Annotated in this window: 54 protein-coding genes and 1 pseudogene (2 of these 55 cut by a window edge); 6 read left to right on the top strand and 49 right to left on the bottom strand. The window is 41.8% G+C overall.

Annotated features, from left to right (window positions below; all coding sequences use genetic code 11):
- From LIQ05_RS08190 to LIQ05_RS08160, 7 genes are all read right to left on the bottom strand, one after another.
- Positions 1-237 carry the 5' portion of an AAA family ATPase gene (locus LIQ05_RS08190; protein ID WP_226819834.1) on the bottom strand. 1,212 nt of this gene lie to the left of the window's left edge, so 237 of the gene's 1,449 nt are visible here — the first part of the coding sequence; it begins with the start codon at positions 235-237; the stop codon falls past the left edge of the window.
- A 212-nt stretch (positions 238-449) separates the two neighbouring features.
- Positions 450-908: a YhcH/YjgK/YiaL family protein gene (locus LIQ05_RS08185; protein WP_226819833.1), complete on the bottom strand. Its 459-nt coding sequence runs from the start codon at positions 906-908 to the stop codon at positions 450-452.
- A 23-nt stretch (positions 909-931) separates the two neighbouring features.
- Positions 932-4,258, bottom strand: coding sequence for a glycosyl hydrolase (locus LIQ05_RS08180; protein ID WP_226819832.1), 3,327 nt, complete (start codon positions 4,256-4,258; stop codon positions 932-934).
- Between the two features lie 181 nt (positions 4,259-4,439).
- Positions 4,440-5,726, bottom strand: a complete 1,287-nt coding sequence (locus LIQ05_RS08175; RefSeq protein WP_195991940.1) for a TRAP transporter large permease — start codon at positions 5,724-5,726, stop codon at positions 4,440-4,442.
- Positions 5,723-6,217, bottom strand: a complete 495-nt coding sequence (locus LIQ05_RS08170; RefSeq protein WP_173735351.1) for a TRAP transporter small permease — start codon at positions 6,215-6,217, stop codon at positions 5,723-5,725. The genes LIQ05_RS08175 and LIQ05_RS08170 overlap by 4 nt, the downstream gene beginning before the upstream one ends.
- Before the next feature lie 233 nt (positions 6,218-6,450).
- On the bottom strand, positions 6,451-7,500 hold the full coding sequence (locus LIQ05_RS08165; RefSeq protein WP_226819831.1) for a sialic acid TRAP transporter substrate-binding protein SiaP: 1,050 nt from the start codon (positions 7,498-7,500) through the stop codon (positions 6,451-6,453).
- A 141-nt stretch (positions 7,501-7,641) separates the two neighbouring features.
- Positions 7,642-8,565, bottom strand: coding sequence for a dihydrodipicolinate synthase family protein (locus LIQ05_RS08160; protein ID WP_226819830.1), 924 nt, complete (start codon positions 8,563-8,565; stop codon positions 7,642-7,644).
- 360 nt (positions 8,566-8,925) lie between these two features.
- On the opposite strand from LIQ05_RS08160, the gene LIQ05_RS08155 reads away from it, so the two are divergent.
- Complete coding sequence (locus tag LIQ05_RS08155; protein WP_226819829.1) at positions 8,926-9,831, top strand: AraC family transcriptional regulator; 906 nt, start codon at positions 8,926-8,928, stop codon at positions 9,829-9,831.
- Positions 9,832-9,998: 167 nt separating this feature from the next.
- Here LIQ05_RS08155 and LIQ05_RS08150 read toward each other — a convergent pair whose 3' ends face one another.
- The 32 genes from LIQ05_RS08150 to LIQ05_RS07995 form a co-directional block, all read right to left on the bottom strand.
- On the bottom strand, positions 9,999-12,053 hold the full coding sequence (locus LIQ05_RS08150; protein WP_226819828.1) for an aryl-sulfate sulfotransferase: 2,055 nt from the start codon (positions 12,051-12,053) through the stop codon (positions 9,999-10,001).
- A gap of 57 nt (positions 12,054-12,110) precedes the next feature.
- Positions 12,111-12,878 carry a DUF4352 domain-containing protein gene (locus tag LIQ05_RS08145; protein WP_226819827.1) on the bottom strand — a complete coding sequence of 256 codons (768 nt, stop codon included), beginning with the start codon at positions 12,876-12,878 and terminating at the stop codon, positions 12,111-12,113.
- A 28-nt stretch (positions 12,879-12,906) separates the two neighbouring features.
- Positions 12,907-14,982 carry an aryl-sulfate sulfotransferase gene (locus LIQ05_RS08140; protein WP_226819826.1) on the bottom strand — a complete coding sequence of 692 codons (2,076 nt, stop codon included), beginning with the start codon at positions 14,980-14,982 and terminating at the stop codon, positions 12,907-12,909.
- 41 nt (positions 14,983-15,023) lie between these two features.
- Complete coding sequence (locus tag LIQ05_RS08135; RefSeq protein WP_226819825.1) at positions 15,024-16,313, bottom strand: sensor histidine kinase; 1,290 nt, start codon at positions 16,311-16,313, stop codon at positions 15,024-15,026.
- The gene (locus tag LIQ05_RS19850; RefSeq protein ID WP_226819824.1) at positions 16,297-16,989 is read right to left on the bottom strand and encodes a response regulator transcription factor; all 693 of its coding nucleotides are present in this window, start codon (positions 16,987-16,989) and stop codon (positions 16,297-16,299) included. The genes LIQ05_RS08135 and LIQ05_RS19850 overlap by 17 nt, the downstream gene beginning before the upstream one ends.
- Positions 16,990-17,313: 324 nt before the next feature.
- Complete coding sequence (locus LIQ05_RS08125) at positions 17,314-17,829, bottom strand: cysteine hydrolase family protein (RefSeq protein WP_226819823.1); 516 nt, start codon at positions 17,827-17,829, stop codon at positions 17,314-17,316.
- 428 nt (positions 17,830-18,257) lie between these two features.
- Positions 18,258-19,526, bottom strand: coding sequence for a vWA domain-containing protein (locus tag LIQ05_RS08120; protein WP_226819822.1), 1,269 nt, complete (start codon positions 19,524-19,526; stop codon positions 18,258-18,260).
- 33 nt (positions 19,527-19,559) lie between these two features.
- Positions 19,560-20,141, bottom strand: a complete 582-nt coding sequence (locus tag LIQ05_RS08115; protein ID WP_226819821.1) for a ClpP family protease — start codon at positions 20,139-20,141, stop codon at positions 19,560-19,562.
- An 11-nt stretch (positions 20,142-20,152) separates the two neighbouring features.
- Entirely contained in the window at positions 20,153-21,781 is a 1,629-nt protein-coding gene (locus LIQ05_RS08110; RefSeq protein WP_226819820.1) for a type IV secretory system conjugative DNA transfer family protein, read from the bottom strand.
- Complete coding sequence (locus LIQ05_RS08105; RefSeq protein ID WP_226819819.1) at positions 21,759-22,529, bottom strand: hypothetical protein; 771 nt, start codon at positions 22,527-22,529, stop codon at positions 21,759-21,761. Before LIQ05_RS08105 ends, LIQ05_RS08110 begins: the two co-directional genes overlap by 23 nt.
- Before the next feature lie 127 nt (positions 22,530-22,656).
- Positions 22,657-23,055, bottom strand: coding sequence for a hypothetical protein (locus tag LIQ05_RS08100; protein WP_226819818.1), 399 nt, complete (start codon positions 23,053-23,055; stop codon positions 22,657-22,659).
- A 15-nt stretch (positions 23,056-23,070) separates the two neighbouring features.
- On the bottom strand, positions 23,071-23,937 hold the full coding sequence (locus tag LIQ05_RS08095) for a M48 family metalloprotease (RefSeq protein ID WP_226819817.1): 867 nt from the start codon (positions 23,935-23,937) through the stop codon (positions 23,071-23,073).
- Between the two features lie 16 nt (positions 23,938-23,953).
- A complete protein-coding gene (locus LIQ05_RS08090) occupies positions 23,954-25,099 on the bottom strand; it encodes a hypothetical protein (RefSeq protein WP_226819816.1) in 1,146 nt (381 codons plus the stop codon).
- Between the two features lie 16 nt (positions 25,100-25,115).
- Positions 25,116-26,447 (bottom strand): type IV secretion system DNA-binding domain-containing protein, encoded by a 1,332-nt coding sequence (locus tag LIQ05_RS08085; RefSeq protein WP_226819815.1) that lies wholly within the window; start codon positions 26,445-26,447, stop codon positions 25,116-25,118.
- Positions 26,448-26,458: 11 nt separating this feature from the next.
- On the bottom strand, positions 26,459-27,157 hold the full coding sequence (locus tag LIQ05_RS08080) for a DNA/RNA non-specific endonuclease (RefSeq protein WP_226819814.1): 699 nt from the start codon (positions 27,155-27,157) through the stop codon (positions 26,459-26,461).
- 12 nt (positions 27,158-27,169) lie between these two features.
- Positions 27,170-27,340 carry a hypothetical protein gene (locus tag LIQ05_RS08075; RefSeq protein ID WP_226819813.1) on the bottom strand — a complete coding sequence of 57 codons (171 nt, stop codon included), beginning with the start codon at positions 27,338-27,340 and terminating at the stop codon, positions 27,170-27,172.
- 13 nt (positions 27,341-27,353) lie between these two features.
- Positions 27,354-28,637 (bottom strand): hypothetical protein, encoded by a 1,284-nt coding sequence (locus LIQ05_RS08070; protein WP_226819812.1) that lies wholly within the window; start codon positions 28,635-28,637, stop codon positions 27,354-27,356.
- A 14-nt stretch (positions 28,638-28,651) separates the two neighbouring features.
- Entirely contained in the window at positions 28,652-29,896 is a 1,245-nt protein-coding gene (locus LIQ05_RS08065; RefSeq protein ID WP_226819811.1) for a hypothetical protein, read from the bottom strand.
- Positions 29,893-30,525 carry a hypothetical protein gene (locus LIQ05_RS08060; protein WP_226819810.1) on the bottom strand — a complete coding sequence of 211 codons (633 nt, stop codon included), beginning with the start codon at positions 30,523-30,525 and terminating at the stop codon, positions 29,893-29,895. The genes LIQ05_RS08065 and LIQ05_RS08060 overlap by 4 nt, the downstream gene beginning before the upstream one ends.
- 16 nt (positions 30,526-30,541) lie before the next feature.
- Positions 30,542-30,919, bottom strand: coding sequence for a hypothetical protein (locus LIQ05_RS08055; RefSeq protein ID WP_226819809.1), 378 nt, complete (start codon positions 30,917-30,919; stop codon positions 30,542-30,544).
- 231 nt (positions 30,920-31,150) lie between these two features.
- Complete coding sequence (locus tag LIQ05_RS08050) at positions 31,151-32,053, bottom strand: vWA domain-containing protein (protein ID WP_226819808.1); 903 nt, start codon at positions 32,051-32,053, stop codon at positions 31,151-31,153.
- A 14-nt stretch (positions 32,054-32,067) separates the two neighbouring features.
- Entirely contained in the window at positions 32,068-34,161 is a 2,094-nt protein-coding gene (locus LIQ05_RS08045; RefSeq protein WP_226819807.1) for a zinc-ribbon domain containing protein, read from the bottom strand.
- A complete protein-coding gene (locus LIQ05_RS08040; protein WP_226819806.1) occupies positions 34,161-35,594 on the bottom strand; it encodes a hypothetical protein in 1,434 nt (477 codons plus the stop codon). The genes LIQ05_RS08045 and LIQ05_RS08040 overlap by 1 nt, the downstream gene beginning before the upstream one ends.
- 38 nt (positions 35,595-35,632) lie before the next feature.
- Complete coding sequence (locus LIQ05_RS08035) at positions 35,633-35,968, bottom strand: helix-turn-helix domain-containing protein (protein WP_226819805.1); 336 nt, start codon at positions 35,966-35,968, stop codon at positions 35,633-35,635.
- Positions 35,969-36,162: 194 nt separating this feature from the next.
- Positions 36,163-37,077 (bottom strand): metallophosphoesterase, encoded by a 915-nt coding sequence (locus tag LIQ05_RS08030; protein ID WP_226819804.1) that lies wholly within the window; start codon positions 37,075-37,077, stop codon positions 36,163-36,165.
- Between the two features lie 63 nt (positions 37,078-37,140).
- On the bottom strand, positions 37,141-38,022 hold the full coding sequence (locus tag LIQ05_RS08025) for a hypothetical protein (protein ID WP_226819803.1): 882 nt from the start codon (positions 38,020-38,022) through the stop codon (positions 37,141-37,143).
- A gap of 121 nt (positions 38,023-38,143) precedes the next feature.
- Entirely contained in the window at positions 38,144-38,575 is a 432-nt protein-coding gene (locus LIQ05_RS08020) for a hypothetical protein (RefSeq protein ID WP_226819802.1), read from the bottom strand.
- Positions 38,572-39,072: a hypothetical protein gene (locus tag LIQ05_RS08015; protein WP_226819801.1), complete on the bottom strand. Its 501-nt coding sequence runs from the start codon at positions 39,070-39,072 to the stop codon at positions 38,572-38,574. The genes LIQ05_RS08020 and LIQ05_RS08015 overlap by 4 nt, the downstream gene beginning before the upstream one ends.
- 255 nt (positions 39,073-39,327) lie before the next feature.
- Positions 39,328-40,362: a transglutaminase domain-containing protein gene (locus LIQ05_RS08010; RefSeq protein WP_226819800.1), complete on the bottom strand. Its 1,035-nt coding sequence runs from the start codon at positions 40,360-40,362 to the stop codon at positions 39,328-39,330.
- A 160-nt stretch (positions 40,363-40,522) separates the two neighbouring features.
- Positions 40,523-40,714: a hypothetical protein gene (locus LIQ05_RS08005; protein WP_226819799.1), complete on the bottom strand. Its 192-nt coding sequence runs from the start codon at positions 40,712-40,714 to the stop codon at positions 40,523-40,525.
- Between the two features lie 11 nt (positions 40,715-40,725).
- A complete protein-coding gene (locus tag LIQ05_RS08000; protein WP_226819798.1) occupies positions 40,726-41,382 on the bottom strand; it encodes a zinc finger Ran-binding domain-containing protein in 657 nt (218 codons plus the stop codon).
- Positions 41,383-41,394: 12 nt separating this feature from the next.
- Positions 41,395-41,994, bottom strand: coding sequence for a hypothetical protein (locus tag LIQ05_RS07995; protein WP_226819797.1), 600 nt, complete (start codon positions 41,992-41,994; stop codon positions 41,395-41,397).
- 335 nt (positions 41,995-42,329) lie between these two features.
- Here LIQ05_RS07995 and LIQ05_RS07990 point away from each other — a divergent pair, with 335 nt between their 5' ends.
- The 5 genes from LIQ05_RS07990 (at position 42,330) to LIQ05_RS07970 (ending at position 47,695) form a co-directional block, all read left to right on the top strand.
- Positions 42,330-42,569: a DUF6061 family protein gene (locus LIQ05_RS07990; RefSeq protein ID WP_006859036.1), complete on the top strand. Its 240-nt coding sequence runs from the start codon at positions 42,330-42,332 to the stop codon at positions 42,567-42,569.
- Positions 42,570-42,818: 249 nt separating this feature from the next.
- Positions 42,819-43,508: a response regulator transcription factor gene (locus LIQ05_RS07985; protein WP_009265522.1), complete on the top strand. Its 690-nt coding sequence runs from the start codon at positions 42,819-42,821 to the stop codon at positions 43,506-43,508.
- Entirely contained in the window at positions 43,505-44,536 is a 1,032-nt protein-coding gene (locus tag LIQ05_RS07980) for a sensor histidine kinase (RefSeq protein ID WP_006859034.1), read from the top strand. The genes LIQ05_RS07985 and LIQ05_RS07980 overlap by 4 nt, the downstream gene beginning before the upstream one ends.
- A gap of 151 nt (positions 44,537-44,687) precedes the next feature.
- Positions 44,688-45,353: an ABC transporter ATP-binding protein gene (locus tag LIQ05_RS07975; RefSeq protein WP_006859033.1), complete on the top strand. Its 666-nt coding sequence runs from the start codon at positions 44,688-44,690 to the stop codon at positions 45,351-45,353.
- Between the two features lie 14 nt (positions 45,354-45,367).
- Positions 45,368-47,695: an ABC transporter permease gene (locus LIQ05_RS07970; protein WP_006859032.1), complete on the top strand. Its 2,328-nt coding sequence runs from the start codon at positions 45,368-45,370 to the stop codon at positions 47,693-47,695.
- A gap of 195 nt (positions 47,696-47,890) precedes the next feature.
- Here the strand turns inward: LIQ05_RS07970 and LIQ05_RS07965 are convergent, their stop codons facing one another.
- From LIQ05_RS07965 to LIQ05_RS07925, 10 genes and pseudogenes are all read right to left on the bottom strand, one after another.
- On the bottom strand, positions 47,891-48,598 hold the full coding sequence (locus LIQ05_RS07965; protein WP_008394183.1) for a DUF6040 family protein: 708 nt from the start codon (positions 48,596-48,598) through the stop codon (positions 47,891-47,893).
- The gene (locus LIQ05_RS07960) at positions 48,576-50,297 is read right to left on the bottom strand and encodes a MobA/MobL family protein (protein ID WP_226819796.1); all 1,722 of its coding nucleotides are present in this window, start codon (positions 50,295-50,297) and stop codon (positions 48,576-48,578) included. The genes LIQ05_RS07965 and LIQ05_RS07960 overlap by 23 nt, the downstream gene beginning before the upstream one ends.
- Positions 50,267-50,559: pseudogene (locus LIQ05_RS20285) on the bottom strand (hypothetical protein); the annotation flags it as partial. The pseudogene LIQ05_RS20285 and the gene LIQ05_RS07960, both read right to left, overlap by 31 nt.
- A 103-nt stretch (positions 50,560-50,662) precedes the next feature.
- Positions 50,663-51,700: a protein kinase domain-containing protein gene (locus tag LIQ05_RS07955; RefSeq protein ID WP_226819795.1), complete on the bottom strand. Its 1,038-nt coding sequence runs from the start codon at positions 51,698-51,700 to the stop codon at positions 50,663-50,665.
- A gap of 51 nt (positions 51,701-51,751) precedes the next feature.
- Positions 51,752-53,923: a hypothetical protein gene (locus tag LIQ05_RS07950; protein WP_226819794.1), complete on the bottom strand. Its 2,172-nt coding sequence runs from the start codon at positions 53,921-53,923 to the stop codon at positions 51,752-51,754.
- Between the two features lie 129 nt (positions 53,924-54,052).
- Positions 54,053-54,784 (bottom strand): vWA domain-containing protein, encoded by a 732-nt coding sequence (locus tag LIQ05_RS07945; RefSeq protein WP_226819793.1) that lies wholly within the window; start codon positions 54,782-54,784, stop codon positions 54,053-54,055.
- A gap of 384 nt (positions 54,785-55,168) precedes the next feature.
- Entirely contained in the window at positions 55,169-55,936 is a 768-nt protein-coding gene (locus tag LIQ05_RS07940) for a TatD family hydrolase (protein ID WP_226819792.1), read from the bottom strand.
- Between the two features lie 13 nt (positions 55,937-55,949).
- Positions 55,950-56,348, bottom strand: coding sequence for a hypothetical protein (locus tag LIQ05_RS07935; RefSeq protein WP_226819791.1), 399 nt, complete (start codon positions 56,346-56,348; stop codon positions 55,950-55,952).
- A 41-nt stretch (positions 56,349-56,389) separates the two neighbouring features.
- Entirely contained in the window at positions 56,390-57,364 is a 975-nt protein-coding gene (locus tag LIQ05_RS07930; RefSeq protein WP_226819790.1) for a M50 family metallopeptidase, read from the bottom strand.
- A gap of 38 nt (positions 57,365-57,402) precedes the next feature.
- A protein-coding gene (locus LIQ05_RS07925) for an HD domain-containing protein (RefSeq protein ID WP_226819789.1) crosses the window boundary here: on the bottom strand, positions 57,403-57,671 show its 3' end. It continues 1,609 nt past the right edge of the window; the window shows 269 of its 1,878 coding nt (coding positions 1,610-1,878); its start codon lies off the right edge, out of view — the gene reads right to left on this strand; the stop codon is at positions 57,403-57,405.

Below are 57,671 nucleotides of genomic sequence, written 5' to 3'. Positions count from 1 at the left end.
TGCTTCTACATTAATACAATCCCCAAAGCATTCCGGAACTGCTTCCCCACAAAGAAGACTCTTTAATATTTGCAACGCCTCGATCAATGCAGTTTTACCGGATCCATTTTGCCCATATAAACCTAAAATGCTGGATTTGTAACTCTTCCTGTGATTAAGAAAATCCAATTCTCCATATTTAACATTTTTAAAATTCTTTAACTTTATTCCAGTTAATCGTACAATTGAATTATCCATGTCATCCCTCCATTCTGCCCATATCATTATCATAGCATTCCATTATAGTTTAGTCAATCGAGTCAATGATTATTCACTTTTTGTTCTTATTATGTGATTCGTTTTCTGTTTATGTGCAATAAAATCCCCTTAAATAGATTTTAGAATTTCATCTTTGCCTATTTAAGGGGATTCCCGTCATATTTCAATTTTAATATATTATACCCAGATTTTCAGCCTTTTACAGGAATCTTAAACACAATTTTCGTTGCTGGCTGCGGATCGGTTACGGCGATGCAAGGCATATGCCCATCTTCAGGAGCGTAGAAGCCGAACATGCTAGCCTCCAGAAGAGTGTACCCCTGCTCCGGACCACTTTTATAGAAAATAATGTCAGCTTCCGGGGTGCGGTCATCCTCTACGGTAAGCTTGCGAAGAGATGCCCAGTAGATTTTTTCAGTGCCTTCTACAATGTACTGAAGGTCGCAGTATTTCTTATGGGATTCCATCTGTGCGCCTTCCAATGGCTTGGTGGTATATTTCTGCACCAAAGCAAAAATGCCATTTTCCAGATCGTATCTGCCTTCTGGAAGATTCTCCTCTTTCTGTCTTTTAATGAATTGCTGCACCATGTCAGCATAGTCTTTGAACTCCTCGTAGGAATTCAGTTTGTCTGCATAATCTGCAATCATGATAAATCCTCCTGTTCATTTTTTTACTGTTCTTCATACTCACAAATATAACTCTGCCCCATCATACCGTAAGGCTTCAGCACCTTCCCATCCGTATGGAACATTCCCTCGGTGCGAAAATCAGCCCAGCTGATCCGGCTGCAGCCGGTATAGGACTGGTGAAAAGGACCGAACATGTTTCTTGGGCTGCCGGTGATTTCGATTTCCAGAGTGTTTTCCTCTTTCTCAAATAGACCCATTACGTCTGTGACGCAATTTTTCTTTTCAAAATGGGAGCTGGTTTCCTTGCCATTTACTCTCACCTTCAGAAGCGTGCCGCACCATTCTCCCAGATGAAGGAGAACCTGCTTATGGGAGATCAGCCTCGGTACCTTGTACTGATAAATCATTCCTCCCGGATAGTTTACATAACCTTGCATGCACCAATCGCCTGTATGCAGGATTTCTTTTTCCTGAAAAATATTACCAGACATGTCTACAGCAAAATTGCCAGTCACAAACACATCCTCCAGTTCCCGTTTCTGGTCGTAGCTTCCCTTTATGGTAATCTGGTGAACTCCCCTGCTTAAAGAGGGAAGGCCAAAGCAACGCATGTCTTTGTCAATAAACCATCTGTCAGTCAACTCACATTTTTTTCCATCAAAGCAGACTTCCAATCCATAAGGCTTCTCAATTACGAAGCTGCACTCGCCCGAAATCTCCTCCAATACGTTAAATCTAAAATGCATAGCAAAAGGTGTTCCATCTGCCGGGTGCGGCTGGTCTACCCAGGTATATCGCTGGGGTGCGCCGTTGTAATAAACCTGCTGCATGGCAAGCTTTTCACGAATTTCCCGCTGCGCCTGCCAGATTTCCATCTCCGCAGACTCGCCTGTACCAGCCTTCTCGCCCAACTCATAAGTACATCTATCTATGGTCAGCACATTCTCCATGGTTCTTCTGAATTTCGCGTCCGGGCCAAAGGTTGCCAGCACCGGATCTGTATAATGCGGATGACGGTATGGAAAAGTGGCAGCTGTCATTCCACATCCACTTACCTTTCCCCCAGAAGACCCTTTCTTCACAAAATAAATTCGGCTCATCCCCGTCTCGAATGTCCTGGTAAAGCAAACGCCCTCTCCATCTGCAACAGTTTCCACCTCACAAACTTCTCCGGTCAGTGGGTCAAGCTCTTCCACAGCGTTCCCGCAGTCAAGTTTTATGTAAACCTGATGTGCATTGTTCCGATCGTGATTTGTCAGGAAAAGAATATGTCCATCTTCTGTCTTTCTCAGCATGGAAAGAATCTCCCCATCTTCTGCGCCGCTGGCGTTTCGCACGGTGAAATCTTTTCCGGTACATTTCGCCACAGCTTCTGTCAGCTCCCATTCATGCTCAACTGTATGAACAAAGGCTTCCTCTCCCAAAATATCCCGGATATCGCCATATTTTTCACACACTTTTTTGCAGTCTGCTTTCTCCTCATTTACACCTTCACTGTCAGGTTTTTTATCCAGCTCTTTATCATCGCGAACCTGCTTCCTGCCGATCTTCTCCCCCTCAACCATCACCGGATAAGGCTTCAGCCAGATCACTGTTCCGCCAGCTGCAAGAAACTCCTTCAGCAGCTTCACCGTATTTGCAAACAGATTCTTCACTCCCGGAACCACGACTACCTGATAACTGCACGTTCCAGCCACAAACTTTCCATTCTCAACTTTTCCATCCTGCTCCAGCAGAATCTCGTCGCCAAAGTCAAAATCCACATGCCCCGCAGTCAGCGCTTTTGCGATCCGGTTATAATACTCACCTTTCCGGTTCAAAGAAGTAATATGCTCATCCATCCATCCCATGTTCATTTCCAGATGGTTGAAGTCCTCCTCGCGGTCACTGCGGCACTCAGTCCAGATGCTGGAGATCGGATGGATCATCAACACCTTCCGCACCGGCTCTCCCTGGGAAAGGCACAGCGCCAGACGGCCAAAATAATTCTCCATTTTATCATTATCTTCCCACCAGGTATTCTGATAGTTGAAAACCGGTGGATAGTCCCGCTTCCTGCATCCAGTAATAGAATACAGTGCAAGGTGCTGACAACGTCTTGTAATTCCAAGGGCGAACTGCCAGTCTCCCAGCCATTTCTGGGTGGAAAAATCCAGCTCCCAGCCAGTGCAGCCATAAGCCTCACTGATGGTCATGGAGCGGTCATACTGATGCGCCACACTTGCACACTGCTTCACAGTCAGGTATTCATCCGTCTGTGCGCCAAGAAGGTCAATTCCTGGATTATGCAAATAACGAAGCTGTGGCATGGCAGCGCCGCACACACGGGTTTGATAGCCCAGGTCGTTCTCATACAAAATATGTCCTGTGGTACGAAGTCCTCTTTTATCACACCACTCATAAACCTGCTTCATATAGCTCTCTTCAAATCGCTGGGCCACGGTCTTCCAATAATCGTGACGGATTTTTGCCGCTCCCTCTCCATCAAAAAACAGGTAAGGCAGCTTCTCCTGTGGATCGTATCCCCTTTTCCCAATGAAATACTCCGTAAATCCAATGCTCCACGGAATCCATGGCCTGCCCTCATGGAACACGCTGAAGAAGTCACAGCAGTTAGGCTCATCTGTAAAAAAGCCTTTCACCTCTTTTGGAAAAGAACCGCCCAAAACCTCTTCATAATGCTCATGTGTCAATTTCAAAAATGTCTTTACACTCTCTGGATTCAGATTATCCGGCGGCATTAACCCGTTATACCACTCACTCTTCCCGGAAATCTCCTGTCGCAGGATCAGAATCTCCTCATCCTCACCGCAAGCCCCGACAGCCTCTTCATAAGTAGGATATTCTTTCATCCTTTTAATAAATCTGCCATCTGCCTTGGTCTGGATCACATAGATGCCCTGAAGAAACTCTGTCTCCATATTTTGTTCAACAGCCTGGTCTTCACCAGCAGTTGTCTTTTTTTCCCCGGTACTAAGCTTCGTCGGTACCACCAGTTTCCCAGCCTTCCCGCACTCCATCGTCAGCGCCCTTGCTGTAAACTCTGCCGGATTTTCCCGGCTGACCATACCTCCCGCAGCCCCTGACGGCCACTTATCCTCATCATATATCCACAGCTCCAGGTCATTTTCCCGGGCCTTATCCACACAGAACTTCACATCCTCCATCCACTCTGTGGAAAGATACTCCGTCTCCAGCCCCTCACGGGAATGAATAAAAAATCCACCCATTCCAGCTCTTTTAAATCCTTCAATCTGTTCTCCCAGATTTTCCTTTTGCAATTTGTCATTCCATCCCCAGAAAGGAGCACTCCGATACTCCTTGGGCGGATTCTTAAGCAATCCCTTTACCTCATCTAATGTGCCCATCTCCATATCCTCCTCTTATAGTCCCACATTACATTACTGCTCCAAATTCCCCATCTCACCCACACCAGCATCGTCCCTTTTGTTGTATCCCGCTGCGAAAGTGCGTCCGGGTAACCGCGCCTCCCGATACAACAAAAGGGACTGCAAAACAGTCCCTTTTCCAACTACCCAAGTTCATATTTTACATGAAGTTGTTAGGTATAAACATAATAATATCCGGTACATAAGTAACCAGGAACAACAGCCCGATCATAATAAGTACCATCGGCAAAATCTCCCGTATGACACCCTTGATCTTCGTTTTTCCAAGTCCCGAAACAATAAACAGCAGCATACCAAATGGCGGTGTGGAAAGACCGATCATCATGTTCAGGCAGATTACAACGCCGAAATGAACAAGGTCAATACCCATAGCCTGTACCAGCGGAAGAACCATTGGTACGAATACCAGCTGGATCGTACTTACATCAAGTACACAGCCAAGAAGCAGGAATACGATGTTTACGATAAACAGGAAAATGTACTTGTTATCTGTGATTCCCATAACCAGGCCTGCAACAACTCTCGGAACCTGCTCCAGAGAGATGATGTAAGAAAACAGCATGGAGGTTCCGCAAAGAAGAGCCAGTGTAGCTGTGTTTGCAGCGGATTTCTTGATGATGCCCCAAAGCTTTTTCCATCCCAATGTTTTGTAAATCAGCGCAGAGATGATCAGTGCATATGCAGAAGCAACAGCTCCAGCCTCTGTAGGAGTACAGATACCGGAATAAATTCCGCCAAGAAGGATCACAACTGTAAACAGTGCCGGAAGAGCCTGCAATGTAGCCTTCAGGAACTCTCTCTTGCTCATGACCACGCCAGCCGGATAATTTCTCTTATGAGAAATAAACGCAACATAGATCATAAGAAGAATGGCAAGTAAAACGCCAGGAACCATACCACCCATGAACAGCTTACCAATGGAAGCGCCAGATAACATGGCGTAAATAACCATTGGAATACTTGGTGGGAAAATCGGTCCTACAGTTGCGGAAGCGGCTGTGATGGCACAGCTGAACTCTGCATCGTAGCCCTCTTTTTTCATCTGGTCGATCTCCATCAGACCAATACCGGAAGCATCTGCAATAGCAGAACCGGTCATACCGGAGAAAATAAGGGAAATAAATACGTTAACCTGTGCTGTACCACCTTTTAATCTTCCAAGAAGACCATTACAGAAAGAGAACAGCTTATCAGTTACCTCTCCTTCATTCAGCACATTTGCCATAAAAATAAACAGCGGAGCCGCAAGCATGGTATAGTTTGCAAACATGTTACCAGTGATTACGGTAAATACCTGGCCCAGTTTGTCCGGAGCTGCAAGCAGAAAATATGTAATAGAAGCTGCAAGCATGGAGAAAGAAACAGGCATACGGATTATGAAGCAGATAGCCATAACCACGAACAGCATAATAATCGGCATACTCATGATTCTTTTCCTCCTTCCTTGTATTCTTTAAATGCATTTCTGATATTAATACAGGTTCTGACGATGATCTCAGCCAGCATATACATAAATGGTGCAAAAACAACTGTATATGGAAGCTTCAGAACTCCTGTCACCATTTTCTTTCCAACCATGGACTGGAAACACGGTACAAAACAGATTACCAGCAGGATTAAAAGAAATGTATTATAAACTACTTTAAAAATAAACTGGGTACGGGGCTTTACAGCATCGTAAACCAGACCAAATACTACGTGTTCATCAGCCTCCATTGCCTTACCAACGCCGAAGAACATGGTCCACATATAACCCAGAACAGATACCTCATAACTCCATGTTACAGGGGTTTTGAAAAAATATCTGGATACGATCGTTACCATAAAGGTAAGGAAAATTACCAAAAACGTAATGTTTGGAATAAAAACGCCAAGGAAATCGACGATTTTTTTCCCGATCTTTTTGAAATTATCCACAGTTTCCTCTCCTCTCAGATTTACTTTTCTGCCATCGGTTTGTTCCCATTTGCAGCCACTACTGCAAAATGTATCAACTGTGCAGACAACCAAAAAATCTGTTTTTTGTTAAAAAGCCCAGGCCGTACACACAGCCTGGGACTTTTCTTTGTTATAAGTCAGACAGATGTCTCAAATTTTGCTGTCAGCCATAGCGAATCACTATGTCCTGCCTGTTGTCACAACAATTCAGTTCACTCTTCTGCGGTTGTTGTGTCAGCCATAGCCTGGATTTCGTTGTAAAGATCCATATCCCAGTCTTTGATCATATCTTCGTTTTCCATGTACTTAGCCTGAACTTTTTCTTTAAACTCGTTGATGTCAGGATATGTAACAGTAAGTCCCTGCTCCTCGAAGAATTTGATCAGCTCAGCTTCTCTGTCAAGTCTTGTTGTATCGTTTACGTCTCTTGCATATTCCATAGCCTCAGTAACAGCTTCCTGCTGAGCCTCTGTCATGCTGTTCCATGTGTCACCGTTGATACATGGCATAATGGAATCAACAACGTGGTTTGTGATTGCGATGTATTTTGTTACTTCATAGAATTTTGCACTCTCGATACTTGGAAGCGGGTTATCCTGTGCATCTACAGCGCCAGTCTGAAGTGCAGTATACAGCTCACTGAAGGAAAGTGGTGTCGGGTTTGCACCAAGTGCCTCACCAAGGAACAGCCATGCTTCGGAGTTCGGCATACGGAGAAGTAATCCGTTCATGTCATCGTAGCTGTTGATTTCTTTCTCTCTTGTGTTGATTACACGGCTTCCAAGATAGAAGCTGGAAAGAGGTTTGATGTTCAGTGTCTCTTCAATCTGTGGACGGATCTTGTTAAGTCCGATGTCACCGTTGAGAACGCTTGTCATATGCTCATAGGAGCTGAACAGATATCCGGAAGCAAACATGCTGTAGGATGGAATCTGTGTTGCAATTGTCGGGAAGGAAATATATGCCAGATCTGCATCTCCGTTAAGAAGAGCATCAAACTCGTTCTCGGAAGAGAACAGAGAACCGTTGTCGTAGCATTTACATGTTACGGAACCACCGGATAATTCCTCTACTTTATCTGCAAACTCATACATAGCCTCTGTATGGGAGTCACCGCTTACAGATACTGATGTAAAGATCAGCTCTACTGCCGGGTCATTTGCTGCAGCAGCATCTGCTGCCTGTACACTGATGCTTCCTGTTAACAGCATTGTTGCTGCCATAGCTGTTGATAATACTGCTGCCATTAATCTTTTTTTCATTCTCTCATCCTCCTGGTTTTTACACACTATGTGTTTTTGTTTCCCTTTTTTTCACGTATATTTGTAACCCCAATTACAAATCTTAAGAAATACCTTTCGCATATGCCTCACGGTCCCCACCGTTCCGGCAATTATCTCTGATTACTTTCCAAAAAAGCTCTTACGGAAGGTCTCTGTGATCGCACAGAACTCTTCGATCTCCAATTTCTTGCTTCCTGTAAGAAGCTTATAATCCTGTCTTCTTGACTGAAGTGTCATCGGCACGCCAACCAGGTTCATATGGTATTTGCTGTTTACCGGATATACCTGGCACTCAACCATGGAGGCTGCTCCAAGGAAGTTCATAAGCTCCTGTGCTTTCTCCGGCTGCTCTTTGTAGTTTTTGCAAAGCCATACATAAAGATCCGGATGGAAGTTTGCCATAACTCCTGAATATCCTGCACAGCCCATTTCCATACTTCTCAGAAGTGTTGCTGCATTTGCATTAAAGATCTTTAATCCAGTACCCTCAACAGCCTTGCATTTTGCTTCCAGCTGATCCAGGTCACAGCAGGTATCCTTCAGGAATGCAAATTTCTCAGTCTCTGCACACCATTTCAGAAGCTCTGGTGAAAGAAGTCTCTTGTATGGTGCCGGGCACTCATAAACACCGAACATATCTCCATCAATGTGATCCAGAAGATACTCAATGTTTTTCTTAGCTACATCTTCGCTCTCGTCCTCTTTTGCAAACTGGTTGGAAATGAAAACATATGCATCTACACCAGCATCAATCACAGTCTGCGCCTCACGGATCTGATCCTCTGCTTTCTCTGCGCAATGTCCGGAAGCGATTACTCCCATGTGCTTTGGTGTATTGTTGATAATAAATTTTGCAAGCTCCACTCTCTCCTGTGGGCTCAGTTCAAACATTTCACTGGACTGGCATACTGCGAAGATTCCGTCAACACCGTTCTTGTCATACCACTCAATGATTCGAAGGACTGCATCATAGTCGATCTTGTTGTCCTCTGTAAAAGGTGTAATCATAACCGGCCATACGCCGCCTGCAATTGTTTTTTTCATGCTCTTCTCCCTCTTCGATGTCGTTACTTATTACAGTCACTCCTTGTAGAGTGAACTGCTGCACATTCCCAGTCCCGCGGTGACCGAGAACTTACCGCTATGCCCGGTGTTATCCACAGCACAGCAACCATGCAATTGCTTTTCAACTGTAACTATAGTATAATATAAATAATTTAAAATTGCTTTCAGCAAAATATTTAGTACTATTTTATAACTTTGTACGAAAACAAGTACAAAATATCATAGCATTGTGGACTATCCGTTACTGGTCACGGAGTGAACCATAACAACTATCCCCACAACTATAAACCCGCGACATACCAGTCTTTTAGCTACATGACATAAGAAGAGGCAACTTGAATGGAACAGGAAATATTTGACGATTATATATGGAATGAACACAAGAAAATACTGACCGCAGACAAGCATAAAATCCCAGGACTGAAGAATCTTTCCCACTTTACCCCTATGGCTCCCGGCGTTCCCGTCCCACTGCATTATCACTCCGATATCATCGAGCTTCATTTCATGGTAAAGGGCCAGCGTAAGACTTACATTATGAAGGGTGGTGTCCGCACCTGCTACTGCGCCACAGGAAATAACCTTTTCATTACCCGGCCTTACGAGCTTCATACCACAGGCCCTATCGCCCAGAACCGCTGCGAATTTTTTGCCATGCAGCTGGATCTGAAGGAGCACGATAATTTTCTTGGGCTAAACCAGCATTACAGCAACATTCTCTGCCACCGCCTTCTGAATATGGATAAGCATCTGTATCACGTTGGCAGTTCCCAGACTTCCATGCTGCGGACGGCTTTTAACCTGATCTCCTACGGAACCTCAGATGACTCTATTGCTGGCGTCCAGTATCTGACCTGCGTACTTGCAAGTCTGAATTACCTCACTGCTGTCCCGGAACAGGCGCAGAGCAACGAGCAGCTGAATAACGACATTAGCCAGGCACTGAAATACATTGAGCAGAATATTGAAAACCCTATCACACTCCAGGAGCTGGCAGAGGTTTCCAATTATTCCCTTTCCCGTTTTAAAACAAAATTTAAGGAAGAACTGGGAATTACACCAGCCGAATACATTACCCTCCAGAAAATGGACCGGGCCCAGATGCTCCTAAAGACCACCGATGCCTCCATCACGGACATCGCTTACCAGCTTGGCTTTTCTTCCAGCAATTATTTCTGTTCTGTTTTCAAAAAAACCTTAAGCTACAGCCCGGCGGCATACCGGAAAAGCTTCTCACAAGCATAAAAGATGCTGCAAAATCACTACACAAAATGATTTTGCAGCATTTCTTTTACTCTTCGAGAAAAGCGGCGTGCAAATTCCGCCTTTTTGCAGGATCTGCCACCGCTTTGTGAGGGTGTTTTTATCAATTCATGGAAATTTAGCTAAATTATTTTATGTTCTGCACTCTTTCATGACTGGCTGTATTTATACCCACTATTGTACAAAGTGCCATCCACTTCCAGATAAATATCCCAGTCCTGACCTTCCAGACCATCTACAGAAGTCCAGCCTTTTACCGTAACATTTGTTCCATTGTCACCTGCTGCCGCTGACTGGGTCAGATTATATGCCCGCCTGGAATCGCCGCTTACCAGGATCAGTTTCCCCGGTGCCAGATCATCCGCTGCAGCTTCTGTCTGATAGCTTCCTGTTAAGCTGATCTTGCTTCCATCCAGAACAAAATTCCATCCATCCGGCAAAGCCTCTGCGCTGCTTACATCCGCATCGCTTTCCTCATAGCTGGTCTCTCCAAGAGAACCATACACTTCCGGAACCGCAGCCACATCATATTTACCTTCTGTATAAAGAGGCATGCGGAAGGAACGGAATGTCAGTGCATTATAAGTGTCACCGGAAATGGTAAGCTCGAAGCTTAACTCGCCATTATCCACCTGGTCAATATGGGTAGTCTTGGTAAGTCCCGGCACGAACATATCCTTTGGATAATAATCGCTTCTGTTTTCCTCATCGTTATGCAAATGGGAACCAGCTGTGATCCACAGATGATCCTGGGTTCCATCCAGGGAAACTACACCGGAGATCCAGTCTGCATACCAGTCTGCCCCCCGCTCTTTTCCATATTCGGTTACCTGGGAAACGGTCATATTCTCTGTATCAATGTGATAAACAACTGCTCTTGAATACACATCATCACCACTTACCCGGTTATCCGCATCCACGCGTTTTACCTTCGCTGTACCGTTGTCAAAAAGAGCGATATCTCCATTGTCAAGAATGGAAACATTGTGCTGCGCGTAGAACCATTCGAAATCCTCCCCTTCCGGATTGAAGAAGTAGGACTGGTAATCCTCTCCCCATCCAGTGGGATCGCCCAGGATCCATGCCAGGGATTTGTCTTCCATATTTACTGCAACAATGGCATCTTTATGTCTTGCGGAAAGAAGAAGCAGGTCATTGCCGGCGTCGTAAGCAAGGCCATTGTTATGGAACCAGTCAGATTCCTCGCTTCCATCTGTATCCATAGAAGCAGACTGTCCTTCTTCGGTTCCCATCAGATCTTTCATGTCCAGTTCCCAGACCACATTACCTGTCTGGCGGTCGATTTCTACTACATAGTCTTCCACAGTGCTAAGATCCGGGCTGTCAGATGCTACCAGGAAATTGCCATTTGGCATTTCCACAAAATCGTGGTGCTGACCGCCAGGGATCATATACTCGCCATAGATTTTACCCATCAGGTCAATTTCGATCATACCTTCTTTATAATAGCTTGGCTTTAATACATAGGAAGCCGGCATAAGAATGTGTCCGTTTTCCAGCTGATGAACGCCAAGAACGCCACCCATATTGGTATAGAAACGGATATCTCCAGCTGCATCTACTGCATACAGGGAGCCCATAGTCGAGCACACGAAAGTCAGATTGGTATAATCGTAGCTGGCTTCGCTTTTCATCTCTGCAGTTATCGTGCCATAATCTACGTTGATATCCTCAGTGGTTACTTCAAAAGCTGCAGAAGTTCCATCATCCAATGAGATCACAACTTCTGTGGTATCATTGTTATAAAGGCCGTAAATGGGAACAATATGATCTTTCTCCGCTTCAAAGGTACCTGTCACATCATTTTCTGCTGATTTTCCCTTTACCGTAACAGTTCCGCCGCAGGCTTCTTCTGTGGAAAAAACAGCCACTGCACTTAACGGGGAAGTACCATATGGATTCACAACGATCAATGCTTCTTCCAGGGAATAGCCATTCTGGGCTTCCTGAAGAAGTGCCTCATCAACTGCGGTCTGCTGTGCAAATCTGTCGGTAACCTCTAGGGCTGTGGCCTGGGATTTTGCATCGGATGCGTCTGCTGCTTCCACAGCTGCATCGGTTTCTCCTTCTTCTGTTGCTGCAGTCTCTGTGTTCTCCTGTGCTGTTACGGTTGTAACGGAACCTGCTGCCATTGTCATCATTACAAGTATTGCAGCCAGTTCCCGATATCTCTTATTCTTCATGCCAGCCTCCTGTACGATTTTGTTTTTATAGAGCGTGTTGACCTCGTTTTCTTATGATTATAATGCGTAATTGTATGCCTCTGCCTCAAATGGATAACTCAGCTCCAGTCCGTCTGCATTCTCATTGATCTCAAATGCGATCCAGCCCTCATTAGAGCCAAAGTTCAATGTGGTACCTGCCATACGTATCATGCCCAGCTCTGTAATAAATTCATCATCTGTTCTGGTGTATTCATTTCCCTCGCTGTCAGTCAGTTTCAGCTTCGCCCAATCCAGGCTTTCCTTGCTTCCATCCTTTTCAATCTTTAATTTGATCAGACAGAAGGTTTTGCCTGTGTCTGCTTCTTTCTTGTAATCGCTGGTTTCCACACCTGTGTAGCCAAGATCCACACTTACGTTTTCAAGAGAAGCATTGATCTCCACATCTTCCACTGTAATATTCCAGCCGGCTGCAGAAACCACATCGCCGTAGTTGCTGTTGGTTCTTGCCACATGCGCCTTATCACCGCCTGCATCTTCTTCGTCATCGGCCTCCTCTGTGTCAGCAGCGTCTGCCTCGTCTTCACTGTCATCTTCAGCTTCCTCTGTAGAAGCCTCTTCCTCTTTACTATCTGACTGTTCATCAGCAGCACTGTCAGTGCTCTCTTCTTCCCCATCTGCACTGTCTGTGGTTTCTGCCTCATCCGTAGTGTCTTCGCTGTCCGCTTCTGCTGCACTTTCTGTCTTTGTGCTCTCTTCCTTTGTGTCATTTGAGCCGCCGCAGCCAGTCATCAGACCCGCAGCCAGAACCGCTCCCATTAACGGTAATAAAACTTTTTTCTTCATAGTACTAGAACTCCTTTTCTGATTTTTATTACTTTATCGCAACCGTCTGTGCCGTATCATAAAACTCATTCTGATACATAACATAAATTTCGTATTCATCTGCATCCAGCCCCTGCAGCGGTACTGGAATGTGCTCATAAAACTGCAGATAGCCTTTTTTGTGAAGTCTCATATTGGTAGTATCATATACATATGTATTCTTTTTGCCATGGAAGATGATCTGTGAAATACGATGATCGTAAGTTCCCACATAAAGAACCTGTCCAGTCAGATGGAATGTAACATCCTCATCATTCAGTGTCTGTTCCGGTTTCTTTGTCCAAAGCCACTTCCAGGTCTTCGTTGGCTGTAACAATTCGCCTCTGATATAATTATCTGCAACCTCCATAGGCGCTGCAAGATCATTATAATCGATTTTCATCTCAGATGCACGATAAAAAGTTGTCTTAATGCTAAACTGATTGATCACTTCCTCCGTATCGTAATCAAATTCGTAAGTCATACCTTTTCGTTTATCTTCGCTTTCTTTCACATGGCCGCACATGCCGAAAATGTGATTGGAATCCTCATCATAAATGGTAGAGGAAGTGATGGTAGACCATACAGTTGGAATTTTCTTAATCTGCTGTACCGTTCCTTCCTTCTCATTCACAGAATAAACTACAAGATAAGACTCTTTGGTTTTATCATAATACGGTATATCGGCTCTTCTGACCTTTACAGAATGATTATCAAACAAGCTGATCTCTACAGTATCCGGATTTCCATCTAAATCAGCGGAAACCTGATAGGCTGTATGCTGCTGGAAATGATAATTGAAATCCCCCTCTGGCTGAAGCACATATTTCTCGTATTCTGTGCCTTCCCAGAATCTTGGATCACAGAGGATCCACTGAATCTCCTTTGTTGTCCAGTTCAGCTTGATCACGGATTCCAGATTTCGGGGACTGATAATGATGGTATCTGTTTCCGGCTGATAAGAAACCGTATTCAAATGGGTCCAGTCAACTCGGTCCTCATACTTGCTCTTTATAAGATCTCCCATAACCAGCTCATTTACCACTTCACCAGTCTGTCTGTCCAGTTCCTGGATCTTATCTTCAATATGGCCTTCCAGTGAACTGGAAAGAACAAGCAGATTTCCGCCCGGTTCCTTCTCGATCACTTCATGATGAATTCCGCCAGATACGTAATACATGGTATAGGCTCTTCCCAGATAATCCATTTCATAAAAATTAGTTGTCTGAGGCTTATCAGCAGAAGGTACCTGTGCTGCTGTATCCTGCACGATCATTCTGTTGTTTGCCAGTTGAAAAATTCCGGAGGCTTTTACCTTTGTATTCATGTACCAGCGGATATCTCCCATACAATCATATGCAAATGGGAAGATTGTTTTCTGGCCATATACCATCGTCAGTTCATAAGCTGATTTTCCACTGGTTTTTACTGGCCGGATCACGTCATCCAGGGTCTCCGGCAAAGAGTCTGTTGTTATCTTTATCTCCTGGAAGTCCGTAGTTTTTCCATTCTCATCCAAAAGCTCCAGAACCACAGTGTTCTCTTCATTTGGATAAAGACCAATGATCGGTACTCTGTGGGAAACTGCCGGGTCTACCTCACCACTGATATCCGTCGCCTCTGTTTTTCCCTTTACGGTAAAGCGTACGCCACATTCTTCTGGTGTATCGAAGATCACTACCGCTGTCAAAGGAGCGATCTGATATGGATTCTGGATCACCATAGGTTCCTCCCAGGTATATCCGTTATCCTGCTCTGCCTGAAGCTGCTGGTCAATATCATAAGAAGCCACAACCCTTGTCTCTTCTGTAGGAATTTCCGTCTCTATTTCCGCAGCACTTTCATCATTTTCGCCGATGGAAACCGTGTTGTCCATATCCATGGAAACCTTCAGCTTCTGCTCGTAATCACCGTACATCTTTTTCCTTTTCTCCTTTACGGAATAAGGAATCTCCTGATTGGTCAGCTTCATGTACGTGTTGTAGATTCCTCTGCGCTTTTTCCAGCACAGTGCAGCAAATAATGCCAGAAAAATTAAAAATACCAGCAACAATGTTATTTTTGTTCTCTTTTTCCAATTTTTCATAGTCTCAAGTTTCTCCCCTTACTCTTTCATTTTCCTCATATTTATTCTGTCAGTTCCGGAATCTGGATCCAGAACAGAACTCCATTTTCCTGATTGCTGACTCCGCAGGTTCCCTTATGCTTGGTCACGATCTTGCGTACAACAAACAATCCAAGCCCCACATTTCTCACATTGTTTTCTGAGGTAACTGGTGTCTTTTTCTGGGAAGTGGTGTAAAAACTGTCCCAAATATGTTCGATCTGATCTTCTTTGATCAGCTCCCCATCATTGTAAACCTCCAGCCGGATCCGCTTTTTCACCTTTTTCAGTGTAACGCGAATGCACTTTCCCTGTTCCGTATGCTGAAAAGCATTCATCAGATAATTATTGGCAGCCCGTTCCAGATACATACGGTTTCCATATACCAGGCACTTCTTTTCCACATTCTGCTCAATTTTAATTTCGTTTTTCCGGAACACGGCATCATAGCGAAGAAGCAGGTATTCTACCATCTCTGATACGTTTACCCGGCTCATTTCCATAGCACTCATCTGATTGTCCAGCATGGAAAAATCCAGCAGCTCTCCGACCATCCTGGACATCTTGTCCAGTTCCTCATGGATGGAAGAATAGTAATAAGTCCGGTCAATCTTATCTCCTGCAATTTCCAGCATCTCTACCTGACTGGACACTACCGCCAATGGTGTTTTCAGTTCATGGGAAATGTTGGCTACAAATTCCCGCTGGCTTTCCAGAAGCTGATAGTCCGACTGCTTAGACTGTTTTTCCTTTTCCCATTCTCCTTTTTTGGAAAGCACATAATATAGAAATATGGCCACCATTATAATCACCAGGAAATATATGGTAGTTCCTTTTATAATATCAATGCCTGACTGTACATCCTTTTTAATATACACGTAAAAGGTATGTCCATCATCTATGATCTTTCCCTTCAGGATCAACACATGTCGTAATTCCAGATTTCTCTGCATTACCTTTGCATTTTCTGTATATTCTTCCTGTCTGTTTTTTATATACCGGTCTATGTAATCACGGGAAACTGCTGTTCTGGAGGTATAGATCTTCTGAAAATCCTCATCCGTCACCATTACCTCAAATTTCTCTTTCTGAAATTCATTTAAGGTATCAATGTCATCATCGTCCAAATCAGACAATTTCATATTCTCTAATTCGTCATAAAGCTGGTATATGGTTCTGGTCTTCAGCGCCGCATAAGCGGGATAACAACAAACTGCATAAATGCAGACAGCCAGCACAAACACAAGGATCAGGAAACAGCCCCTGTTTTGGGGATTCCATATCTGCTTCCTTTTTTCAGAGCTTTTCGTCATGTCCTTCCTCCCCGAAGATATAGCCCACCCCATACACGGTACGTATATAACTGCACTCCACACCCAGCTTTTTCCGCAGCTGTTTTACCAGCGTGTCAATGGTCCGCACATCACCCACGTAATCATATTCCCACACCGCATTTAGTATGGTGTCTCTTGGAAGAACAATTCCCGGATGTTCCATAAAGTAAACCATTAGGTCAAATTCTTTTCTGGTAGTTGGGATATGCTGCTCCTTATAATATAGAAGCTGTGCATTTACATCAGCCTGCAGTTCTTTATACTCCACCATAGTCCGGAGTTTTCCTGCGCGCTTCAGTACTGCTTCCATGTGCATCTTCACCAGCGCCAGGGAAAAAGGCTTTGTAATATAATCGTCTGCGCCCTTTTCAAATCCGCTCATCTGATCTGCCACAGCTGATCTTGCGGACAAAATAATAACCGGAACTTCCGATATCTTTCGTATTTCTTTCAGTACGGCATATCCAGAAATATCCGGCAGCATAAGATCCAGCAATATCAGATCAACCATCTGCTTGTTCTGGCGAAAATACTCCAGAGTATCATTTCCGTTCAGTTTTGTTTCTACTTCGTAATTTTGAATCCTTAGAAAGTCAGAAATTGTCTGTGCTAATTTTGGTTCATCCTCCACAACAAGAATTTCTAATTTTTTCACGATTCAGTCCCCTCTTTGTATGCGTTCATGTACTAACAACAGACAAATCAATATGGCAGTTCCTTAATATCCGCTATACTAGCCATGAGCGCAAATCACCTTGTTTATAGTATCATTCAATTTTGATAGAAATATGAGAAAATACAATTTCATTACTATTCTATTACAAAAAAATAAAATTTGGAATACTAAAATAGCCCCGAGATGAAACAGTTTTTGAAATTTTCATCTACGGAACTATTTCTATACAACCATTATTCTTCCATCAGCCTTGCCATGCAGGTTTTCAGGCTTCTACATCAAGTGTACCTTCTTTCTCCTGCCTCAGATAACCTCGATCTGGCAGGCCTTCATTGCCTCCAGTGCCCGCTCATGACTCTCCGGCGTCACCCCTGCGCAGCAGAGGGAATCTACAATAATGGGCACCTCCGGCAAAAATGCTTTCAGCAGCATGGCATTGGAGATCACGCAGATATCTGTACAAAGACCGATTAAGGTGATGCTGTCAATGGTCTCTGATTTATTGAATTCCTTCAAAACCTTTCCAAGAGTTTCACTTCCGAAAGTGGGCTTGTCAATGGGTCCGGATTCCAGAAGCTCTGCAATCTCCTCCCGGATCTCCCAGCCGTAAGTGCCGCGGATACAATGCTCTACAGGAAGCACCCGTCCCTCCTGTGTCTGAAGGTAATCTCCGCCGTGGGTATCTCTGGTTGCCAGCACAAGACCATTGAAGTTCTTCACTCTGTCCACCACATTGGGCACTATGGCTTCCGCCTCTGGTGTGCCAAGTGCACCGTCAATAAAATCATTCTGCATATCGATCACAACTAAAATATCCATATTTCTTCCCCCGTATTTTTCATGCCAGTTGACATAATTTCGCACGTCATTTGTCACAATTTTTCACATGCAATCCCAAACACAACATGTTTTCTCAAAAATCTATTTGAATTAACTATATCACTTTATTGGAATTTCGTATACAGAAATAGTCGGATTTCAGAAAGTTTCACAAGATTCTGGCAAGACAGAATTTTATGTCTGATGTCTGTAAGCAGTTCCTTCCAGCTAATCTGCTACAGAAAGGCACAGTACAACCTTCCATTCGTTCAAATAACAGTCTACTTTTCTTCTAAAATACATAGGTTCACCCCTTTTGAAAAGTCTCTCACGTTTTATGCATATTTTTTTCTATCCAATTATCCACTACGCAAAAATATCCTGCCAGGCTATGTCCATATTTAAACATAACCTGTACAGGATATTCATCATTTCGTCCGCTTCATTTTCAACGTACGATACGCCATAGGTGCCATCCTGCACCCCTCATTCCAGGAAAGAAGCCGGCTATTTTCTATTTTGGGATAGATATATCCAAGTGTTAGCGAAAATAATATCCAAAGGCAACACCAGAGTCCGCCCTGAGGGATACCTATTTTTAAACCAAGCTCAAGTAAGACACTTCCAGCCAGAGCAGAAACTGCACTACTGACAATAATAATAGGAATGCTTGTATCTTCCATATAGGCAAGCAGAACCAGGCTTCCGATGACCATACCGATAATACTCAAAAACAGGATCCGGACTACTCCATAAATCTTATCAAGATGCTTCATATACCTGATAGAAAGAAGATTTCTGTCAGAATATGATGTAGCAGCTGTTTTCATTGCAGCGCCAAGATCCGAAGCATTCTGAATGGATACGAACACACCCCCTGTAGTCTCGGCCATCTTTCGCATTACCTCTCTGTCAACAGAGCCAAGTCCCACAGTACTAATATTAATCCCCAGCTCACTATATTCTTCCAAAGCGGAAGTAAATTCTGGCATATTTCCCTTAAACCAAAGAAAGTCCTTGCTTAAATCAGTCGCAGCTCCGTCAGTCAAAAAGATGATTTTAGGATTTGCACCACCATCCCATACTCTATTTTTGTAATCGTTTAAAACCTTAATGACCGTCCCGAAAATCGTGGTTTCGCCGTCATTTTTAATAGGAATCTCATTATACTCATCATCAAGCGGCCCCATTTCTCTTGCAATCTGGGTATCGTCAGAAAAGGTATAAACCATATAGGGAAAACCAGCATTTTCCTCCTTCATAATTTCCGGAATTGCCTGATACCGCAATCCATTTGGATCATTCATGCTCATGGAACCAGATTCATCAAGAATAAAAATATAGCTTGTAGCTTCAATTTCTTTATGCTTTGGAGAAAGCTCATAAAGAAACTCCAATAGCGAAGATAAAAGTAATACCCCTAATGTACCAATAAGCAAATATCCCAGCATTCTTCCAGCATTTGCATATAAAACGCTGTTTTTGTCAAAAGCTCCTGACACTACGGAGCCAATCCATACTGTAATAAACAACAAGAAAAATAACGCCGCGCACATAATTCCGACCAAAAACGGAACCGGGAGTGCATTGTAATACTCTGTATAAATGAAGTAACATCCAATCCAGGCAGCCACTCCTGCAATTACACTCATGCAGGAAACAGCTGCATTAATCCTGGGCTGCACCTTCTTATCCATAAATATTTCTCCTTTGATCTGAATAAAAGAAACTTAATCCTCAAATCCACTAAAGATGTGATCAGCCAGACCATAAGCAATCGCTTCTTCTGCGTTCAGGTGATAATCCCTATCACAATCAACCGCAATCTGTTGGACACTCACACCACAGTTTCTGGCAAGGATCTCATAAAGCCTTTTATTCGTCTTCTCAATATGCTGGGCGGTTCGAAGTATGTCCGCCGTCTGACCTGAAAATCCGCCAAGTGCCTGGTGGATCATCATTCCTGAATTTGCTCCAATGTATCGTTTCCCCTTTGTGCCGGACGATGCGATCACAGCTGCCATAGAAGCAGCAGTCCCCATAACAATCGTTTTGAAATCACATCCGCAGGTATTCATGGTATCCAGGATAGCGGATCCAGCAGATACAGAGCCACCAGGAGACATAATCCAAAGTGTAATATCCTCATTGCTCAAAGCCGCAAGGTGATTAATCTGACAGCAGATTTCTGCGGCCATTGAGTTGGTGATTTCTTCCGTAATGTAAATTCTCCGGCAGGAAAACTCTTCTGACAGACAGTCAGAGGTCATATAACCGGCTGCAGTAGCAATTCTGGTTGTTGGTATAGACATATATACTCCTCCTAATCCTCTTCACATGTGCCAAATAGCTCGTCAAACTTCTGCAGCAATTCTTCTTCAAGGTCCGGATCCGAGGAAGCCTCCTCAGAAAAAGACCGTGGACGTTTATTTCTTTTTCCCCTGGATACTGTTCTCTTTTTCTGCACAGGTGCAAATGGAGCACGGATTCTCTTATTTACCACATCTGCAGCAAACTGGGCAACCGTATAGGTCGCAATTGCAGGCGGTTCAGCGCTAAAAGACGGGATTGGATGATTTCCAATCTCATATGCCTCAATACTTGGAAGCATTGTACAGTACCGGATTCCTTCTGCAAGATTCATATAAATAGCTTCTTTGTGATCCCAGGTTCTTTCAAGGGTCATAAGTTCTGCCTGAGAGCAAAGCGGCCGTTCTTTTCCGTCCGGCGTAATACAGGTCGTTCCCAGCTTTGCTTCAAGCTCTTTTAGCAGTTCAAGCTCTGTAGAACCAAGATACAGTGTTGAAGCGCAATTCGAAAGTAGTTTCTCGGGATTTTCATACCGCTCTTTTAGAAGTGCCAGGCTCTGGACACAGAGATAATACCGGATGTTGCGGCTTCTATGAGTCGCAAGGCTTTTATCCATGTTCGGGATTGGAATAGAGGCAAACTCGTCCAGCACAAAATTCATGCGGACATCCAGCTTTCCATTCCTGTTGTGATAGGCCTTGTCAATCAAAAAGCTCTGAATCTGGCTGATGATCATTCCCAGGATCGGATCTGCCGTGGAAGTAGTATCGTCTGTCACCAGAAAAAGTGCCGTCTTTGGAATTATGAGATCTTCTAAGGAGAACGTGCTATAGGAGAGCATCGCAGCAAGCTTCGGATTCTGATTGAACATTGCCAGAAAGCTGGATGCTGTGATCAGAATACTTCTAAATGTATTTTCCGCGGAGGAAATACACTGCTTCAGTGCACTTTTCACAGTATTATCCGGCATCAATGAAAGGATGTGTTCCTCAACAATAGCCGCTGAATTCCGTACATTGAAATCAGACCAGTTTAAAATATTAACCTGTTCGGTCTTTGGGTATGCCTCCAGCATGACCGCACCAGTTCCGTTTAGCCATAATGCCCCAGTATCTGGCCAAAATGGATCTTTTGCACAATGCCGTTGTTCCTCTGCAAGGGAACTAATAAGGTCCGACAACAGGCTTAAGCCTCTTTCCTTATCTCCACTCCGGTACACCGAGGCTGCATACTGAAGCACATTAAAACAATCTTTATCCATTGTCCGAAAATCAAGACACCGCACATTATAGCCCTGAGCCTTCAGGAAACCGGCTTCACGGTTATATAGCTCTCCCTTTGGATCCGTGATCACCATATTCTCTTTTGCCGCTGCAAGCATCCGTATCAGCGGCATGAACCCACAAATACTCTTTTTCATGCCACTGCAGGCGATCAAAACGGTATGGCCATCCCCATCATCCATGTACACATTCCGGCCATCGGAGATAATTGGCATACCACCGGCCTTAAGAGCCTTCACATCTGTAAGATCAACTTTTGTAAGACATTTTTTTACAGCTTCCGTCGAAGTCCAGTGAGTAGCTGGTTTTTCATATACATAGCCTGCATAAGCTGCTTCATACTGTTTCTTTCCCGTCATACCAGTGTTCCTTTCTCTTTTGGATGCTTGTCAAAAGACGCTCATATTCTTTCGGTGTCATCATATAGCGTATAGCAGATTCCCGGTTATTCCCGAAATTAACAATCGCATTCCTGCTGATTTTTTTCCCAGCACTCCTGGATATTTCACTAAGAAGTGCCGAAACAATGGTTTCATCGAATTCCATCTCCAGCAGTTCCTGAAGAAATTCTTTTACAAATGTGGAACACACAACGCCTTCTTCCTTACAAAGGGCATTCACGCGCTCCCTGTAGGAACACTTCTTTGGTTCTTCCCTGACTTTGCATAGGATATGTCCACGAAAAAATACCGACAGGATCCTGCCAACAAGCTCTCTTGCAGCTTTTGAATTCTGATTGTTTACGAGAAAGATATACTTCCAGCAATCACTCATATCGATCAGAAAGAGTAATGCTTTGTTCAGATACTCTTCGTCATGATGTGTCAGCCAGCTGTTCATATCAAGAACGATATAGCCCTTAAATTCATTCCGTCGTCCAGCGGCTTCAGCTGCTGTTCCCTGCAGACGTTTCAGCTCATTAAAGCCTTTGTCGAAAGGTGCTGTATAACGAAGTTCGAAGGAAAAAGAATCCCTGTTTCCTTCAAACTTTTCGGGGCACAAAACCTTCATCTGGGAAATAAGAAGCTTCGCGTCAGCTGCCTGAGTGTCCGGATTTCCAAGAAAAATGCAGTTCTCAGGATAATTATTTAACGTGTTAATTCTCATCCGTATTCTCCTCCATTAAACGGACATGTCGCCAATCGGCTGCATCATTGGCTGCCGTCTGGGACTTTCATAGTAAATGTATCCTTATTGTACAATCCTCTAATACAATTTCCCATAAACTACCGGTTCACAAAGAGAGGGTAATGGAAGAATTTGCGATCATATCAATATAACCACTGATCATTTTGTCAATTCGGGCTGCACTCTTCCTGTCCGTAATTTCCATTTTCTGCTCTGCATAAAAGCTGACATCGCCTTCATCTGTCACCTCCATCCCGATCACAGCCCATGGATAATGAGGATTACGGTATTCACACCGCCTTCCAGCCTTGGAAAGAGGTGCTGTACCAATAAATCTCCAAATCCGGACCGTATTATCCTTGTCCTCGCATTGCAGATCAAAGGTATAGCCATTGGATGGAATTGTGCAATAATAGAATGCCCCATCTCTGCAGGGAAGTTTTCTGTATTTAATTCTAAGACGGTCAAGTACCGCACCTGAAATGGATGCCACTGTATTTTTCATTTGTTATTTCAACCCTTATCTTTTTATCGGGTGAGTCTCCTTGCTCACAAGCTTTTCCAACCGCGCCACACGTTTGGGTGCTGGCGGATGCGTACGATAAAGTACTTCTGTAAATGTTAACTGACGGCTCGTTTTCGGAGCAGCATAGGAAAGGAAATGCGCAAGCTGGACTCCATATCCAAGCTGCGCTGAATAACGGTCAGCCCGAAATTCTGCCGCGCGGTTCAAGCAGCCCGCAAAGCTGCGGTAAATAACCACAACGCCCTTCTGAAGCAGGCTGAAAATTCCCCCCACAGCCCTGGTCGTCCCTTTGAACGCCATAACACCAAGCCAGGAACGAAAGAAGCTGCATACCAGAAACACCAAAAAGATTACTGCCATAGCCGCAAATGATACAACGCTGACCGCACCACAGATAAGAAAAATTGTTGCAAAAACAGCACGGTTAAATTCTGCATCAAGGTGCAATATATGTGAAATTTCATGACCAAGAATCGCATTAAGCGTTATGGGATCAGCATTGTCAAATGCCCCTCTTGAAACCGAAACACTATTTGCACCATATGCAGTAGCCTGCATATCAGGATCGGCTGTGATCAGATAAAGTTTTAGCCTGGAAATGTCTACAGAACTAATACTTTTAACCTCCTCTGCAAGCTGGCATTTTGCAGTTTCAAGACGGGAGCATTCATAATCTGGAAGCTTTTTGGAACGAACTGCCCCATCCCTGAACAATGCGAAATACCCTCCAAGCCAAACATAGAGTGCAATTACCCCAACCACACCAGCTGCAACCGCTATATTATGAAACAGCGCATATACAGCCAAAAAATCACTAAGAAATACCGCGAATATTTTAAGAATACCTGGCAGCCGGATCATAACAGTACCTCCCATATCAAAACTGAAACAGTACCTGTGTTCCACCACAATCAATGATAGCGGTACCGCTGCACAAAGAATTAATCGTCTCCTTGCGGTAACGGGCCTCCCGCACAGGAACATTGCAGGTTTCTGCTTCAGTCCGGTTTGTTCCGAAAAGCATATCAAAAGCTGTTGACGCGCGGATACGCTTATCTACTGTTGTCGTGTAGGAGCGTCTGACCACATCGATCTGTCCGCAGCATGCCTCAATCCTGGAGCACGAATCCATAGAATCATGGCGGGAATAAATACGTACAGGAAAGGTTCTCATCAGAACGCTCAGATCTCTGTCCCCCAACGAAAAAGCATCTGTTGTAAACATATGGACGTCTGTAGCTGTAGGTAAATTTTTCAGTACCTCCACAATACATTCGCGGTCACATTTGCCATCATCCACAATTAAGACGGAACAAGCTGACGGCTGCTTTTTGGTAAAAGCCAGCATAAGCCTGCACATAACCTCCTGCATAGCCCGGTCAGAACCAAACTCACCAATTGCAAGATGTACTGCCGTTCCTGGGTGGGGCTGGGAACCTCCGCCCACAAATGGAGCCAGCATTACCAGAAACATCTCAAAATCAGCCGCAGCACTGCTGACCTCCGCATATCGGGTAAGCAGATACTCGTAGTTCTCCCGGGACAGCCCGCCACTCTCTTCAAGCTGACAAAGCTTCCACTTAACCAGGGCTGTTCCACTGTACTCTTCAAGGGTTTCCATACAAAGCGGCCCATTATTTCCCAGTCTCCGTTCTGTTTCTCTCACGAACGAAAGATAATTGACCACTTTCATTGCTTTCGTCCCTTCAAAACCTAACTCTGCAAGAAGGCTCCGAAGCCGGCTGATCTCTCTAAGCGAAGTTACCTCGAAGAGATCATTACACAGGTCAACATCTCCATTCAAAGGATTCAGAACATGAAACCTGCCAAAATTAGTGAAATCACTGCCACTTTGGGTATTGTCAAGAATAAAAAGGATTTTACCAGCATCATAAAGGGAATTCATAATATACTGTCCTAATACCTGCCGCACACGAAAATCAATGCCGCTAATAAGATAACGGGTACTTATATCATTCTGAACAGGACGGTATACAGAATTGATATATTGGAGATAATTCATATGGCGCCTCCTTTCCTTACGAATTAAGGTTTATATGTACTCTTTGTGGAGGATAAGACAGGATTTTTACAATACAATCTCCTATCCCCAGAGACGCAAATTCTGCCTCGGTGACCATTGGCTCCAGGTCACACTTTACAACCGGCTCCGCATAACGGGATGCCGGAAGTACAATACGTTCCCTGTACGCAGAGCCATAAAGCGTCTGAAGTGTGGCGATCGTTGTGGGATCTCCCGGCCGAAAGCTGATCAGATATGGAAAACCTGCCAGCCCTCCTGTTGTAATATGCTCATTGAAATCAGCACTAAGTCCATAAAGATTTTCTACTGACTGGGTCGTAAGTAAAATTTGCAGGCCATACTCCCTTCCAAGGTTTGCTGCCTGATAAAGTCCCCAATCGGCTGATTTTCCGCAGTCTGCCATCTTATCCATTTCATCCAGTACCATAAGAATAGGAGCCGTAGATCCTGCAGCATTACTCAGCTTGTGATCTTTGATCTTTTTCATGTAGTATAAGAAAAAAGGTCTGGATATTTCAGCGGAGGCAAGGTCATACAGAAAGAAGAGATTTCGCCCATATCTTCCAGCCAGCCAATCGTGAATGGTATCCTGTCCATCCATCTCAAAGCTGCCAGAAAAAGCTTCAAGTACCTGGTTAAGAAAAAACTGGATGTCCGATGCACGTTTGGTGGGTTTGTAGTCTTTTGGACAATTAAGATCATATCCCCAGTCTCTTCTAAGCATAGAGTGGTTGCGGGGATGCCGTGCAAGATAGGCTAAAAGCTCCTCCGTTGTCATCCTGCGCAAAGAATTTACCAAAGTCCAATTACCAGGGTTTTCATTTGGGAAACAATCCACAATTGTTCGCAATACACCGATAAAGGTATTGCGGGCAGCCTCGATCCAGGCCCTGTTCTGATTCGCCCCGCTCAGGAGTTCGGCAAACAAAAACTCTGCAAACTTTCTCATTTCTGCCTCTGGATCAGCAGATAAGCGGATTTCCTTCACAATATTCGGGACGAAAAGATTCCTTTCAGATATAGCCTTGGGATTATGTGTGATCACCTTGTCATTCTTCGACAAAAACCGGTCGATAAAAGAATGCTTTGTCTCAAAAAACACCCCCTTTGTTTTTGGAGCATCGGAAAGTAAAATATCTGCTGCTTCTTCCGTATAAGATTTCGTTTTTCCTGTGCCTACGGTGCCGAAGGTAATTACATTTACACCTTTAAAAACTGGAAGTTCAATAGCAGTCCCGTCAGGGAGAACTGAATGGATACTGCCTGCTCCCTTTGGCCACTGCGGAGTTTTCATTCTCTTCAATCCCCTTGATAGATCATAAAACATTTTTTGCCTCCCTAATCATCATCAGAATCGCACTCTGCACTGCTGCCGCTATCAACAGAAGAATCAGCGCTTTCACCAGACGCAGCAGTATCGGCATCGGAAGCCGCAGAGTCGGTACCCGGTACCCCACTAAAGTCTGCTGCCGCATAGTCTTCCGCAATACCTGGCAATTCTGCATCAGTATTTTCCATTAGCTCTGCATACTCTGAGCTGCTCATTGAATCAGCAAGGACATTGCCAGGATTCGGCGCATCAAAGGTATCGGGCAAGGCAGCTGACATATCGTTCCATGCCTGCTGGTCTGCATAAGATGCATTGGTAAAGGAATGGTGAATGGACTCCGCATGGCCATCCGAATAAGTTACATTATCTGTTACCGTAAACAAGTCTGGTCGGGCTCCCGGCTCAGAATTCACTACAGCGGTTTTGGAAGAGTCAATAGCTGCTCCATTCTGAAGAGCGGAACGTTCCCCCTGTTCCATAGAATAGTAAGCTCCATGATTGACGTCAGAGTTTTGCGGCACCACGTTCTCTGGCGTGTTGGGGCCTTTTAAAGAAGACCCGTTTACATGGCCTCTCTCATCCCCATGAAGATACGCGTCTGTGCGGCTTGGCATATGGGAATGATCCCCCTTCTCAATAGAAAGGGGGCCATTCCAGGAAACATTACCTGTAACAGGATCAATGGAACTGTAATGGTTACTACTCATTATTTTCTCCTTTCACTTCAAAACGCTCTTAACGATCAAATAAAGACCAACAATGGCAATCAAACATGGCATGAATGCCTCAGCAACGGGCTCTAACCCGATCAGGGTATTTCCCACCGAAGCACCAACATTAGGGAAGATACAGCAGATTATTAACAAGAGGATCAGAAATTTCATTGGCACTCCCCTCCATAACTTAAACTGCGTTAGCCAGAATCTGCTTGGCCAGTTCAGTTGACATATCGAGCATCACACATTTACGATTAACGCTGCTGGCCTCTGAATTTGTGCCTAGTCCAAATTGATAATAAGGATCGTCTGCAACCTTAACCGTTACTGCTGTAATACGGTCTTCAGCAACGCCCCCCTTTTCTAATTCTGCTTTAATACTCTCTGCCCTCGCCCTTCCAAGCTCAAGTGAAAAGTCCGTGTCATTGTCGCCAGCGCAGGTACCATAAAGAAGAATGTTTACTTCCGGATGCTCCAGGAGAAAATCCACAGCAGGCTGAATCGCATCCGCAGCTGCAACAGGATCAAGGAATTCTGCGGAGTCAGGCTGGTAACGTACCTGAGATTCCGGAATTACGATAGGGGACTCAAGCACTGCTGTATCAGCCACCTCCTCATCCTGGGTCTCTTCAGTCTCCTCAAACACCTCAGGAGCAAGAACAACCAGGTCCTTGAGTTCGGAGCCTGTATCTTCAACAGCTATAGGGGAAACTGGTACATCAGGGAAGCTATAGCATTCTGAACTGGGAAGATCATCCTTGAAGGTAATGGACTTTGCACCTAGTGCAGTAAACAGCTGATTGTAGAAAGCTTTCAGCTGTTCCTTCTCGTTAGGAGAAATCTTCGGCTGCTTGTTGCCCCCAAAGTCCCCGCAGCAATACCAGACAACATCAATGCCAGACAGATCAACTTTCATTTTTTGAGCAACTGCAGAAGCAGATTCCTCCACATCCATCTCATACACAGGTGTTTCAACCATGTTAATAAACCCTGTTGTTGACCTTCCTGAGCAGTAGTAGACAAGTACATTATCGCGCCCATCAACAGCATGTGCCTTCAGTGTCCGTACCCCCAGATCCGTAGCTGCTGCTAGGTCAAGCTCAGAAGACGTTGGCTTATAATCTGCCAGCTGCCCAGTCAGATCTGCCATGATTCCGGTACGTACACGTTCCATCATCACATCCGTATAACCACGGTCAGAGAAATCCGGAATGGTCTTTGCCTCTCCGATCATAGCTGGTTCCCCTTCAGCGGAAATGAAGGCATAATCCGTACCAGGGTTCGCAGGAAGGGAGGCAAGTTCATCAATCCCCTCGTTAAATTTGGTTTCATCATCAGCGATGCCAACAACAAATGCGATGTTTACAGGATCGGAGCTCTGGATATCCTCAGAGTCTCCGCAACCAGTAAAGCTAAGAAGCATTGCCAGGGTCAGGATAGCAGAAAAGATACTTTTCATCATTTTGTTCATGGTTTAATCTCCTTTCAGGCTGCCTTTTTTATGATAGTTGTGGCAGGCATTTTGGAAATATCAGAAGAAGTTCCTTTTCTCAAAAGAGCTTCTCCTGATTCGGTCATACGCTCAGTAAAATCAGGATCATTGACACCTTCTGCCATCAGCTTGCGGCAATGAAGCTTCAAACCAAGACGGACAGCTTCGATCTGGCGCTCCGCAGCAGCACGCTTACGTTCATCCCATTCCTTGGGGTCTGGCGCATTTTCCAGAAGAGCCCGTTCATTCAGCAGGGGATCGATTTCCGCAAGACACCTTGCAAGTTCCTTCTTCTTTCGCTCGCGAATAGAAACAAGAAAGGCATTTTCATCAAGCGAGAACGCAAAGGAGAGCAGTCCTGTTGCGGTTGTTACAAACGCCGTGGCAAGAGTGACACCATACTCAGCAAGGGAATAGGATTCCTTACCCACGAATTCGCCAGCCGCATTAATAGTGCCATAAGTAGCATCCATGGATCCCCAGCGGATCATTACAGAAGCGGCAACAGACAAAAGGAACATACTTGCCAGACCAACGCAGATGATCCAAAACAGAGGCTTTGAGGTAAACTTTTCTTTTCTTCGGGAAAGAAATGTACCAAGAGCCCACATGGAACCGTCCGACATTACAGACATACAGATAACCGTGATCAGCAGCAGTGTTGCATTGGACAACAGAACCGTCTGAAGAAAACTGTAGTTTACAGCCGCATCAACAAGCATAGCGATTACCGTAATCGGCAGGCCGATTGAAATAGCAGACTTGCCGATGTGGATCTGAAAATGAGAACGAAGCTCCTCGAGAGGTTCAATCTCAGACTGAAGTTTTGCGATTTTTTCCTCACGCGGGTTAATCTTGCGGTCAAGTGCTTCTTTTCGCATTGTACGGGCAGACCGGATACGGACAATCTGGTTCTCGTTGTTTGCAGCAGCAGCCTCATGGCCAGCAATGACATGATCCATCTTTGCATCAATATATGGGTCACACTCCGAGCCGGTAGAATGACTGTCACAAGTTGCGATCACTCCACTAAGATACTCTTCAACCTCGTGATAGCCAGTTTCAATAATTTCAGGATTGTTCATAGGATAATCGGCAGTAACAAAATTTTCCAGGCCCTGACCGTAGGTAGGCAGAGATGCAGGTACATAATTGTCTGTCAGGACACTATAATCACCCTTCTTTTTAAAGATGCCCTTTCTTTTACTGCCTTCAAAAATCTTGTTAAAGATGCTCATCCTTTTACCCCCTTCAAAATAGAACCGATAGCATTCCAGGTATCTTCGTGGTTGACAATGATCTGCTTTGCACAGTCTTCATAAGTGATGGTGGGAAGATTATCACCATATACCGGCTTCATCAGAAGACCATGTCCATAACAAGCCAACGCAGATGCAAGAAGTTCTGAGGTAGCCTCCATCTGATCATATGCAGAATCGTACTCTGCGCGAATGTCGTTTGCGATCGTTGCCAGACTCTTCAGGATAGCCTGACGCTTTTCCTCAAATGATGCACGTCTCTTAGCCGCCTTTTCCTTAGAACGAACCTGCGCATTGCTCTCACTGTGCGCATTTTGTTCCTTTTCCGCTTCCGCAATTGCAGCGGTCACAGCAGCGTAATCCACCAGCAGTTCATCTGCATTCCCCCATGCCTTATTAAGCTTCTCTTCTGCTTTTTCCCGGCGGGTAACGCACGCATTACGGAAGCGTTTGATCTGACCAGTCACATAGCCAGAGGCAATCACATTGGTTTCCGGGCAGAGACCGCCAGTATGGAGAACCTTTCCCTGCCAGAATCCACGAAACCAGATAAAGAAACGGGGTGTACGAATTCCTCTCATAGGAAGAGCCTTTTTATTCCTGCTCATCGTTTTATCTCCTTTCTTACGCTGCACGGTCAACAGCATAGCTGCATTGATAATTCTTATGTACAGCCAGGCAAGGCATCTGAATAAGTTCTTCATTTTCACGAAGCACATATTCCACCTGTCCCGGAATACGATCCAATATCTTTGTGATCTTCGCATTGTGGTTATTGCCGGCCTCATACATTTCCTTTACAGTCATGCTAAAACCGATGCCATCAAGGCATCTTCCATACTTACGGAAAAATGCAAATACAGAACCAGAATAGTTTTTTGTGTCAAAGAGCCAAAGGCGGTCCCTGGTTCCTACAGGCTGATAGTAGAATCTGTGTTTACCGAAATCAGAAACACAAATAATACGGTCTTTGTTGTCATGTTTCATATTAATCTTCTTCATAATCCTGTCCTCCTCATACTGAAAGGTGAATATACTCTGTACGTTTTTTTCTTTGGAAATATAACTACATTGCCACTTAAAACCCGAAGTGCACATTTGGTATCACCTCCGTTTCTGTATGGTCTTAGATTACCATACTGGCCAAATTAGAGACATCAACCTCTAGTTAACAACACAAAAAAGAGCACTTGCACAAAGCAAATGCTCGTTAAAAATGAAGGGATGGTACGATCAAACATCCTCCGGGAATTCAAACAATTTCAACAGATCATCTGGTGATGCTGTTTGACCGTATGCTGTAGCCGGTATTTCTGTTTCTTTCGCAAATTGATTGTCACTCATTATTTCTTCGTCAACTGAAATAATAGGCGCCTTCTCTACAATTAGCTGCTCAATCATATCAAAAACCTGCTCGAAGTCATAATCACTATTCATGGTAAATATTTCTCCGTCCGGTCTCAGCTGACGAAGCCATTGTTTTCCTGGTATATCCATGTATATACCAATTGGAATGATCGATAACTCATCATTAGCAGCTTGGCTTCTTAATCGGGAAACAGCCTCTTCGGCTTCTCTGCCGTCTGTAGGAAGCCCATCACTAATCAAAATAAAAACTGGTTTATAACTCTCGGTTTGTGCGTCAGACAATACCTTTGACATAGTAGAAAGCTTATTCAAAGCCAGGTTTATGCCCTCAGATACATTCGTGACATCAACACCAAGCTTAATTTGATTTGCAATTACATTTCCATCCAAAGACACAGGTTCGCAAAAATTAACGACCGTATTCGCATATCTGCTGAACGTCACTATACTCACAACTGCAGAGTCTCTTAGTGCAGCTTCGTCACGAAGACCATAAATTAATTTCCTAAGAACTTTTTTCAAATCGTCCAGCTTAGACTTTCTGGTTGCTCCGGGTCTCAGCTTAACATGATTAACTGAGCCGCCATCTTCATATCCGCTTCCCGTAACAATTAAATCACTCGAAGGATTTGTAAGCCAATCCATAGATTTGCTGACATCAATACAGAAGCAAATAGGAATACGAGCAGTACCATTCAATAAAATATTCTGAAAGTGCGAAAACTCTTCACGAGTATATGCATCCTCATCATATGTATTTCGTGCCATGACCTCACCCCCTCTTAAAATCCAAAGATTCCGCCGAAGAATCCACCACGTTTTGTACCAGATTTGCTGCTGCCACTATTTCCACCTGAATTTTTATTCTTTCGACATATCTCGCATTTTCTAGGATATGAAAAGCCCTTGGAGTCAAAATACTTTTTTTCAGCATAAGTTATAGAGAAAGAACGACCACATTCTTTACAGGTTCGTCTTTCAAACACAGTGTTTTCGCGACAATCTTTGCACAATCCATCATTAATCTCATAATATGGAACCATTTTTCCACATCCGGAACATTTCGCCTTCTTCGCCTTACATTCCGGACAATGCCGCTGATTTTTCCAATCATCATTTGTTGCCCTCATACGTTGATGGAATAACGCTGTCCGGTTTTTGTATATAAATGTCCGCCCACAATCAACGCAGGTATACGACTTGTCTGATGGCATATCCATGCACGCATTGCATACCTGATAATCGTGAAAATATTCTGGATCAAAAAAGAATTTGGGATGCTCTTTGCCACATTTACTGCAACGATAAAATGTATCGCCTTCTTTTTTCTTAAAAGTAGCCGGGTATAGCGCATTATCTTCAGAAGAAGACGAGTGCATAACTTCATTACGATACTGCTCGACAATATCATACCATTTAAAAGCAGACAATCGTTTTCCCTGTGCATTAAATGGCATATTTCTTTGAAAGGTGCTGCAAAATGCCTTCTTCATCCCGAAGCTAAGATGGCTCCACATATATCGCCACATACTCGGCATAACACGCAGGCTTGGATTACGTTCATCGTAATCGTTAACAAAGAAAGGAAATCTCATTCTTTTAATAGTGCCAATAATATTAGAATTGCCTGATAAATAAGGTGTTTTTCCCGTCATCATCAGCATAAACACAAGTTCTGCTACTGAAAAGTTTTCACTATCCAGAGATGCAAGGTAAAGCCTCTTATCAAGGTTTTCCGGGGCTGCAAAACTGATATTATTACTAAGAGTCGGATAACCTTCTATCTGATAATCATCCGTATCGCAGAAAAACACGGTATTTTGATCTACAACTCTTATTGCAGCAGGATTAATACAGCCTAGAAGAATACCACGTTTATGCAATTCCTTAATCTTTTGTAAAATCGTCAAGGTAAGTGTGCATATATCTGTTTTCGTCCAATAAGGAAAATACTGCATCTGTCCATCTCGTTTCAGCACACTAGTCTGAAGCGGCTGCCCAGAAAAACTATTTATTAAAAATCCACGAAATACGCCATCTGAATCCGTCAAAATATCCTTCGGCCAGATAATGCCTTCAACATTAACTGGATTTTTCAGCATTCTTCGTATCTTATCCTCGAAAAACGAAGAATTATAGTTCTCGTCGTAAATCTTGGCCCAAATACCCGGTTGATTCGTTGAGTAAGTATAAGCACCATTATTACGGAACTCCTTCTTAACTAATCTGTATGTATTTTTCACAGAATCATACAGAATACTTCCTTCATATACACGGACAGTTGAAGTAAGTTTCCGGATTCCCTGAATTGTCGGGGTCGTTGCAATAATATAATCACGCTGCTTTGGAGCAGAGACAGCTTTCGCTGGATTATCCCGTTTCTGTATATGTGGATTACTATTACGTGATGTATACTGTCCGCCTTTCAGCGATGATGGAGCTGCACCTCTTTGTGTAAACACTCCCTGGCTCCAATAAAGTCGCCCATCCGCTTCCAGATCACAGAACACAGTTCTTACCCGTGCTGTATTTTCACGGATTATTTTTTCACGTACCTGAGAATTCTTGGAAATAATATAGACGGTTTTTCTGTCTTTTCCAAGTTCACTCAACAGCTCAGCATAGTTCATTGCATTTGTATTCGCAAAAAGGCCCTTCTGTTTCAATGAAGATAACGCAGCCCAAACATTATCAGCACACAACCTCTGTTCATTTTTAAACATTGGTATATAGACAGCATCTTTTCGAACAGTAATAATCGGTCGAAGCATTACCGCAAGGTTTTGATAATCTATTACATCAAAATCAGCAAGACTGACTACAATAAAGTCGCCTTTTTCAATTAATATTTGAATATCAACTTCTTTTCGTTCCATTATTCATTTAACCTCCTTCTGTTCTGTTCCTCTGCCCATTTTTGGAAGGTCGTCTCATCTCTCATGTTGCTGAAGGCATTATAATAATTTTGAGCTTTTTGATCTGACTCCCCGGCAAAGCGAAAACAAGCCTTGGTAATCTCAAAATTTTCTAACATGATTCCCAGGTAACCAGCCATCATAAATGCAGAAGATGCTTTATTTACCATTGCATGGCCAATGTAATACGCGATTGCCTGAGCCCTATGTATTACTGACTGTTCCTTATCAATTCTTTCCTCGTTTTTGCTTAGCGTTTTAAAATTTTCCGCTTTGGCAAGCCAGGTTTTCTGATTATCAATAAAAAATAGCTGCATAAGAATTTCCTCAGCCGTACGACCATCTGCCCATCCACAATAATACATGAAAGCCAACATGATTGTGGCGCATGGATTCTCCAGCGTATTGGATTCAACCATTAGGGCTGTACATGCTGCACAATGATTATTGGTATTGGATAATAGGGAAAAACACCTTGTAAACACCTTTAAATGTTCTTCTTCATTCGATTCCCCGCCAGGATTTTCTTCTTTTCCCTCTTCTTCTCCCTCTTTTTTTTCCACAGGCATAGTATCTATGACAGAATTCAGTGCAGATATAACATCAGCAAATTTGGTTGTACTCCTTAAATAACGTATTATATTCAATTCCTTACGGTATTTTTCCAGAAGCTCATATTTCATTTCATATTCCCAGGCAGCTGTTAGATAATCAAGAAATTCTTCAAGATTCATTATGGTATCTGTTATTTCTCTCTCAGATGCTATAGGATCACTAACTGTTGACATATGGCTGTTCAGACGATTTTTGTTATCAACAAGCCTTTGTATCTTCTTATAGAAGTCATCAGCCTCTATTTTTCCATTCTTTTTTTTATCGTCTTTTCCGTTTCTTTTGATCGGTACTGCCATTTTTTCCTGGCATTTCAAAACAACCCTTATATCTTTGTTAATACATTCCAACAGCTTTTCCTGTAAACCTACCATATCGAAATTTGTGTATTCTGATGCAGGCTTATTCTCATAAATATGAATAATATCTATCATTTCATCTTTAGAAAAACCATTGTATCGCGGAACCGAAACCAAATAATAACAAGTAAAAAGCATTAATGTATTTGCAATCGTAACATCAATACAGGTTTTGTCCATTAAGACCAAACCTTTCTCGTCCCTCTTTCTCAATAAAACCCGTAAACTGTTCCGTTCCTGACTCATATCCTTCCCGGAAATGTTATCAGCCAGCTTTACAACCGCATTGATCCATTGACTTCCTAGTGCTTCGGATAGCTGAACCTCTAAAAAATCCTGAAATAAAGAAGTTAAAAGGCGATACAGCCTTCCAGTGACAATATCACAGCGTATATAATCATCCTCAGTAAAAACTCTTTCCATGCTCGCTCTCCTTGAAAAGAAACAGTTAGTTAAAAAGCTTAGAGCTTCCGAAAGACTACGATAAAAAAAGGGACGAGCTGATCGTCGTCACCAGTCGCCTTTGAGCGCCGATAGCTGATGATCAGCTCGTCGAGAGAACAGCCATACAACTCCGATAGGAATACCATATGCGAAAGCGAAGGTAATCGTCTACCATTCTCCCACATACTGATGATAGCCCTGGATGCAGAATCTCCACATCGTTCAAAGAGTTCTGACAGAAACTCCTGCGTGATTCCATGATCACGACGAACCTTCCTTAACTGTCCCCCTGTTGCAACAGGATCAATCCCCATGAGCCATGAATTTCCGTAGTTAGTGATAACGTTTTTCATTGTTCTTCCTCCTAAGCTTTTTGTGTAATACCATTCAAAAAAAAGACACTCAGCTTTGGTATGAAGGACGATCCTGTACTCTCTATATTGTAGCAGATTGCCACCTTTTTTTCAATACTACAGCTTGATAATTAGGTTAACCTACAGTTTACTTTCTGTCTATATTTCCTTTTAAAATATACGGCCATCCAGCCTTAATCAATCACTTCACCAGTTTCCATGTCCTCCAGATCCAGATAAATTGCCCTGCACTTTTGGGGCAATTCTTCTAAGTGCTTAAGCTCAAGCCAGTTTTGGTTCCAGTCGGTGTGCCAGTGGCCGAAATACCAGCGTTTGAACCGCTTGCCCCTGCCCTTCTTGTCGTCGCTGCCATCTGCAGATGCCTCATTGGTCTGGTTCAGCTTGTCACATATCCATTGGAAATAATTCTGAAGAGGTTCTTCTTCCCTGGCCGCGTGGTAGCAGCCGAGTGTTCGCACTCGATAGAGAGGACAGGTGTGTGTGATTCCAAAATCAATTTGGTAGCCTTCTGCTTCCAGATTCTTACTGGAATTGACATAATCTTCATCTGTAGGAAGCTCTTCCTCCCAATAGCTTTCGTTTAGTTTGCGGTATTGACGGTCTATACTAAATGCACCACCGAAGCACCAGATCTTAATCGGTTCGGTCTGTTCTTCACTTTTGTATATCTTTAAAATCTCCCCTCGACACACATGAATGATACGTGAACAGATCTTATGACATCTGGCACCATTCCAGGTTGTAACTGGGTAGGAATTCAATGCTGGATGGTTCTCATGATTGCCATCCACAAAAACCAAATAACAGTTCAATTTTGCCAGAAAACGGTTTACATCTCTTAAATATGATTTCTCGCTGGTATCATTTAAGAAGATGTATCCGAAATCTCCAGCAACAAAGAGGCAGTCGCCTTCTCGGAGTTGTCTTCCAAGGTAGGTCATTGCTCCCTGGTCGCCGTGGGTGTCTCCTGTTATAAGAAGGCGGCCTGTTATGAAGGGATTTTCATTGGTTTTATCCCCTTTGATCTCTACGCAGTTCTCTCTTTCAGAAGAGCTTCCGATTTCCTGTTTTTCAGTATTCTTCTCCATATTTTTTATCCCCTCCATGTAAAATTAAACAATTCAATATAATACTTCTGCTCATCTGATGAGTTAAACCAATCTAAGCCCCATGTCAATGAAATCATCAATTTCCATAAAGGAGTATCTTGCATTATGATTAAACCGGATCGAATCCGTGACCAGAATATCCGGCCCCATAGGACACATAGGGCATTCTCCATTTAAAAGAATAAACAATCTCTCTTTGATCAGCCCGCTAATGCAGCATAAAGCCGCAAACATGGATTCCTGCTGCTCCATTGGAATGTCAAGGTGGATTTTCATGTTCTCTTTTCCCACTGCTTTCAATGCACTCCCAAGACCGATAATTTCTCTATAATCCAGCTGTTCTAGCCAATAGTTCAAGTTATGATGATTTAGTTCTTTCAACACATCTGGAGATGGAAGTGCCCATTTTTCCATATGTTCAGGATCAAGTTCGTCCTCAGGGAAGAAAAACTTTTCTCCGCCTTCTGGTTCTGCCAGGATTTGATGACAAAAGAACTCCAATTCTTTTCCTTCCAGGATAATGCCTCTGCAAACTTCAAGGAAACGATCATCAAAAGCATTCTCTCCTGGAATCTTTTTGGCCATCATCGCAATGTAGTCCCCATTTTTCAAGGGATAAATTCCTCTGCAGCTGGGTACGTCCCTGGAGATCAGTATTTCCACGCAGTTTTCGTAGATTTCGTCCAGCGCATTGGGATTGAAGACCTGATTGTGATTATACCGATCGTCCTGATTTTCTTTTTTCACCACTGTAAACTCAATTTCTCCCATATTCGGATTACGTACAATTACGTATCTGTCCATCTGATTAAGACGAGCGGCTCTTCTTTCCCACATCAGCTGTTCTTCGTCAGAGCCCGGGCTTGGATCATAATAATTTTCAAGTTCTTTCTTTCCAACAGTACCTTTTATTTTATTCCACATAATACCCCCCGGTGCATTCACCATATACATCATCGTCAAATTCCTAAAACATTTCTCTATACCCCCATTGTACGACTTTGAATCTTTGCAGTCATTCCCACGTGCCCCCAAAAATGTGGTGTTATACATTCAGAATAAAAGAAAACAAAATATATAACGCGCCAACTCCAAAAGAAGAATTTCTAAACCTGCATAAATTCGCAATTGTTTTAGCATCCGCTTTACATATGCTCACCATCATATTAATTATGATACAAATGAATGCAAAAACAATCCAGATGATCCCTATCTGCAAACAGACACCTGATAAGTTTGCATATCCTTTAAGACAGATTTCTTTTTTTTCACAGCTAAACAGAAACCATTCCAAAACAGTAAAAATAATCCCTGTTTTTTTGCAGATTCCGATTTGTGAGTAAATTGAAGTTATATCCATTACTGAAGAGTGGTCTTTTTTTAAACACTTTACAAAAATACTCACGCATACGATCAATGTTGCTAAAATAGCTATAGCTGTTGATAAATATATAAAAATAAGAAATATTTGTGTCATTTGCTAAACTTCCTTTCCACCAGGTCTTTTGTATCTATAAGCTTTTGAATTAAGTTATGGTAATATATATTTGCATTATCAATCAAAGTAACACTTAACTCTTTCATATGTAATAACAGAACCGGAAACATGTTTGTTGTATTCACTATTCTTTTTAAAAATTCATTTTCAAGTAATTGTTTGTTTTGAAGTATTATTGAATATTTATTTTGAATATTATCCAAAATAATACTCGTTGTATCAGTCTGTATAAGTAAATTTTTATTTTTTAGCCATATAATATTAGAACTCACAGAAGATAATAGGCTCAAATAGCAATTCTGGCATTGCTGAAGCATCTGTTCAATCCCATTTATGTTTATTCTCATCTTCATACTTTGCCAATTGCTATTTAAATTATATAGAACTTCGTTCCATGAATCATAATGAATGAAGAATGATAAAATGACAAAAGCAAGCATAATCCTAAGAGCAATCCGCAAAATTCTTGCTATCACACACATTCCCTGCTCGGACAGGGGATCCAGATATTTATACCAGTTCGATTTATTTAACCTGATCTTAACTTCTGTAACTGGCGGTTCTAATATATTGTCGCCATTTACAGTCATTAATGGCTCAGTACTTCGAATCTTGTTACAAATCGAACACTGATAAACAAGAGCCTTATGGCTCATATTATTGGATCCGCACTCACTGCAGACCCATTTTATTAAAGTGTTATCGTGCTCATTAGCCAACTATTCTCACCTTCATTCAATCCATTCTTTTCGAAGCCCACTCTCTAATAGCTTTCTTCTATAAGTCATACAGTAATAGTGGGCTTCACCCAGCATGTTATTATCTTTCGGACAATGAGTATAATAAAACCGGTTCCAATCTCTCTTGTTATTAAAATAATCATCACTTTTTCCAAAATACTCTGTGGAAACTTTTTTGTTATGTGAATCCCAGGTGACATCTACATGTGCATGCACTGTATTTTTATTTATATGAACAATATTCCATGCATGCCAGCCTTCATCTGTATCAAGGATTTTTCCAGAAACTAAATCACAAGGAATTCCAACATAATTTAGAATCCTTTTATACGCTTCTGCATATCCCTGACACACACATTTCCCACGGATTAATGCACCATAAGCACTTTGAACATAGCTTCTTTCAAGAGGACTGCCATTATCAATATCATAATATACAATAGTACTTGCTAAATAATTATGCGCTATAAAACATTTGACAGAATCAGGCATATGGAATGGAAATAACTTCCTGGAAATTTCTTTAATCTTATTCTCTACTTCAATTTCCATTTGTTTTAACATTACTGTGCCTATGCGGTAATTAAACTGTATTTCATATGCAGTATATGGAATATTCATACCGCTAAAACCAAATGAAGATATCGCATAGCTTTTCACATTGGGATAAAATGACATAGATTTTGTCATAAAGCAATTTAGTATCCATTGCAAATTATCACGGTCAGATAAAACAAATATCACTGTTTTAGCGTAACTAATTACTGTCTGGCGCAACAAGTACTCAATTTTGTCTCCTTTTACAAAATGGATTTTGTTCATCGGGACTGACAAATTCATATATTTTATATTTAACGTAGTGGTTTTACCAACACGCGACAAGGAAAAACCTTTTATATAATATAGTAATTCCGGTCTTGTACAAATAATTTTTGTAATTGCGTCTTTCGGATCATCACAATCATTAATTATGATTTCTTCTTTATGAGAAAGAACTTTATTGACTGTTTCATATAAATTATCCATATTTTAATATCTCGAATATGTAGCACCCATGCTTTGTAGCCTGCCGATCCGATCTCCTGGTTCTGGATGTGTACTGCTTAACATTTTTAATAAAGTTGCCTGAGGGGTTCCCATTGTTAAGCGGTCTAATGCTTCAGCCAGATCATCTCCATAACCGATTTCAAAGGCATATCCACTTAATATACTCTTCTGGTGCTTTCCCGATAATTTGATTGATTCTTCCTGCTAACAGAAGACTTGAATCCCTAAGACAATGAAATTCGTCAAAATCCTTCAGCCTTTTAATCATTTCTAAGACATATTCATTGTCTTTAAACTTAGAAGCAGCTTTCACATAGTTAAAAAAGCCCATTTTTTCTCTCCTTACATATCTCTGACATATCCCACCAGTTTCAAGTTAGAAATGTTCATAATTCTTTCTGTCCCATTTCGATATGTTAATTTATAATATTTGCTTCCACTAACCTCAGTCCGTTCAACGTTTACGCATCCCGTTGCATTTAATTTTTCCATATCAAATACAATTCTATGTTCCGGCCAGGGAGTAAAAGAACGAACATCCGCAGAAGACTTCCCTGAATATATTTCAGACGAACGTTTCACTAAATGTTCACTTTCCCCTATTCTTTCCGTAGGATCCCTATCAATTTCTATATCTGTCTCCGGAATACAATCGCTTATTTCCTCGTAAATAGGAGTTGCTTCAACATAAGCTTCTTTACTGTCTGATGATGAGTGTCCAATTTTCCAGTCTGCAAGCTTACGTTTCGGACGATCTGTTTCTTTTAACCCCAATGAAGATTTTATTTTTTTTATGAAATTATTTAATTTTTCCCGGACCCCAGGTTTCGCAGCTGAAACATCTGCCGATGTCAGATCCTCCCGCTCTGGCAGATGAAGACTTTCGGATATATGCGGACTTTCTTCATAATAACTTCCACATACAAAGCATCTCATCCGTTCCGTTTTTTCGCATATATTTGTAGTACTGCATACGGGGCAAACCCATTTTGCCTTCATTAGATTGCCTCCTTATTTTTTGATCAAGAAATTCATCATTTTACAGGTTTGAGAATTCATACAACGTTCCATACCGTTAATCATAAATTTGTAACCTTTGATACCTCCCATTTCAATTCTGCCTAAAAATGTAATATTTTTTTCACCAAATAATTCTGTGTTAAGTTTTAAATAACTGCGATCTTCGTCCCAAAGTTCAGTTTCATCATGCGCGGATTCTGTAACCGTTTTTACAACAGGAGTTTCTGTAACAGAAGGCTCAGAAACAGAACGCGCCGTAACAGGTCGTGCTTCAGCCGAAACTGTCGTTGCAGGACGTGCCGCCGCAAAAGGCGTTGCAGTGGAAGCCGCCGCAGCTTCTGTTCTCTCAGCAAACCTCATCATGACCAATTGACTTACCGTCATAATTCGTTTATTACCTCGCTTGTCAAACAAAAAATATCTTCCAGGAGCATCAGGCGCAATAGATATAAACATTTTTTTCAGTTCATCCATATTCCATCTGATCTTATCTTCTGTTCTAGGTGGTGTCCAGCTTTCAGCCATTAACGCCAAGCCCAATGAGACCAATTCCTCTTTTGACTTTATGTACCGGCGTCCATCTTTTTCCATGATTTCATAAGCATGTACAACTTCTTTTTCTTTGGTAACTTACAGTTGATATTTCACATATTTTAGGAAATTTAATAACTGTTATATTTGATTATCAAATTCTTCGCAAACCCTTGAAAATACTAAGTTTGTAGCAAGTGAACTTTCCCTTACTCTTTCCCTTGTGTTACATTTTCCCATTGCTTTTCATGAACCTTAATATGGGAAAAATTAAGGGAAAGAAAATTTCATAACACAATATAACATATAACAATAACGACATGGTGAACTGATTGAAATGTTTTCGATATTTAACTCTGTAACTGATTATCAAAAGAAAATGGAGATAAGATACGATGAGAACAATTTATGCAGAATATAATATAAACCACGATAGTATTGATGTTTACACAAGTGCTGGATATATGCTTCGCATTGATTGCTGGGAAGCTGAAAAAAATTTAAAAACCACATATGGATCAGAATGTGCGCTTACTTCATTGGCTGTGGATGAGCCTTTGGAATATGCAAGATTATATCTTGATGGCAATTTACAGATGTGGGTGGATACAGAAGATTCATTAGAACTTTATTAAGCAAGAAGTGAGATAGTGTTGTAGGGAGTTTCCTGTAGTTAAAGATACCACACCCGATATGATGAACCCACGCTTATACACTACCAGCTATGATAAAAGAAAGGACAGCAATTTGACACTGCTGTCCTTTCTTTTATAAAATTGCAGTACACAGAAAAAAGCTGTAAAATGAAAAATATATTTGTCCTTGTAACAATTCTCGGACATTTGCCTGTTATACTATCTGCAAAAAGAAAAGGAAGTGATAATATGAAGCATATTTTAATTGTCGAAGATGATAATCTTTTGAATAAAACGCTTACTTATAATTTGGAATTGGACGGTTACACAATAACTTCTGTTCTGAATGCAAGGACAGCCGCTGAATCATTAAAAACAAACATTTTTGATTTGGTATTGCTGGATATAAATTTACCAGACGGAAATGGTTATGACCTATGCCGTCTTATCAAGCCAGAGCATCCTGATACAGTAGTTATATTTCTAACTGCCAACGATCAGGAAAGCAATCAGATACGGGGATATGAAGCTGGTGCAGTGGATTATATCACGAAACCTTTTTCGATTAGTGCTTTGCAGCGAAAAATCAAAGCCATGTTCGCTATGTTGGAGCATCACAAACCAGCTAAGGATATTTACGAGGATGGTAGCTTGTTTCTGGATTTTTCGGAACAATTTGCAAGTTTGAACGGGAAACCATTAGCACTTTCTGCGATGGAATATAAAATGTTGAACCTATTTCTTAAAAATCCGAAGCAGGTACTTACTCGCCAACAATTTTTAGAAAAACTGTGGGATGTTGATGAAAAATATGTAGATGAACATACCCTTACTACTTCTATCAGCCGTATTCGCAGTAAGATTGAAGCGGATGGCGACACATATATCAAAACGGTTTATGGTATGGGGTATCAATGGACAGGAGGCGAAAAGAAATGAATCTGAATAACCTTTCTGCTAAGAAAATTTGTAGACTGGTTAGTGCTGGCATGGTTTTCTCTATGCTGGTAATTACCGGTATTTTCGGCGGTATAATGCAGGATATACGAATTTTTATAGTGGGTGGAACATTGACACTCTGTGCGTTTTTCTGGATTTGGCTATTGGTGCTGATTTTTGGAAAACGCCTTTCTCATTTTACTTCTAATTTGTGCCGGACGCTGGACAACATGATTGATGGAAACGAGGAATTACAAAAGTCAAATGATAGTGAAACTCTTTTTGCCCGTATCAACCACCGCTTAATTCGGTTGTATGAGATTATGCAGAAAAACCGGCACAAGGTAGACATGGAACGACAGGAGCTTCAAATGCTGATTTCTGATATTTCACATCAAGTTAAAACGCCTGTCAGCAATTTGCAAATGGTAACGGACACACTTTTAACAAAGCCTGTTTCAGAAGAAGAACGGATGGACTTTTTACAAGGCATACGTAGTCAGACTGATAAACTGGATTTTCTGTTCCAAGCACTGGTTAAAACGTCCCGGTTGGAAACCGGAGCAATACGATTAGAAAAGAAAGACAGCAGCTTATTCCATACGCTTGCACAAGCCATGAGCAGTATTGTATATGCCGCAGAGAAAAAAGAAATTGCTGTATCCGTGGATTGCCCGGAAAATTTGATAATCTCCCATGACAGCAAGTGGACAAGCGAAGCCCTTTTCAATCTGCTGGACAATGCAGTAAAATACACTCCGTCAGGTGGAAAGATTTCTGTATCAGTGGTTCAGTGGGAAATGTACGTAGAGGTCAAAGTGACCGACACCGGCAAGGGCATTTCAGAAAGCAATCAGGCTGCCATCTTCCGGCGCTTCTATCGTGAGGAAGAAGTACACGATCAACAGGGTGTGGGAATAGGTTTGTATTTGGCTCGTGAGATTGTAACAAGGCAAGGGGGCTATATCAAGGTTGTTTCAGAGCTGAGGCAAGGCTCAGAATTTTCTATTATGCTTCCTGTAAGGTAAGATATAACCACTTTTTTTGAAATGTCCGAGCGTTGTAACATTTCACTCTGATTTTCGATAAAAATTTTTTCTATCTCGGACATTTGTGTAACATTTGTGGTTTACAATGGCTTTATCAACAGATAGAAAGCCTTGAAAGGAGCATTTGAATATGAGCATTTTACAAACAATCGACTTAAAGAAGTATTACGGCACAGAACCAAATATTACTCGTGCCCTTAATGGTGTAAATTTTACTGTGGAACAGGGAGAATTTGTTGCCGTAGTTGGAACTTCCGGCAGCGGTAAGTCTACATTGCTTCACATGATGGGAGGACTTGATACCCCCACTTCCGGCAGCGTGATTGTACGGGGAGAAGAACTCGCAAAAAAGAATGATGATGAATTGACAATTTTCCGCCGTCGTAACATCGGATTTATCTTCCAAAATTATAATCTGGTTCCGATTTTGAATGTATATGAAAATATCGTCCTGCCTGTGGAACTGGATGGCGATACAGTAGACCAGAAATTTATGGACGAAGTTGTGTATATGTTGGCTTTAGAAGATAAACTGGAAAATATGCCGAACAATCTTTCAGGCGGTCAACAGCAACGTGTAGCGATTGCACGAGCTTTAATTACGAAGCCTGCGATTATCCTTGCTGATGAACCGACCGGAAATCTTGATAGCAAGACCAGTGCAGATGTGTTAGGGCTTTTGAAGCATACCAGCGGAGAATTTAATCAGACCATTGTAATGATTACTCACAACAACGAGATCGCTCAACTCGCAGACCGCATTGTACGGATTGAAGATGGTAAAATTGTTGGCTAAAGGAGGTGGGAATTATGAATTATCCTTTTGAAAATGATACCAGTGCAGTAATTAAAAAATTAGCACGAAAAAGTGTGCGTTTTGATAAGAAGAAAAACTTATTTTGCCTTTCGGCAATTATTGTAGCCGTTGCTATGATAATGATGTCGTTGCTCACAGTGCAAAATATCATTTATCAAAATCAGAAAGAAATCGAAGGATTACATCAAGGGATTTTCTTTGACATTACGCAGGACAGTAAAGAAAAGTTGTTAGCAAACGAAGAAGTAAAAAGTGTAGGACTTTCCTGTAATATCAAAACAGTGAAAGAAAATTCTAAAGAACTGTCTCTGATTTATTATGATGATGACATGCTTAGTTTGATTCCTGCCTTTGACGGAAAATATCCAGAGAAAGCAAGTGAAATTGCTGTTACAGATGCCTTTTTTGCCAGTGAAAATAAGTCTCCGGAAATCAACGCCATAGTTCAGTTGAATCTGGATGGTACTTTGAAGAATTATACTATTGTTGGTATTTATCATGATAAAACTTCTACCGCTTATCCTGTTTTTGTTTCACTTGAAAAATGCCGGGAATTACGTGGAAATAACCTGCTTAATGGATATGTTTGGCTTGAAAATGCAGATACCCTTACAAAAGACGAAGCAACAGAAATATTATCTCAAATTTCAGAGGAGACTGGACTGAATAATTGGACAGTCAGCAGTTACTATGATTATGTAAATACAACTTTGTCCTTCAGTAATTATGCGGTATATGGTGTAGTTGCTGCCATTTTGTTTTTAGCTGCCGCACTTGTAATTTACAGCATTTTCTATATTTCGGTTGGACAAAAAGTTGCTGAGTTCGGACAGCTTCGGACAATAGGGGCAAGTAAAAAGCAAATTTATAAAATAGTTCTTAAACAGGGTTATATGCTTGCAGTTCCGGGGATTTTAATTGGTAGTATCATGGGAACGATCATCAGCTATTGTCTGCAATCAAAAGGCTGGTCAGTATTTGCATTTATTGTTTCTCTATGTGGCGCATGCCTTTTTGGAATACTGCTTGTTTATATTAGTGTTCGTAAACCAGCAAAAATTGCAGCGAATACTTCTCCAATTTCCGCCCTGAAAAATCCAGTGGGAATTGTAAATTACCGCACTCACAAAAGACATCGTATTACGCCTGTATATTTAGCGAAAATCAGCTTTTCCAGAAACAGAAAAAAATCTCTATTGACCATTTTATCATTGGGACTGTGCGGAGTTATATTTTTCCTTGCAGCAAGTTATCAGAGTTCTTTTAATGCCGAGAGTATGGCTCGTTATTGGGATATGAAGTACGGAGATTTCAAAATCAGCATTGATTTAGAAAACGAAAGTGAAAATTTGGATGCTCTCTTGCAGAAAGAATATTTTTCTGATTATGTAAAGCGTGTTGGAGATATAGAGGGAGTTAGCAATATATTTACTTATGCTACCGTACCAGTTGATTTCTCAACAGACAATGATATTTCAGATAGCACCTTGATGCTCGGCTATAATGAAAAGGATTTGGCGTCGCTAAATGCAGCGGTTTTGTCTGGAAATATTACTGATGATACAGAATTAGTTGTAAGTGATCCCGAACGTATTTATGATGTTTACCATTGGAAACCTCAAATTGGGGATACTGTGACCTTTAATTTCAAAAATCATAGTGGTAAAACAATAACAAAAGCATTCAAAATTGGTGCAATCACTTCCAGCAATGATGGAATGGGTGGCTATATTTTCAGAATGCCGGAAAATATGCTCAAAGAACTTGCAGGTTATGACTGTACATACGCAATCGAAATACAAGCAGAAGCTGAATATCAGGAGATAATCGAGCAAGAACTCAAATTACTTGTTTCTGACAATAGGGATGTTCGCTTACAAACCCTTCAAGATTTTATTGTAGAACACCAATCAGACAATCGTGCAGGTTTTACATTAGCTTATGCGATTGCAGCCATCTTGTGGATATTTGCGGTCATCAATCAAATCAATCTTACTGTGACAAATCTTTTATCACAGAAACAGGAAATGGGCACACTAAAATCTATTGGTATGACAAATAAGCAGTTGAAGCAAGCATTTATGATGGAAGGTCTTTTTACTACTTTGATTGCATTGCTTATAACTGCTGTTGTTGGAATCCCCGGCGGATATGCAATCGGTATATTTTTGAAAAATGCAGGCATGTCTACGGGATTTGTATTTCCGGTTGTTGCTTTTACTCTTTTTGCTGTTGCTATGTTTATGCTTGAAAGTTTGATGACAATATTGCTTATTCATTCATGGAAGAAGCAATCTGTTATTGCAATAATGCGAAATTGATGATAGAAAGCTTTTCATATCTCGGTCAGCTCCACAATTACATTACTCTGCTGATACAGCCAGTCCGTAAATTCTTTCGGGCTGGCTGTTCCTGTTTTTACAGCCTTTTTTCTCTGTAATACTTCTTTTCATACAGTAAATTTTCACTAGGCTGGTATGGAGTAATTTTACTGTCTATACAGTAAGTTGAAAATACTAATATGGTCTTTTTTCTAACCAAACTTTAAGATAACATCTAATTCCAACATATGCGCCCTGCGAAAGTACGAAAAGCAATAGAAGATTTACTGACAGTACTTTTTTGATTGATTCTCCAAAATAAATGACAATAGCAACACTTGTCAGTATCATTAGTAGAGTAATAACATCCCAACAGTTTTTCTTATATAATTCTATAACCTTTATTTCTATCAGTATCGCCAGCATCCCTGTTCCTGCCATACATATTCCTACAATCAATATTAGCAATAACCAATATACCATTCCGGCTATAAAAGCATTTGGAATTTTTGTACTAATCTGTGCCGCAGAATGCCCGGCATCAATCGTCCATCCGACAAAGGTTTGTATGAATGATGCTAAATCATTGAAGAATGATTTACAATCGACAAGGAACATATCTGACTGTACTGCCTGAAAAAGAGTGGTTGTCAACGAATACCATGCAAGAAGGAACAAGGTTGTTTGGAACATTACCGTTTTTGCTTTATACTGTCCTGCAAGTCGCTCTTTTTGTGTTTCGTATTTTGCTTTTGCATTCTGATAGGCTGTCCGGTTACAGGCTTCACATTTTTCATAGAGTACCGGCTTTTCTACCGGTATTTCTACGATTTTCTGATGTGTCCGGGCATAATCCCGTTCCTGTGTTAAATAGCATATTTTATCTTGACATTCCTCTATCATGACGTTTGCGCTTCGCAGCTTCTCTTTCTCGATCTGCAATGCTCTGTCTGCCAGCTTCAAGTCGTTCTTTAATGCTTGAATATTCCCGGCTTTGTTCTCTTTGTTTAATTTCTCGTTCAAGGTCAGAGATTCGCTGAGCTGCGTCTTCAGTTCCTCGATAAGCTGGTCTTTCTGTTCCAGTTCTTCTTGTATCTCCTCGGTCAAGAGCAGAAGTTCTTCCAACTGTTCGGCGTTCTTTGATTCTCTGGATTCGTTCATCTATATCACGTCCTTTCCTTATTTGCTGTTCCAGTTCAGCAATTCGGTGTTCTGTTTCAGCAATAAACTGTTTTCGCTGTTCAGAGTCTGTGCCAATTTCTGCCATTGCTGATTTTCGTTTTCCAAAAGTTCTATCTTCGTTTTCTGTTCTTCCATCTTGGAAAGCAGTTCCTCGGTATTTGGCAAAATGTTGAGCAGCTCGGATAACTCGCTGTTTAATTTTTGCAATTTCTGATTCTGTTCCTGCATAAGAGAGAGTTGGGTGTCCCGGTTCTGCATTTCCAGAATCATTTCTGCCATTAAGGTCTGCTGTTCTTCGATTTGCCCAATCATGGATTCCATTAAGGGTATAATTTCCCGGCTTTCTTCTAATGTCATTTAATCGCTCCTTCCATAATGATAATGCACCCGATACTTTTCCAAAGGTGTCCAGTATCTTTTGCAATAACGTGTTTTGTTGTTTTATGATTTGATTTTCCGCTACTTTCCACGAGCCTTTTATTTCCTGCCCGGCAAGAAACTTTTGTTCAATCTTTCTTGCGTCAGCGCCTTCATGGATGGTAGGAATCTGGAGTTTTCCCTGTTTTTCATAAGAACGGTGATCGACCTGATTATGCAAAGGAAGATGTTCATTACACACCTTTGCCCATTCACTCCGCCACAGTTCACAATTTTTTGGATTGTTCCATCCGGTAGCATCGGTCAGCACCCGTTTCCATTGCAGGCGGTTTCTTGCACCCATCTTCTGAATTCCGTTTTCGTCTAATACAGGGATACGGATTCCATGACGGTCAGGGTTTTTCTTATCCTGCCACCAGTTCGGATGGGATTCATCAATCACGATATTTCCGTTTTTATCTCTGAGAAAATCCCAATCCTTGACTTCTTTCTTTCCCCAAGAATAATCCGGGTTAAAAGGACGCATAGTCAGAAGCAGATGGACATGGGGGTTGCCATCCCCTTTATCGTGGATACTCCAATCAGCACACATTCCTCTATCTACAAAAGTTTTTTGAATATAGTCAGTTGTATATTGAATTTGTTCCTGTCTGTTCCATTCTTTGGGAAGGGCAAATTCAAATGACCTGCCAAGTTGGGCATCTGCATTTTTTTCAATCTTCAATACCTCATTCCATAACCTTTGTTTCTGAAATGTGATTTTAAATTTTTCTAAAGCAGCTTCTTTATCTTCTGATCTTTTGTATCGGACAGATTTTTGAAAGCGTTTTATATTTTCTTCTGGTACTATCTGCCATTCAGGAGGTGCGTTTTCACACATCATCAGCCGAGTGTAGACCACTTCTTTTTTAGAAGTGTAATAACTGATTCTCCCGGTTTCCTCGTTTTTCATCACATCCCCATTGAGATATGCGGAAGCGGAGATAACAGATTTCCCTTTACTTCGTCCGACTATTTTGACTGTGTAATGAAAAATCGCCATGTCTGGATTCCTCCTTTCTGCACATCCGGCATAGATTTCCGGCAACATTGCTTTCGGTTTTAGGAAAAGCAGCATTGCCGGAACGCCCTCTGCGTAAGAGTGCCCTGCGCATAGCAGCCTGCATGGAATGCGCCTCTCTGGCGAAGAGTGCCTCCTGCGGCATGAGCAGGTCTGGCTGAAAGCCCCGCCGACGGAACGAGCCCGGCAAGCGTGAACGCAGACCGGTTGCCACTTGTGGCAAACTTATTGGGACGACCTCTGGTTATCTCATAAGGGCAAAAATAAGGGAAACTACATATCATTTCACTAATGGACAGGCGGGAAAGCCTATAAAATGGGGAAAGTTAGAGAGATAATTATATAAATTACAGTTTGCGAAGTCCAATCACCTGTTCTTTTGCCCTCGAAACATTAATTGTAATATCATGCTCCGGCCATGTATCCGCCTCTATTGGCAATTCTTTATTATTTAATCGTTTAAGAACCTCAACTGCTGAAGGTCTTCTTTCAGGCTCCAGATTCAGCATATCTGAAATCAAAGCAACATATGCCGGCTCAGAGACCGCACTACTTATCACTAACTGTGTCTTTTCTTCTCCTCTATCATTTGTAAGGACAATCTGCCACGGATAAATAAACTTTCCGGCATCCTCCAATCTCTGTAATGAAGAAGACAGACGGTCCGGCTTTGGTTTCTCACCAGTTAAGTACTCATGTAAAATCAGTCCCATAGTAAAAATATCAGATTTGGTAGTCATCATTTTGCTGACTTTTTTTCTAAACTCAGGATCCTCATTGCTTGAATATACTGCCAGTTCCGGTGAATAATAGTCCACAGTTCCAATAATAGAATCTAACGGAACATCATCCTCAAAAAAAGCCCCATCAAAATCTATGATTTTGGAAACGAAATGTCCCATATCATTCTTTACCAGCATAATATTTGTTAACTTTAGGTCTCCATGAATAATTCTCTGCCCATGGATCGTCTGTAATGCCCCCATGGCTATTTTCAGAACCAGCATCTTTTCATTTTCATCAAGACCTCTGATCACTTCTGAATACCGGTCCTCAGGCATGGTTCCCTCTATGTATTCTGTAAACTCAGTCCAATGATGATCATATACCGTTTCTTCAATAGGAAAGACAATATTTCCCCCTAATCCAGCTATGTCTCTTAAAGTACGGTTTACTCTGGTCTTTCTCCTTCTGAATTCGTCAAACGCAGCCTGATTCTTAGCCCTGGCTTTAGGGCTAAGTGCTCCATTATTATCTGGTTCAACCGGATTATTAAATTTCTTACAGAAATATTTTTTTCCATCTTTCTGAGCTACGCCGATCATACCGCAAGTGCTTGATTTCATGTCCTCAAAATTAATCGTATATCCAATTATATTCGCCATGATTTAATAACCTTTCTTTACTTAGTCGATGGACAATATAACTAATCAGCTTTACATCCATCCGTTTTTCTCAACATCAAAAACTTTATCCTCACTAGTCTCAGATAAATGCAATTTCAGATATCGTTCAAAAACCTCACTTTGCATCTGAGATAACTTCTCATATTTTGTAAGATCTTCGTTCTGATCCAGTGTGTCCATTATCTGTTGTTTCAATAAAGTGTTGTATCCAAAGCATTTATCATTTCTCAGAAGCTTATGGATATCCTTGCAGGAATTATCCTCCCAATAATTACGTGCAGCGATTTCCACTGCCTGTACACGCTCAATATCCATTTGTTCTATCTCTTCAAGATTTTCCAGATACTGCTTAACCAGCTTAATGATGGCGAATCTTACGGAAGGAATTGTTGTATCAATAATCGCATCCTCTATTACGAAAGCATCCTTTAACCAGTTGTCAACTATCCTCTGCGGACTACTTTCACCACCCTTATCAAGATAATCATTCATAAGTATACTATTAATCTGTTCCCATTTCTCACGATCCTCTGTAAGATTTTTACTATACTTCACAACATTTGATAATTTATCCTGTAAGCGCCTAAAAGATTCGCTGAGCTCCTCCTTGGTTGTTCTAACCCATGCCAAAGTTTCTTCCTCTGCAGCTTTCACCCATGGTGCCTCAATATTAATTGTTATAGAATCTGTTTTCTCCTTAATTTTATTCGTTAATGATGCCAGCTCTTCACCAAGCCCCTCAATCGTTTTGGCTCTAAAATGATAATCACTGGAGAATTCCCTTCCATAATATCTGGCATCTTCCAGGCTTGTACCTTTAACATTATTTTTCCATTTTGTAAATATGGATTGTCCTACACTTTCGATATCCTCAAAGTCCGTAAAATTTTGCTGGACAATGACATACAAGGTTTTTTTGATTTCCCCATTACTTTCTTTAACAGCAGCAATTTTATCGTCAATTCTTCTTATTTCCTGCTTGTATTTTGCAGCATTTGCTATTTGATCGATCTGCGTCAAACAATATGAACGAACCCCTTCATCTTTATATGCCTCTTTTAATAATGGTTTAATACTGTCAGCAGAAGCCTCCTGTAGATCAGAAACTATCTTTTTATAGTCGACCAATAAAAAATCATCTGGCATACTTGTCAGGCAATACTCTCTATTTATATGATCCATACGGTTCTTTGCAGCCGCTTTCAATTCTTCGTAGGTATTATAACCAAAGGAAGCCATCACCATACTATTACTATCATCGATCTGACCCTTTGTATCAAATACAGACTTTAATCTGGATGCTGCATCTTCAATTGACGATTGGGTACTAAGCACATTCATCAAAAAGCCTTCCATATAAAGAGGTGTTGAATGAAATCCATCTTTTCCTCCAAAAACGCCATAAAATCCATCTGTCATACAAAAGAGGGAACAGGGTTTTTTATAATTTCGCACTTCACATGAAATCCTGACTTTAACCTCTTTTCCTAAACTAAACCGGCTTGTCATACCACCATTTCTTCCCTGATCATCACATGCCTGTCTAAAGCCATTTGAATCCCAGACATAGCTGCGGGAATCCCCACAATTTAAAAAAATCGCGTCTACAGAATCTTCATTTTCCTTAAAAAACACCCCTGCCATGGTGGTTCCATAATAGTCGATCTTGTCCAGGCTTACCCGGGCATATTCTGAGCCAAGAACAGAAATAACCTTTTTATACTGCTCAAACATACTATCTTTGTATTTCTCTACAGTTTCTTTCCATGATGAAACATCCAACTGTGAATAGTTATTGCTTGATGCTAAATGGATCAGCATTGCGGCAAAAACAGCACCTAATACATGCGAACCTACATATCCGCTTTTCTTTAAGCGCAATATATTTCCAGTTGGATTTCTATAGAACTCTTTCATTACAGGATTTGAAAGGCTTGAAAAGTTTTCTTTAGAATAGGCGCAAAATTCTTCTTTGTCCTCAGCAGAATTAAAACTAAAGTAATCACAAAGCATTTTGGACAGAGTGTCTTCATCGAAGCATCTCTCATCAAATCTGAGTATGGGAACGCCAGCGCTGCCGCCCATTCCATCTGCCACAAACATTCCTGCATTATTAACAAAAGGATGCGCATCTTCCCCAACATTTGTTATTATGCCGTTAATTGCACTGGTACGTTCACTATACACTCGCATCTGCAACATCTGTTTTTCCTCCTACAAAAACGCAAAAGGGCAGGATAGATTTATTGTCCTGCCCTTAATCAAACATTCACATCTTTGCGCACAACAATACGCAGCTAATATAAATATATTAATTATTGATCGCCTGGCTTAATAAACTGAAGCAACCAGAAGATTGATAGCCATACCGGTATCAATCTCGCTCAAACCGGCTCCAGCCTTTGAGAAAGATACCCAGACATTATTCCATACCTGCATATCACACCAGGGCTTTACATTAGGAGCAAAAAGAACAAGCCTTGCAGATTGTTCATCCGGCATTCCGCCCAGTTCCTGAGTACATCCACTCCACATATCACCAAGCTCTGCCAGATCAGCTGGCATATTCTCTGGATAATATTCACTTTTAGTTCTGTTGGATTCTTTTAACGGAACTGCAGACGCATCTGTGAATACGAGAATAACATGACGTCTCTTCGCACCCTTGGTCGTCCAATCGGAGCGCATAGCCAGTGCCATTGCCTCAAGTGCACTTTCAGGTTCATCACCACCGCCTGTTGCAGTGATAGAACTCACATAATCTCTAAATGCATCATTCTGTTCCGGTAAAGAGAAAAAGCCAGACTCCTTCATTGCCTGATCTCCATCATATGCATAATCGCGGAATGGGATCACCTTAATACGGAGTTCATCAACATTCTTTCCAGATGCTTCCATTGCCTCATGAAATTTGGCGCAAAAAGCCATTGCATTCTCTTTTACCTCATTAATGATCGGGGACATACTGCCAGTTGCATCAATAAGCATGGCAATATCAACACAATATCCCTGTCCACCAACTGGATCAAATCCGCCCTGTCCAATTTCATCAAACTTACCCATAATCTCTGTTCCTCCCTTTCTTTATTCCGTACAATTTGAATTTTTATTAAATAAAATTATTTATTCTTCTCTAATATTGTCAATAAATCTCGATTTTTCTTTCTTTTTTGGTCATTTTTACCATTTTTATACCATATGAACTTTCTGAAATTATTCATTCCAAAGGTTTTGTAAACTTCAGATTATCCTGGTCCTGCAACAAAATCCCCACCATAAAAAACAGATGTTTTTTTCCACGCTTTTTTCATAGGCCTAGCCCTCCTTAACTTTGGATCAACTTTGTTTTCTATGATAGTATTATAAGCAATCTCCTCATCACGGTCATTCCCACGAGGACGCCAAAAAATGCATTTAGCGTGCCAATTTTAATACTTTTTCTATATTTTATATTTCAAATAACATCTTCGTATTTAGTACCGTCTCCTCCGCCACGCGCCCTACTGCAATCCCCTTTATCCCAGCAATTTCTTCCGCGATCACCGGTATATTAAGCGGCGTATTTCTCTTGTCCTCCACACAAGCCTCCGGTTTTAAAAACGGGGAATCCGTTTCCAACAAAATCTTCTCCAATGGGATCTGGGCAACTGCTTCCCGAAGCTCCTCTTCTTCCTCATAAGTAACCAGGCCCCCGATTCCCAGGCAGAACCCTAATTCCAGAAACGGCTCCGCCTCCCGAATATCTCCATGAAAGCAATGCAAAACACCCTTATACCTGCGTTGCCTTTCCTTCAATATTTCCAGTGCTCTTCCATAAGCCCCGTCTCCCCGTAAGTGAAGGATCAACGGCTTGTCAAGCTCAAGCGCCAGTTCTATAAATTGCTTAAAACATTCTTCCTGCAGTTCCTGCCTTAAAGTCCGGTCATCCAGCCCCGTTTCTCCCACAGCCACCGTATTTTCCATCTCCGCAAACTTCCGCACCTGCTCCCATGCCCCCGGAGTCTCCAGTTCTTCCACCTTTAAAGGATGTACTCCCGCCGCAAAGTACACCTGCGGCAGCGCAATCTTTTTCCTCATATCAGAGTTGGACCGCAGCCCGATAGGCACTTCAATAAAAGCAGAAATCTCGCTTTCCCCAATCTGCTCCAGAAGCTGGTTCCTGTCTTTATTAAATTTTCGGTGATGCAGGTGACAATGGCTGTCTATAAAACGCATATTGGACTTCCTCCTACTCTTCTTCGTCCACAGGGATATACAATTTGTACTGTTTTCTCCACAACATACGTGTAAGCAATCCCAAAATAATCTCTTCTACCCCTGTCAAAACCATCATATATTCAACGATTACAATTTTCGTAAGGATGCGGCTCTCACCCCCACTATATAAAACATTCTTCCATATTTCAAAATTTGTTAAAAGGAACCAATTAACCGGTATTGAGCAAAATGCCGTCAGCACAAACATCCATAAGTTCTCATGTTTCCTGCAAAATGGCAGCGTCCCCACCAATACAAGCATGGAAAACACAGCCACCGGGATTAACCATAGCATTTTGTAATGTGCCGATGCGATTGAAATTACAATGGGTAAAACTGTCAGACCGGATAACCGGTTTCGCTTTCTCATAAGTAACCACCTCTCCCTTCCAACTTGTCCGCTGTGTTTTCTCAAACAAAAATGCTTACAATACTAAACACATTCATCAAAAGAATAATTGGCAACAACACTTGCATAATTACAATGAGATAACAAGCCACTAGGGTAATTTCTCCATTAATCCCCCTTCGTCTAATCTTATTTTTCCCTCTAGAGTCCCGAACCAGCAGCCTGGCTTTGTCCAGAAACCCTCTGCCAAGAAATTCCTGATAAAGCCCCATACCGTCCAGTCCATCAATTAGGCAACAATTAGATACCGCTACCATCACATTAAAGAACGCACCTATCAATAGTGCTATTGGATCAAATATCCCCATTTTCAACAAACAGAGACAGATCCCTGCCAAAAGCATATTACTCTCTATACCAGCCGCAGAAATCTGTGCCCGTTTCATGCGATTTTTCACATTATCATAGGAAATCATCACATACGCACCTGGAAGAAAATAATGCAGCATGATTCCCATTTCGTAAAATCTTCCTCCATAGGCAAGACTTGCTGCCGCATGCCCTAACTCATGAAAAAGTAATCCAAATGCCAAAATCAAATATCCATAAGCAATTCCAAAATCACTATCCGTTCCCCTCCACCTTCCAGATAAAAGTATCCTTACTCCAAGTATAAAAACTGGCATCCAACAGAATAAAAGTATTTTATTCCACACTTTTCCAAGATACCGGCTAAACCGTGTAACTTTCGGCAACCATAAAGAAATAATCACACTTCCAATGCCAAGAGGGGTAATTCTCTCACCGCTATCCAGTAATTCCTCTTCCTCTAGCCGTTCCAGCAATTGGGTAACCTCATCCCTACTCCTGTAAGGATTCATTTTATAGGGATTCTTTCGTCCATCTAATGCATAAAGAAATCTGGCTGTCCTAATATCCATTGTCCAACTTATGTCTTCGACCTCATTGTTTACTTCAACATCATTTTCATTCATTCTTTTAAAAGTCAGATAATGGTTCTTCTTAGGGTACTTCATCACATCAGCCTCCAATTCTTATACAGAGAAGCTCCTCTTCACTTAGTTTTTAATACCGAATTAAAGTATTCCAATAATGCATCTTTCGCTTTTTGGGTTTTCACAATATTCAACCATTCAAATTTCGGAGTTGCTGTATCACTAGCATCAGATATTATTTTCACGACATCATCATACCCCAGCATTTTATCTATACGGGTTTTATTCTTACTTTTATTCACATACGCAGCTTTAAAATGAAGCCCTGTTTCGTTTCCTAAAAGAAATGCAAAATCCAACACCGTAGATCCCGTTTCTATCTCATACG

This window comes from Blautia glucerasea (assembly GCF_020537505.1).
Classification (GTDB): domain Bacteria; phylum Bacillota; class Clostridia; order Lachnospirales; family Lachnospiraceae; genus Blautia_A.
Note: the sequence above shows the minus strand (reverse complement) of the source record. Positions and strands in the feature narration are given on the sequence as shown.

What these genes read in the sequence shown, in the direction of transcription:
- LIQ05_RS07995 (WP_226819797.1), bottom strand. Translation starts at nt 41,994, where the DNA reads ATGGAAAAAGATGGACGCCGGTACATAAAGTCAAAAGAGGAATTGGTC.
- LIQ05_RS07985 (WP_009265522.1), top strand. Translation starts at nt 42,819, where the DNA reads ATGAAGCATATTTTAATTGTCGAAGATGATAATCTTTTGAATAAAACG.
- LIQ05_RS08065 (WP_226819811.1), bottom strand. Translation starts at nt 29,896, where the DNA reads ATGAGCATCTTTAACAAGATTTTTGAAGGCAGTAAAAGAAAGGGCATC.
- LIQ05_RS08055 (WP_226819809.1), bottom strand. Translation starts at nt 30,919, where the DNA reads ATGAAGAAGATTAATATGAAACATGACAACAAAGACCGTATTATTTGT.
- LIQ05_RS08150 (WP_226819828.1), bottom strand. Translation starts at nt 12,053, where the DNA reads ATGAAGAATAAGAGATATCGGGAACTGGCTGCAATACTTGTAATGATG.
- LIQ05_RS07965 (WP_008394183.1), bottom strand. Translation starts at nt 48,598, where the DNA reads ATGATAGAGGAATGTCAAGATAAAATATGCTATTTAACACAGGAACGG.
- LIQ05_RS08155 (WP_226819829.1), top strand. Translation starts at nt 8,926, where the DNA reads ATGGAACAGGAAATATTTGACGATTATATATGGAATGAACACAAGAAA.
- LIQ05_RS08115 (WP_226819821.1), bottom strand. Translation starts at nt 20,141, where the DNA reads ATGTCTATACCAACAACCAGAATTGCTACTGCAGCCGGTTATATGACC.
- LIQ05_RS08085 (WP_226819815.1), bottom strand. Translation starts at nt 26,447, where the DNA reads ATGTTTTATGATCTATCAAGGGGATTGAAGAGAATGAAAACTCCGCAG.
- LIQ05_RS08100 (WP_226819818.1), bottom strand. Translation starts at nt 23,055, where the DNA reads ATGAAAAATACAGTGGCATCCATTTCAGGTGCGGTACTTGACCGTCTT.
- LIQ05_RS08050 (WP_226819808.1), bottom strand. Translation starts at nt 32,053, where the DNA reads ATGGCACGAAATACATATGATGAGGATGCATATACTCGTGAAGAGTTT.
- LIQ05_RS08030 (WP_226819804.1), bottom strand. Translation starts at nt 37,077, where the DNA reads ATGGAGAAGAATACTGAAAAACAGGAAATCGGAAGCTCTTCTGAAAGA.
- LIQ05_RS07960 (WP_226819796.1), bottom strand. Translation starts at nt 50,297, where the DNA reads ATGGCGATTTTTCATTACACAGTCAAAATAGTCGGACGAAGTAAAGGG.
- LIQ05_RS08140 (WP_226819826.1), bottom strand. Translation starts at nt 14,982, where the DNA reads ATGAAAAATTGGAAAAAGAGAACAAAAATAACATTGTTGCTGGTATTT.
- LIQ05_RS07945 (WP_226819793.1), bottom strand. Translation starts at nt 54,784, where the DNA reads ATGGGTAAGTTTGATGAAATTGGACAGGGCGGATTTGATCCAGTTGGT.
- LIQ05_RS08180 (WP_226819832.1), bottom strand. Translation starts at nt 4,258, where the DNA reads ATGGGCACATTAGATGAGGTAAAGGGATTGCTTAAGAATCCGCCCAAG.
- LIQ05_RS08105 (WP_226819819.1), bottom strand. Translation starts at nt 22,529, where the DNA reads ATGAGAATTAACACGTTAAATAATTATCCTGAGAACTGCATTTTTCTT.
- LIQ05_RS08005 (WP_226819799.1), bottom strand. Translation starts at nt 40,714, where the DNA reads ATGGGCTTTTTTAACTATGTGAAAGCTGCTTCTAAGTTTAAAGACAAT.
- LIQ05_RS08025 (WP_226819803.1), bottom strand. Translation starts at nt 38,022, where the DNA reads ATGTGGAATAAAATAAAAGGTACTGTTGGAAAGAAAGAACTTGAAAAT.
- LIQ05_RS07950 (WP_226819794.1), bottom strand. Translation starts at nt 53,923, where the DNA reads ATGTTGCAGATGCGAGTGTATAGTGAACGTACCAGTGCAATTAACGGC.
- LIQ05_RS08000 (WP_226819798.1), bottom strand. Translation starts at nt 41,382, where the DNA reads ATGAAGGCAAAATGGGTTTGCCCCGTATGCAGTACTACAAATATATGC.
- LIQ05_RS08145 (WP_226819827.1), bottom strand. Translation starts at nt 12,878, where the DNA reads ATGAAGAAAAAAGTTTTATTACCGTTAATGGGAGCGGTTCTGGCTGCG.
- LIQ05_RS08095 (WP_226819817.1), bottom strand. Translation starts at nt 23,937, where the DNA reads ATGATCCGGCTGCCAGGTATTCTTAAAATATTCGCGGTATTTCTTAGT.
- LIQ05_RS07930 (WP_226819790.1), bottom strand. Translation starts at nt 57,364, where the DNA reads ATGAAGTACCCTAAGAAGAACCATTATCTGACTTTTAAAAGAATGAAT.
- LIQ05_RS08125 (WP_226819823.1), bottom strand. Translation starts at nt 17,829, where the DNA reads ATGGATATTTTAGTTGTGATCGATATGCAGAATGATTTTATTGACGGT.
- LIQ05_RS07955 (WP_226819795.1), bottom strand. Translation starts at nt 51,700, where the DNA reads ATGGCGAATATAATTGGATATACGATTAATTTTGAGGACATGAAATCA.
- LIQ05_RS08020 (WP_226819802.1), bottom strand. Translation starts at nt 38,575, where the DNA reads ATGACACAAATATTTCTTATTTTTATATATTTATCAACAGCTATAGCT.
- LIQ05_RS08080 (WP_226819814.1), bottom strand. Translation starts at nt 27,157, where the DNA reads ATGAGTAGTAACCATTACAGTTCCATTGATCCTGTTACAGGTAATGTT.
- LIQ05_RS08135 (WP_226819825.1), bottom strand. Translation starts at nt 16,313, where the DNA reads ATGACGAAAAGCTCTGAAAAAAGGAAGCAGATATGGAATCCCCAAAAC.
- LIQ05_RS08040 (WP_226819806.1), bottom strand. Translation starts at nt 35,594, where the DNA reads ATGGAAAGAGTTTTTACTGAGGATGATTATATACGCTGTGATATTGTC.
- LIQ05_RS07940 (WP_226819792.1), bottom strand. Translation starts at nt 55,936, where the DNA reads ATGCGTTTTATAGACAGCCATTGTCACCTGCATCACCGAAAATTTAAT.
- LIQ05_RS08185 (WP_226819833.1), bottom strand. Translation starts at nt 908, where the DNA reads ATGATTGCAGATTATGCAGACAAACTGAATTCCTACGAGGAGTTCAAA.
- LIQ05_RS07980 (WP_006859034.1), top strand. Translation starts at nt 43,505, where the DNA reads ATGAATCTGAATAACCTTTCTGCTAAGAAAATTTGTAGACTGGTTAGT.
- LIQ05_RS08010 (WP_226819800.1), bottom strand. Translation starts at nt 40,362, where the DNA reads ATGGATAATTTATATGAAACAGTCAATAAAGTTCTTTCTCATAAAGAA.
- LIQ05_RS07970 (WP_006859032.1), top strand. Translation starts at nt 45,368, where the DNA reads ATGAATTATCCTTTTGAAAATGATACCAGTGCAGTAATTAAAAAATTA.
- LIQ05_RS08165 (WP_226819831.1), bottom strand. Translation starts at nt 7,500, where the DNA reads ATGAAAAAAAGATTAATGGCAGCAGTATTATCAACAGCTATGGCAGCA.
- LIQ05_RS07975 (WP_006859033.1), top strand. Translation starts at nt 44,688, where the DNA reads ATGAGCATTTTACAAACAATCGACTTAAAGAAGTATTACGGCACAGAA.
- LIQ05_RS07935 (WP_226819791.1), bottom strand. Translation starts at nt 56,348, where the DNA reads ATGAGAAAGCGAAACCGGTTATCCGGTCTGACAGTTTTACCCATTGTA.
- LIQ05_RS08175 (WP_195991940.1), bottom strand. Translation starts at nt 5,726, where the DNA reads ATGAGTATGCCGATTATTATGCTGTTCGTGGTTATGGCTATCTGCTTC.
- LIQ05_RS08110 (WP_226819820.1), bottom strand. Translation starts at nt 21,781, where the DNA reads ATGACGGGAAAGAAACAGTATGAAGCAGCTTATGCAGGCTATGTATAT.
- LIQ05_RS07990 (WP_006859036.1), top strand. Translation starts at nt 42,330, where the DNA reads ATGAGAACAATTTATGCAGAATATAATATAAACCACGATAGTATTGAT.
- LIQ05_RS08060 (WP_226819810.1), bottom strand. Translation starts at nt 30,525, where the DNA reads ATGAGCAGGAATAAAAAGGCTCTTCCTATGAGAGGAATTCGTACACCC.
- LIQ05_RS08045 (WP_226819807.1), bottom strand. Translation starts at nt 34,161, where the DNA reads ATGGAACGAAAAGAAGTTGATATTCAAATATTAATTGAAAAAGGCGAC.
- LIQ05_RS08070 (WP_226819812.1), bottom strand. Translation starts at nt 28,637, where the DNA reads ATGAACAAAATGATGAAAAGTATCTTTTCTGCTATCCTGACCCTGGCA.
- LIQ05_RS08035 (WP_226819805.1), bottom strand. Translation starts at nt 35,968, where the DNA reads ATGAAAAACGTTATCACTAACTACGGAAATTCATGGCTCATGGGGATT.
- LIQ05_RS08160 (WP_226819830.1), bottom strand. Translation starts at nt 8,565, where the DNA reads ATGAAAAAAACAATTGCAGGCGGCGTATGGCCGGTTATGATTACACCT.
- LIQ05_RS08120 (WP_226819822.1), bottom strand. Translation starts at nt 19,526, where the DNA reads ATGGATAAGAAGGTGCAGCCCAGGATTAATGCAGCTGTTTCCTGCATG.
- LIQ05_RS08090 (WP_226819816.1), bottom strand. Translation starts at nt 25,099, where the DNA reads ATGAATTATCTCCAATATATCAATTCTGTATACCGTCCTGTTCAGAAT.